General features: G+C 58.9%; 56 protein-coding genes and 1 tRNA gene (2 of these 57 only partly in view). 34 read left to right on the top strand and 23 right to left on the bottom strand.

Annotation, left to right across the window (positions count from 1 at the left end):
• A protein-coding gene (locus tag AMM41_RS03140) for a LysR family transcriptional regulator (protein ID WP_089952948.1) crosses the window boundary here: on the top strand, positions 1-252 show its 3' portion. The gene continues 681 nt to the left of window position 1, outside the view; only the last 252 of its 933 coding nucleotides appear in the window; the start codon falls outside the window, past its left edge; the stop codon is at positions 250-252.
• Positions 253-380: 128 nt separating this feature from the next.
• Positions 381-959, top strand: a complete 579-nt coding sequence (locus AMM41_RS03145; protein ID WP_089952950.1) for a rhodanese-like domain-containing protein — start codon at positions 381-383, stop codon at positions 957-959.
• Positions 960-978: 19 nt separating this feature from the next.
• Here AMM41_RS03145 and AMM41_RS03150 read toward each other — a convergent pair whose 3' ends face one another.
• A complete protein-coding gene (locus tag AMM41_RS03150) occupies positions 979-1683 on the bottom strand; it encodes a Crp/Fnr family transcriptional regulator (RefSeq protein ID WP_089952952.1) in 705 nt (234 codons plus the stop codon).
• A 51-nt stretch (positions 1684-1734) separates the two neighbouring features.
• Positions 1735-2244 carry a thioredoxin fold domain-containing protein gene (locus AMM41_RS03155; RefSeq protein ID WP_228769071.1) on the bottom strand — a complete coding sequence of 170 codons (510 nt, stop codon included), beginning with the start codon at positions 2242-2244 and terminating at the stop codon, positions 1735-1737.
• A gap of 103 nt (positions 2245-2347) precedes the next feature.
• On the opposite strand from AMM41_RS03155, the gene AMM41_RS03160 reads away from it, so the two are divergent.
• Complete coding sequence (locus AMM41_RS03160) at positions 2348-3412, top strand: YeeE/YedE family protein (RefSeq protein WP_228769072.1); 1065 nt, start codon at positions 2348-2350, stop codon at positions 3410-3412.
• A gap of 168 nt (positions 3413-3580) precedes the next feature.
• Here AMM41_RS03160 and AMM41_RS03165 read toward each other — a convergent pair whose 3' ends face one another.
• Positions 3581-4792 (bottom strand): urate hydroxylase PuuD, encoded by a 1212-nt coding sequence (locus AMM41_RS03165; protein ID WP_089952954.1) that lies wholly within the window; start codon positions 4790-4792, stop codon positions 3581-3583.
• Between the two features lie 176 nt (positions 4793-4968).
• Positions 4969-5766, bottom strand: coding sequence for a xanthine dehydrogenase accessory protein XdhC (xdhC, locus tag AMM41_RS03170; protein ID WP_089952956.1), 798 nt, complete (start codon positions 5764-5766; stop codon positions 4969-4971).
• 96 nt (positions 5767-5862) lie between these two features.
• On the opposite strand from xdhC, the gene AMM41_RS03175 reads away from it, so the two are divergent.
• Positions 5863-6426 carry a hypothetical protein gene (locus tag AMM41_RS03175; protein ID WP_368664957.1) on the top strand — a complete coding sequence of 188 codons (564 nt, stop codon included), beginning with the start codon at positions 5863-5865 and terminating at the stop codon, positions 6424-6426.
• 54 nt (positions 6427-6480) lie between these two features.
• Here AMM41_RS03175 and AMM41_RS03180 read toward each other — a convergent pair whose 3' ends face one another.
• The 6 genes from AMM41_RS03180 to AMM41_RS03205 form a co-directional block, all read right to left on the bottom strand.
• On the bottom strand, positions 6481-7707 hold the full coding sequence (locus tag AMM41_RS03180) for an MFS transporter (protein WP_228769073.1): 1227 nt from the start codon (positions 7705-7707) through the stop codon (positions 6481-6483).
• Positions 7708-7827: 120 nt separating this feature from the next.
• Positions 7828-9057, bottom strand: a complete 1230-nt coding sequence (locus AMM41_RS03185; protein WP_089953612.1) for an MFS transporter — start codon at positions 9055-9057, stop codon at positions 7828-7830.
• Between the two features lie 117 nt (positions 9058-9174).
• Positions 9175-9357, bottom strand: coding sequence for a hypothetical protein (locus tag AMM41_RS03190; RefSeq protein WP_089952958.1), 183 nt, complete (start codon positions 9355-9357; stop codon positions 9175-9177).
• 75 nt (positions 9358-9432) lie between these two features.
• Entirely contained in the window at positions 9433-11793 is a 2361-nt protein-coding gene (xdhB, locus tag AMM41_RS03195) for a xanthine dehydrogenase molybdopterin binding subunit (RefSeq protein WP_089952960.1), read from the bottom strand.
• Positions 11794-13266, bottom strand: coding sequence for a xanthine dehydrogenase small subunit (gene xdhA, locus AMM41_RS03200; protein ID WP_089952962.1), 1473 nt, complete (start codon positions 13264-13266; stop codon positions 11794-11796).
• Positions 13267-13457: 191 nt separating this feature from the next.
• On the bottom strand, positions 13458-14033 hold the full coding sequence (locus AMM41_RS03205) for a thermonuclease family protein (protein ID WP_089952964.1): 576 nt from the start codon (positions 14031-14033) through the stop codon (positions 13458-13460).
• Positions 14034-14177: 144 nt separating this feature from the next.
• Here AMM41_RS03205 and AMM41_RS03210 point away from each other — a divergent pair, with 144 nt between their 5' ends.
• On the top strand, positions 14178-14996 hold the full coding sequence (locus AMM41_RS03210) for a PPK2 family polyphosphate kinase (protein ID WP_089952967.1): 819 nt from the start codon (positions 14178-14180) through the stop codon (positions 14994-14996).
• Positions 14997-15263: 267 nt separating this feature from the next.
• Here AMM41_RS03210 and AMM41_RS03215 read toward each other — a convergent pair whose 3' ends face one another.
• From AMM41_RS03215 to uraH, 3 genes are all read right to left on the bottom strand, one after another.
• Complete coding sequence (locus AMM41_RS03215) at positions 15264-15515, bottom strand: DUF2442 domain-containing protein (RefSeq protein WP_089952969.1); 252 nt, start codon at positions 15513-15515, stop codon at positions 15264-15266.
• Entirely contained in the window at positions 15487-15726 is a 240-nt protein-coding gene (locus tag AMM41_RS03220; protein ID WP_089952971.1) for a DUF4160 domain-containing protein, read from the bottom strand. Before AMM41_RS03220 ends, AMM41_RS03215 begins: the two co-directional genes overlap by 29 nt.
• A 131-nt stretch (positions 15727-15857) precedes the next feature.
• Positions 15858-16211: a hydroxyisourate hydrolase gene (uraH, locus tag AMM41_RS03225; protein WP_089952974.1), complete on the bottom strand. Its 354-nt coding sequence runs from the start codon at positions 16209-16211 to the stop codon at positions 15858-15860.
• 170 nt (positions 16212-16381) lie between these two features.
• Between uraH and AMM41_RS03230 the strand changes: the two genes are divergently transcribed.
• The 8 genes from AMM41_RS03230 (at position 16382) to AMM41_RS03265 (ending at position 24096) form a co-directional block, all read left to right on the top strand.
• Positions 16382-17047: a GntR family transcriptional regulator gene (locus AMM41_RS03230; protein WP_089953615.1), complete on the top strand. Its 666-nt coding sequence runs from the start codon at positions 16382-16384 to the stop codon at positions 17045-17047.
• A 16-nt stretch (positions 17048-17063) separates the two neighbouring features.
• A complete protein-coding gene (puuE, locus tag AMM41_RS03235) occupies positions 17064-18014 on the top strand; it encodes an allantoinase PuuE (RefSeq protein ID WP_089952976.1) in 951 nt (316 codons plus the stop codon).
• Between the two features lie 111 nt (positions 18015-18125).
• The gene (uraD, locus tag AMM41_RS03240; RefSeq protein WP_089952978.1) at positions 18126-19901 is read left to right on the top strand and encodes a 2-oxo-4-hydroxy-4-carboxy-5-ureidoimidazoline decarboxylase; all 1776 of its coding nucleotides are present in this window, start codon (positions 18126-18128) and stop codon (positions 19899-19901) included.
• On the top strand, positions 19898-21151 hold the full coding sequence (locus AMM41_RS03245; protein ID WP_089952980.1) for a M20 family metallopeptidase: 1254 nt from the start codon (positions 19898-19900) through the stop codon (positions 21149-21151). The genes uraD and AMM41_RS03245 overlap by 4 nt, the downstream gene beginning before the upstream one ends.
• Positions 21152-21373: 222 nt before the next feature.
• Positions 21374-22348, top strand: a complete 975-nt coding sequence (locus AMM41_RS03250) for a M78 family metallopeptidase domain-containing protein (protein ID WP_108376936.1) — start codon at positions 21374-21376, stop codon at positions 22346-22348.
• 26 nt (positions 22349-22374) lie between these two features.
• Positions 22375-22968, top strand: a complete 594-nt coding sequence (locus tag AMM41_RS03255; RefSeq protein ID WP_089952984.1) for a hypothetical protein — start codon at positions 22375-22377, stop codon at positions 22966-22968.
• Positions 22928-23248 carry a TA system antitoxin ParD family protein gene (locus tag AMM41_RS03260; RefSeq protein WP_228769074.1) on the top strand — a complete coding sequence of 107 codons (321 nt, stop codon included), beginning with the start codon at positions 22928-22930 and terminating at the stop codon, positions 23246-23248. The genes AMM41_RS03255 and AMM41_RS03260 overlap by 41 nt, the downstream gene beginning before the upstream one ends.
• Before the next feature lie 5 nt (positions 23249-23253).
• Positions 23254-24096, top strand: a complete 843-nt coding sequence (locus AMM41_RS03265; protein WP_089952988.1) for a phytanoyl-CoA dioxygenase family protein — start codon at positions 23254-23256, stop codon at positions 24094-24096.
• A gap of 79 nt (positions 24097-24175) precedes the next feature.
• Here the strand turns inward: AMM41_RS03265 and AMM41_RS03270 are convergent, their stop codons facing one another.
• Positions 24176-25510, bottom strand: coding sequence for an NAD(P)/FAD-dependent oxidoreductase (locus tag AMM41_RS03270; RefSeq protein WP_089952990.1), 1335 nt, complete (start codon positions 25508-25510; stop codon positions 24176-24178).
• A 351-nt stretch (positions 25511-25861) separates the two neighbouring features.
• Between AMM41_RS03270 and AMM41_RS03275 the strand changes: the two genes are divergently transcribed.
• The 7 genes from AMM41_RS03275 to AMM41_RS03305 all read left to right on the top strand — a co-directional run bounded on the left by AMM41_RS03275 (position 25862) and on the right by AMM41_RS03305 (position 35135).
• Positions 25862-27343, top strand: coding sequence for a nucleobase:cation symporter-2 family protein (locus AMM41_RS03275; RefSeq protein ID WP_089952992.1), 1482 nt, complete (start codon positions 25862-25864; stop codon positions 27341-27343).
• Positions 27344-27535: 192 nt separating this feature from the next.
• Positions 27536-29836: an NADP-dependent malic enzyme gene (locus AMM41_RS03280; protein ID WP_089952994.1), complete on the top strand. Its 2301-nt coding sequence runs from the start codon at positions 27536-27538 to the stop codon at positions 29834-29836.
• 226 nt (positions 29837-30062) lie between these two features.
• On the top strand, positions 30063-31097 hold the full coding sequence (locus AMM41_RS03285) for an ABC transporter substrate-binding protein (protein ID WP_089952996.1): 1035 nt from the start codon (positions 30063-30065) through the stop codon (positions 31095-31097).
• A 125-nt stretch (positions 31098-31222) separates the two neighbouring features.
• On the top strand, positions 31223-32041 hold the full coding sequence (locus tag AMM41_RS03290) for an ABC transporter ATP-binding protein (RefSeq protein WP_089952998.1): 819 nt from the start codon (positions 31223-31225) through the stop codon (positions 32039-32041).
• Between the two features lie 15 nt (positions 32042-32056).
• Positions 32057-32824 (top strand): ABC transporter permease, encoded by a 768-nt coding sequence (locus AMM41_RS03295; RefSeq protein WP_089953000.1) that lies wholly within the window; start codon positions 32057-32059, stop codon positions 32822-32824.
• Positions 32825-32878: 54 nt separating this feature from the next.
• The gene (locus tag AMM41_RS03300) at positions 32879-33709 is read left to right on the top strand and encodes an urease accessory protein UreD (protein WP_089953002.1); all 831 of its coding nucleotides are present in this window, start codon (positions 32879-32881) and stop codon (positions 33707-33709) included.
• Positions 33710-33878: 169 nt separating this feature from the next.
• Positions 33879-35135 (top strand): Fic family protein, encoded by a 1257-nt coding sequence (locus AMM41_RS03305; protein ID WP_228769075.1) that lies wholly within the window; start codon positions 33879-33881, stop codon positions 35133-35135.
• A 14-nt stretch (positions 35136-35149) separates the two neighbouring features.
• Here the strand turns inward: AMM41_RS03305 and urtE are convergent, their stop codons facing one another.
• The 5 genes from urtE to urtA form a co-directional block, all read right to left on the bottom strand.
• Positions 35150-35854, bottom strand: coding sequence for an urea ABC transporter ATP-binding subunit UrtE (urtE, locus tag AMM41_RS03310; RefSeq protein ID WP_089953004.1), 705 nt, complete (start codon positions 35852-35854; stop codon positions 35150-35152).
• A 199-nt stretch (positions 35855-36053) separates the two neighbouring features.
• The gene (gene urtD / locus AMM41_RS03315; protein ID WP_089953007.1) at positions 36054-36929 is read right to left on the bottom strand and encodes an urea ABC transporter ATP-binding protein UrtD; all 876 of its coding nucleotides are present in this window, start codon (positions 36927-36929) and stop codon (positions 36054-36056) included.
• The gene (gene urtC / locus AMM41_RS03320; RefSeq protein WP_089953620.1) at positions 36926-38044 is read right to left on the bottom strand and encodes an urea ABC transporter permease subunit UrtC; all 1119 of its coding nucleotides are present in this window, start codon (positions 38042-38044) and stop codon (positions 36926-36928) included. Before urtC ends, urtD begins: the two co-directional genes overlap by 4 nt.
• A gap of 8 nt (positions 38045-38052) precedes the next feature.
• Positions 38053-39636 carry an urea ABC transporter permease subunit UrtB gene (gene urtB / locus AMM41_RS03325; RefSeq protein WP_089953623.1) on the bottom strand — a complete coding sequence of 528 codons (1584 nt, stop codon included), beginning with the start codon at positions 39634-39636 and terminating at the stop codon, positions 38053-38055.
• Positions 39637-39797: 161 nt separating this feature from the next.
• Complete coding sequence (urtA, locus tag AMM41_RS03330) at positions 39798-41075, bottom strand: urea ABC transporter substrate-binding protein (RefSeq protein WP_089953626.1); 1278 nt, start codon at positions 41073-41075, stop codon at positions 39798-39800.
• Between the two features lie 225 nt (positions 41076-41300).
• On the opposite strand from urtA, the gene AMM41_RS03335 reads away from it, so the two are divergent.
• The 8 genes from AMM41_RS03335 (at position 41301) to AMM41_RS03365 (ending at position 46071) form a co-directional block, all read left to right on the top strand.
• On the top strand, positions 41301-41603 hold the full coding sequence (locus AMM41_RS03335) for an urease subunit gamma (RefSeq protein WP_089953629.1): 303 nt from the start codon (positions 41301-41303) through the stop codon (positions 41601-41603).
• Between the two features lie 18 nt (positions 41604-41621).
• Complete coding sequence (locus AMM41_RS21735) at positions 41622-41792, top strand: hypothetical protein (protein WP_158273190.1); 171 nt, start codon at positions 41622-41624, stop codon at positions 41790-41792.
• Positions 41793-41799: 7 nt separating this feature from the next.
• The gene (locus tag AMM41_RS03340) at positions 41800-42105 is read left to right on the top strand and encodes an urease subunit beta (RefSeq protein ID WP_053170605.1); all 306 of its coding nucleotides are present in this window, start codon (positions 41800-41802) and stop codon (positions 42103-42105) included.
• A 1-nt stretch (position 42106) separates the two neighbouring features.
• On the top strand, positions 42107-43825 hold the full coding sequence (ureC, locus tag AMM41_RS03345) for an urease subunit alpha (protein WP_089953009.1): 1719 nt from the start codon (positions 42107-42109) through the stop codon (positions 43823-43825).
• A 69-nt stretch (positions 43826-43894) separates the two neighbouring features.
• Entirely contained in the window at positions 43895-44578 is a 684-nt protein-coding gene (ureE, locus tag AMM41_RS03350) for an urease accessory protein UreE (protein ID WP_089953631.1), read from the top strand.
• Positions 44568-45257: an urease accessory protein UreF gene (locus AMM41_RS03355; protein WP_089953011.1), complete on the top strand. Its 690-nt coding sequence runs from the start codon at positions 44568-44570 to the stop codon at positions 45255-45257. Before ureE ends, AMM41_RS03355 begins: the two co-directional genes overlap by 11 nt.
• Positions 45254-45913, top strand: a complete 660-nt coding sequence (gene ureG / locus AMM41_RS03360) for an urease accessory protein UreG (protein ID WP_089953013.1) — start codon at positions 45254-45256, stop codon at positions 45911-45913. Before AMM41_RS03355 ends, ureG begins: the two co-directional genes overlap by 4 nt.
• 70 nt (positions 45914-45983) lie before the next feature.
• Positions 45984-46071 (top strand) — tRNA-Ser (locus AMM41_RS03365).
• Positions 46072-46319: 248 nt separating this feature from the next.
• Here AMM41_RS03365 and AMM41_RS03370 read toward each other — a convergent pair.
• From AMM41_RS03370 to AMM41_RS03380, 3 genes are all read right to left on the bottom strand, one after another.
• Complete coding sequence (locus AMM41_RS03370) at positions 46320-46973, bottom strand: outer membrane beta-barrel protein (protein WP_089953015.1); 654 nt, start codon at positions 46971-46973, stop codon at positions 46320-46322.
• A 390-nt stretch (positions 46974-47363) separates the two neighbouring features.
• Positions 47364-48554: an MFS transporter gene (locus tag AMM41_RS03375; RefSeq protein WP_199233432.1), complete on the bottom strand. Its 1191-nt coding sequence runs from the start codon at positions 48552-48554 to the stop codon at positions 47364-47366.
• A gap of 9 nt (positions 48555-48563) precedes the next feature.
• A complete protein-coding gene (locus AMM41_RS03380) occupies positions 48564-49733 on the bottom strand; it encodes an iron-containing alcohol dehydrogenase (protein WP_089953017.1) in 1170 nt (389 codons plus the stop codon).
• 151 nt (positions 49734-49884) lie between these two features.
• On the opposite strand from AMM41_RS03380, the gene AMM41_RS03385 reads away from it, so the two are divergent.
• Genes AMM41_RS03385 through AMM41_RS03410 form a run of 6 tightly spaced genes read left to right on the top strand, consistent with a single transcriptional unit; the run spans position 49885 to position 56004 of the window.
• A complete protein-coding gene (locus tag AMM41_RS03385) occupies positions 49885-51036 on the top strand; it encodes an acyl-CoA dehydrogenase family protein (protein WP_089953019.1) in 1152 nt (383 codons plus the stop codon).
• On the top strand, positions 51033-52094 hold the full coding sequence (locus AMM41_RS03390) for an acyl-CoA dehydrogenase family protein (RefSeq protein ID WP_089953021.1): 1062 nt from the start codon (positions 51033-51035) through the stop codon (positions 52092-52094). The genes AMM41_RS03385 and AMM41_RS03390 overlap by 4 nt, the downstream gene beginning before the upstream one ends.
• 30 nt (positions 52095-52124) lie before the next feature.
• Positions 52125-53102: a Bug family tripartite tricarboxylate transporter substrate binding protein gene (locus AMM41_RS03395; RefSeq protein ID WP_228769076.1), complete on the top strand. Its 978-nt coding sequence runs from the start codon at positions 52125-52127 to the stop codon at positions 53100-53102.
• Positions 53099-53974 carry an SDR family oxidoreductase gene (locus tag AMM41_RS03400; RefSeq protein ID WP_228769077.1) on the top strand — a complete coding sequence of 292 codons (876 nt, stop codon included), beginning with the start codon at positions 53099-53101 and terminating at the stop codon, positions 53972-53974. Before AMM41_RS03395 ends, AMM41_RS03400 begins: the two co-directional genes overlap by 4 nt.
• Positions 53971-55191, top strand: a complete 1221-nt coding sequence (locus AMM41_RS03405) for a CaiB/BaiF CoA transferase family protein (protein ID WP_089953023.1) — start codon at positions 53971-53973, stop codon at positions 55189-55191. Before AMM41_RS03400 ends, AMM41_RS03405 begins: the two co-directional genes overlap by 4 nt.
• Before the next feature lie 33 nt (positions 55192-55224).
• A complete protein-coding gene (locus AMM41_RS03410) occupies positions 55225-56004 on the top strand; it encodes an enoyl-CoA hydratase/isomerase family protein (protein ID WP_089953026.1) in 780 nt (259 codons plus the stop codon).
• Positions 56005-56085: 81 nt separating this feature from the next.
• Here AMM41_RS03410 and AMM41_RS03415 read toward each other — a convergent pair whose 3' ends face one another.
• A protein-coding gene (locus AMM41_RS03415) for a glutamate carboxypeptidase (RefSeq protein WP_089953028.1) crosses the window boundary here: on the bottom strand, positions 56086-56568 show its final stretch. The gene runs 843 nt beyond the window's last position; only the last 483 of its 1326 coding nucleotides appear in the window; its start codon lies off the right edge, out of view; its stop codon occupies positions 56086-56088.

A 56568-nucleotide genomic window follows, 5' to 3' on the forward strand; every position in this document is an offset into this window, starting at 1 on the left:
ATCATCAAGCAGGCCGTGATGGCAGGGCTGGGCCTGGGTTTTTTGTCGCTGCACACCATTGGCCTGGAGCTGGAGCACAAGCTGATCTGCATGCTCGATGTGGAAGGCGCGCCCGTGGTGCGCTCATGGAACGTGGTGCACACCCAATCCAAAATGCTCTCGCCTGCGGCCGAGGCATTTCGCTACTTCATGCTCGAAGAAGCCGAAAGCCACCTGGCGCAGCGCTTTGGCATGCACTGGCCCAAAGCTTGAAACCTGAACCCTGCAGGTCATGCACGGACACGAATTGATTTGCATCAATCGTTTTGTGGCACACGTTTTTAGAATCCCGTTGTCGCCGGGCTACAGGCCCTTTTTTTGTCGATCGAACGGAACAACACATGAAAAACATCGCCGCCTGGATTTTGGGCATGAGCCTCTCTGGACTGGCCTTTGGCCAAGCCGCCAGCATCGCCGTGGGCACGCCTTTGAACATCATCGACACCCAAAAATCGGTCGTGGTCCAGACCGCCAAAGGGCCTGTCACCATCACCCGCACCATGACCGCTTGTGCCAAAAACGGCGGCAACTTGCAGCCTTTGGTGCCCGTGCCCGGCGTGCACCCCGTGGGCGAGATTGAAATCCTTGAAGCCTTGAGCGACCGCAACGCCATCGTGCTGGACATGCGCGACACCAACGACCGTGTCAAAGGCACCATTCCCGGCTCGGTCGGCATCCCCTACACCGAAGTGGCAGCCCGCATGAACGAATTGGGTTGCAAGAAAAATGGCAGCCAGTGGGATTGCGCATCGGCCAAAAAGGTCTACGCCTTTTGCAACGGCCCCGTCTGCCCCCAAAGCCCCATGGCCATCAAAGCCATGACACGCGTTGGCTTCCCGGCCAACAAGATTTATTACTACCGCGGCGGCATGCTGGACTGGGACGCCCTGGGCCTGACCAGCGTGAAAGACGAGTTTTAAGCAGCTGCCTTGCCTTCAATCACTGGCGCTGCAACAGCACCTGATTCGTGATTTCATAGCGCCGGCCCTGTTTGTCGCAGGGCTTTAAGGCACCATCGCGCACCAAGCTGCTGATTTCGCGGCTGACGGTTTCGAGTTTGATGTCGAGCATGGCACCCATGTCATCGCGAGCAAAAAACGAGGTGATGCCGGGTTGGTCGGGGTCGCGCATTTTCAGGGCCAGGGCGGCCACACGCTGGCGGGCCGATCCAAAGTTCAGGTCGGCCAGCCAGTCGTCGGCGTCTTTCAAGGCTTGTTGCCACTTTTGCATCAGGCGTTTGTGCAGGCGGGGCGAGTTGGCTGACAGGTGGTGCAGCACCGACAAGGGTATGCGGCAAACCTGGGCTTCGACCAAGGCGATGGCCTCGCTGTCGTAGCGGGCGGTGGCCAAGGCTTCAAGGCCAATCACGTCGCCGGGGCGCAGCACACGCACGATCCGTTCGCGGCCGTCGGCGGTGGCCCGCACCAACTTGACCATGCCTTTGCGCAGCGTGAACACGCCCACGGCGGTTTGACCTTCGGTGTACAGCGCCGAATCGGGCGCAAACACCATGTCATCGATAGGGGTGTGGATTTCGCCAAAGTCCTGTTCATTCAGGTCAGCAAACAGCACCATGTCCCGGATGCCGCAGTTGCGGCAGTCCGAGGTGCCTTTCCAGGCTGAGTCAATCTTGATGGGGATCATGTTTTGAATTTAGCACGTCTGCCGCGCCCTCAACAGAGGTAAGGGCTGACTTTACAGGCCCTTACGCCCTTGCGCGATCCGCTCTTCCAGATATGGACCGTAAAAATCGGGCAGATAAGCCCCCTCCATGCGCTCAGCCACTTCTTTGCCGCCAGGCCCAAAAAACAGCAACGTGGGTGTGATGGAAACTTTCCACTGACGTGTGAGTTGGTCGTGGGTGGTGAGCTTGCCCGCAAAGTCCAGCACGGGCTGGTTGTTGCGCATGTCTACCTGCACGATGGCAGTGCCTGCACGCTGCATGGGCGAGAGGTGGCTTTGCCGGGCTTGGCGACAAAACACGCAGCCGTCCAAGCTGACCATGACGATCAAAGGCTGCTTGTTTTTGAGGGCTTTGGCCAGTTCATCGGGCAATGATTGGGCAGCGGGCAAGGTGGCGGCACCCCCTTTGGCAGCCGACACTTGCGCCATCGCTGGCAGCGTTAACAAGGATGCACCAGTCCACACAAGCCAGTCGCGGCGGCGTTGGGCCAACAAGGGAAATGTGCTTACAGAAGAGGCCATGAATTGCGAACCGTGGACAATAGCGGGTTTTGCGTTGCGTTGAATCCAACTGTACACGCAATGCCCTTTTATATAAGAAATCAGTGAATTATTGGAGCCGATCGTGAATCTCGCAAGCTTGCTCGAAACCTGGGGCGATTCAAATGTTTTGGCCATGGCGGGTGCTTTGGTGGGCTTTATTTTTGGCTTCGCGGCCCAACGCACCCGGTTTTGCGCCCGTGCCGCTGTGGTCGAGTGCTGCGAAGGCCGAACCGGCGACCGCTTCAGTGTGTGGTGGTTGGCCTTTGGTGCTTGCTTGGTGGGTTCCCAGGCGCTGGTGCTGATGGGCTGGCTCAAGCCTGCAGATTCGCGCTACATCGGTCCAGCAGGCAGCATTTCTGGCGCGGTGCTGGGCGGCTTGTTGTTTGGCGCGGGCATGATCTTGACGCGGGGTTGTGCCAGCCGTTTGCTGATTTTGTCGGCCAACGGTAATTTGCGTGCCCTGTTGTCGGGCTTGGTGTTTGCCGTCACGGTGCAAGCCAGCATTGCCGGTTGGCTGGCACCGGCCCGTCAAACTTTGGCCAGTTGGTGGCCCATTGACGGTGGGCCTTCGCGAGATTTGTTGCATACCTCGGGCTTGGGGCCTCATGGAGGCATGGTGTTGGCCATACTGGCCATGGCGCTCGGTTTGTATTTTTTCTTCAAAACTCACCAAAACCGCTGGGGTTTGGCACTCGGGTCAATGGTGGCCGGTTTGAGCATTGCTTTGGGTTGGGGCCTGACGCAAGCCATAGCCTCCCAGTCGTTTGAGGCGGTACAAATTCAGGGATTAAGCTTCAGCGGTGCTTCGGCCGAGATGCTGATGCGGGCGCTCTCAAGCAGCACATCGCCCAACTGGGGCTTCGATGCAGGCTTGTTGCCCGCCACTTTTGTGGGCTCTTTGCTGGGTGCCTTGGTGGGCGGAGACTTCAAGTTCGAGGGCTTCAAGACCGAAAACAAGCTCGGCCACTACCTGACGGGTGCGGTGCTCATGGGTTTTGGCGCGGTGTTAGCGGGTGGCTGCACCGTGGGTGCGGGCATGTCTGGGGGTTCGATCTTCTCACTCACCGCCTGGTTGACCCTGATCGCCATCTGGTTGGGCGCAGGCTTGTCTTGGCGCATGCACCGCAGCATGGGTTGGCAAATCTGAAGGCTTGATTTGGGCTCTGAGCCTCCCCCAGCACAGCGTGCGGGGTGACTGGAGAAGGCGTTCATGCCTCGGCCAAACCGAACGTCCTGCCTGCTGCTGGCCTCAAGCATCCTTGAGGTGGCCAGCTGGAGCGTGCGTGGAACGCACAGCCCAGAGGCCTTGCCTGGATCAATCGACCTTGGCCCCTGCTTGAAACCAGCGACCGATCAAAGCGCGCTCTTCGTCGGTGATGCCCGTGCTGTTGTTCATGGGCATTTGCTTGGTCACCACCACTTGTTGGTAGACGTTTTGCGCATGTTGCTTGACCAAGGCGGGGTTGTCCAGGCGCACGTTTTTCATTTGCATTTGCTCGCCATGGCACATGGTGCAGCGCTGCTCCAACACGGCTTTGACCTGGGCAAAAGCCACAGGCGCAGCGGGTGCGGCTGAAGCCACGGGCGCAGCGGGCTTTAAGGCCACGATCACGCCCAAAATCATCAGCACCCCTACTGCAGCAAAAGGCCAAGGGTTGGCGGCACGCCCCAAATGGAAGGCGTGGCGCTGCACAAAGAACTGACGAATCAAGGCACCGGCCAGCATCATCACAAACAGCAACACCCAACGGTGTTCATGCGTGTACAAAAAGCTGTAGTGGTTGCTGAGCATGGCAAAGATGACCGGCAGCGTGAAATAGGTGTTGTGCACACTGCGTTGCTTGCCGCGCTTGCCGTGAATGGCCAGTGCATTGGCGTCATAGGTTTCACCAGACGTCATGGCCGCCACCACTTTGCGCTGTCCAGGAATGATCCAGAAAAACACGTTGGCGCTCATGGCGGTCGCGATCATGGCACCCACCAGCAAAAAGGCAGCGCGGCCAGCAAACAGCTCATTGGCCAGCCATGCGCAAAATGCCACCACCACGATCATCGAACCCGCAACGATCAACTCGCCATTTTTGCGAAAACCGAACACGCGGCAAATGGTGTCATAGACCAACCAGAACGCCACCAACAGCCCCACAGCGGCCGAGCCAGCCATCACGGGTGACCAGTCCATCAGCGATTTGTCGATCAAAAAAGTGCCTGCGTTGTACAGGTACAGCACCGTGAAAAGCGCAAAGCCGCTCAGCCAAGTGGAGTAACTTTCCCAATAAAACCAATGGAGCTTGGTGTGGATGATCTTGGGGGCCACCATGTATTTTTGCGGGTTGTAAAAACCGCCACCATGCACGGCCCACATGGCACCGCCCACGCCTTTTTCGAGCAAGTCGGGCGAGTTGGGCTTTTGCAGGTTGTTGTCCAAAAAGACAAAGTAAAACGAAGAACCAATCCAGGCGATCGCGGTGATGACATGCACCCATCGCAGCAACAAATTGGCCCATTCCAGAAAATACGATTCCATGAAGGATTCTCCAACCGGCTCACCACCGCGGGCCCTGTGAGCGGGTATTCGGTCGCGAACATGAACCCGAGGATTCCTGCGCCGCTGCGACCAGTGCACCGAAGTGTATACAGTTTAAGCTTGGGTTTCCAGTCTTCCTTCTGCACTTGTGCCTAGGGAAAACCAGCAGCACCCCGTCAAAGTGTTTGCAAGAGTTGTGCCGCCACGGCCACAGCAATGACTTCAGGCTCTTTGCCCGTGATGCCCGGCACCCCAATCGGACAGGTGATGTGGGCGATTTCTTCGGCGCTAAAGCCCCGGTCTTCTAACCGGTGGCGAAAGGTGGCCCATTTGGTGGCACTGCCAATCAGGCCCACAAAAGGCAAGTCGTTCCGGGCTCGCTGACGTTTGAGGCACGCCACCACAATGTCCAGGTCCTCGGCATGGCTGAAGCTCATGATCAAGACCCGGCTGCCCGGGGCCAGATCGGACACGGCGGCCTGCACCGGATTGGAGTGTTCACAGTCCACGCCATCGGGCACATCGGTCGGAAAAATTTCGTCGCGGCTGTCCACCCAACGCACAGCAAAGGGCAAAGGGGCCAATGCGTGCACCAAAGCCTTGCCCACATGCCCCCCGCCAAACAGCGCCAGCGGGGTGCGCGGGGGCATCAACAAGGTGCGCAAACGTGCCACATCGGCACCACCCACCCGTTCAAAAGCCAAGTTCACCACCCCGCCGCAACACTGCCCCAAACTGGGGCCCAGCACTTGGCGCAGGGTCGTTTGTTCAGTCAGCCCGACCATCAAGCGCCGTGCATGCGCCAAAGCCTGAAACTCCAAATGCCCCCCCCCGATCGTGCCTGCTTCACCTTGTTCAAACACCAACATGTGGGTACCAGGACCTCGGGGCACCGAGCCTTGGGTGGCTTGCACAAGCACCCACACAGCCGCTTCACGGGCCAATCGATCCAACGCTACCAAGGTCCAGTTCACAAGTATTCCCACATCAAAAAAGGCACTCGCCAAGCCTGGCTGTCAATGCCACAATCCCGGCCAAACCCCGAGTATGCCAAGGAGAAGGATTCAACGATGAAACACATGCAACGACACCAGAGTGCAGACCGAAGCCCCTTGACTCTGGCCTTGCTGTCTCTGGGTGCCGCCGCCCTGAGTTGCTTGAGTGGTTGCGGCTCAAGCCCCGCCATCAAACCCGCCCCCCAACCAGAAGCCCGCCCCAGTGTTCAAGCTCCGCCGGACAAACCCATCGTTGTCCAGCCCAGTGTGGTGGAGCCGCCGCCTGCGAAGCCCGTCCGATCAGCAGCTCGCAATGCCAAAGACTACCGAAGAGAAGCCGCTTCACACCTTTACGCTCAACACAGCCAACACATCTACAAAGGTCGCCTGCCCCCGATGCTGGAGGCCGTTGGCGTCCTCAACGTGGACATCGATCGGCACGGTTCAGTCAAGTCCATCCACTGGATGCGTGCACCCCGCCATGCACCCCAAGTGATGCAACAAATCGAGCGCATGGTCAAAGCCGCCGCACCCTACCCTGTTCCCTACCACATGAGCCAGGTCACCTATACCGATGTGTGGCTGTGGCACAAAAGCGGCAAATTCCAGCTGGACACCCTGACCGAAGGTCAGGATTGAGCGCGCACGCGCACCGAAAGACCTGAGAAAGCCGGTACAACTGCAACGGGGGCTTCAAGCCGCCTGTTCTCGCTCGTGGGCCGCGCCGGGCAGCAAAGTCAAAATGAGCGTGGTGGCCACCGAAAAACCCGCCAACAGCAAGAGCGAGTGGCCAAAGCCCATGGCCTTGACGACCGGCCCCAGGGCCCAGACCGACAAGGAGCTGACCGCAAACGACACACCCAGGCGCATGCCCGACACGCGCGAGCGCAAGCGGTCGTCCACATAGCGGGCGATCATGAAATCGGTGAACGGAATGGCCCCGAAGATGAACACCATCACCCCAATGAGCGCCGCAAACAACCACCAGCCCTGCGCCTGCGAGGCCAATACCAGCATGGGAATCTGCGCCAAGACCATGAACATGAAAAAACGCTTGAGCGGAAAACGGTTGATGAGGTGCCCCACCACCACCTGGGCGACTGAGGCCACGGCGTAGACCAGAGCCAGCAAGAGGCCCAAGCTGGCCGGGTCTTCCATGACCCCCTTGAAACGCTCGGTGATCAAAGGCCCATTGCCGTTGGTGGTGAAGTTGAACAACACACTGCTGGTGACGGCCGCTGCCGTCATGACCACCATGGCCCGCATCAGCAAGGGCGGGGGCAGACTCACCTTGGCCCCGCCCTTGCGCTTGGCGGGCGACGAGACCTCTTGCGGGCAGGCGCGTGCAAACAGCCAGCCGCACAGCAGCGCCACCAAGCCGGGCAAAACAAAGGCCGCACGCCAGCCTTGCCACTGGATCAAAAAGCCGGTGAGCAAGGCGGCCACGGCCACGCCCAGATTGCCGGAGAGACCGTTGAAGCCAATGGTCGCGCCCGGGTTAGCCGAACGCTCAAGCAGCATGGGAATGCCCACCGGGTGGTAAATGGAGGCAAACACACCGATCAGCGTCAGGCACCCGGCCAGCTGCCAAGGCGTTTGCGCGAAGGCTGTGAGGATGGAGGCCGCGCCAATGCCAAAAAAGAAGACCAGCATCATGCTGCGGCGGCCCCATAAATCGCCCAAGCGCCCGGCGGGCAAAGAACCCAGACCGAACATGAAAAACGCACCCGCACCATAAGGCATCAGGTCTTGCCATTGGGCCATGCCCATGTCGAGGGCGATGGTGCTGACCGCCGCCGCAAAAATCAGCAAAAACAAATGGTCCAGCGCGTGCGCGATGTTGAGCAGGCCGCGCACCATGCGGGGGTGGTCGGCGGGTGCTTCGAGCACGGGGGCGGCAGAAGAGGTCAAGGTCGTCATGGTCAATTTCAGCTTTCAGACACAGGCTTATTTACCCGGGCCAGGATGCACCAGCACTGTGCGCTCAAGGCCATTTGAACGCTGTCGCTTTGGTCACAGCGTGACAGCATCAGGCTGCACTCACAACGGCGCGTTGGCTGGGGCTTTGGCGTCCCAGATGTGCGCCCGCCAATACACCGCCATGGCACCCGTGAGCAGCAGGCCCAGGGCCGAATACGCGCCCGCCGTGGCGGCATAGCCCCAGCGGTCAATCAAGGGGCCCGACAGCAACAAACCCAAAGGCAGGCCCCAAATGGCCAGCATGCGCATGCCCATCACGCGGCCCCGGTAGGCGGGCTCGGTCACGCGCAGCATCACGGCCGCCAGCGGCGTCATGCTCAGGCTTTGCGCCAGGCCCGCCACCCACAACAAGGCCATGCCCACGCCCAAATGGGTGCTGAAGGCGAACAGCACATCCACCGCAAACCACACCGCCCCCGCCAGCACCATGGTTTGCGCGGCGCGAAACGCAAAACGGTGCGAACTGAGCACCACCGATCCCACCAGCCCCCCAAAGGCAAAGCTCGCCCCAAGCCAGCCCAGGCCAGTCTGGTCGGTCAGGTAAATGTTTTTGGCCACATAGGGCAGCAAACCCAAAGAAAAGGGAAAAGCCAGCAGGTTGACCAAGAACGCCAGCGCCATGGCCGCCATCAGCACCGGGCGCGTCCACACATAGCCAAACGCCAGTTGCAAGTCGCGCACGGGCGACACGCGCACGGTGTCACGGGCTGGAGCCGGCACATCCGACACCCCGCGCGAGAGCACAAAGCTGAGTGTGTAAAGCGCCGTGATCAGGGCATAGGCCCAGGTCATGCCCAGCCAAGCAACGACACCGGCACCGGCCAAGGCACCCGCAATGCGGGCTGAATCCGAGGTGATGCGCGAAATGCCCAAAGTGCCCAACAAATGCCGGGGCGGCAAGGTCTGCGCAATCAAGGCGTTGCGCATCATCATGTCAGAGGGGCGCACCAGGCCCGCCAAGGCCGCCATGCACAACACGATCATGGGCGTGAGCGCTTGCAGCCAGGCCAGCAGCATGAAGGTAGCGGCCAGCGCCGCGTAGAGCGCCCGTGACAAAACCAGCATACGGCGGTAACCCAGCCGATCGCCCACCACACCAAACAAGGGCGAGACCAATGAGCCCAGGTACTGCAAGGAACCAAACACCACCAGCATCATGACCGAGCCCGACTCGACCAGGATGAACCAGCCCAGCACGATGGACTCCATCTCGAAGGCCCAAGAGGTGGCCAGGTCAGCAGGCCACTGAAAGCGGAAACTGCGGACCCGGAACGGGTCTCGCCAGTGCATGGCGGGTGAAGGTTCAGCCGTCGGCGTGGCCTGGCTCACAGCCGTGGCCTTGTGCAGAACAAAGTATGGGTCAACAGCGCACGGCGGCCGGGGCATGGGTGCAGGCCGCTCATGCGCTCAATCCTGCCCGGCGCGAGGTGACTGTGGGGAGGTGTCGCTCTTGGCAAGGCGGTCTGGCTGCGCCGCAGGCTCAGGCATGAAACACATCTTCTCGCCATCCCAGCGCTGGCCGCACCAGCACAGGCCTTCGGCGTTGATGATGCAAGTGCCGGTGCCGCAGCACCGTGGATCGTCTGACATGGGCCTGCTCCTGTGGGCTGTAGGGATCAAAGTGACAGGATGCCTGAAACTGCTTCAGGCATCCGGCTCAACCCATCACAACCCTGCAGTGGCCTTGGCTTTTTCGCAAGCCATCAAGATGCGCTCGGGCGTGGCCGGGGCGTCCATGTAGACCACGGCTTTGTGGTCGGCACTGGCCGCCACGGCATCGCGTAAAGCGAAGAAAGCCGACAGACCCAACATCAAAGGCGGCTCGCCGGTAGCCTTGCTGTTGAAAGGCGTGGGCTTCAAGTTGGCGTTGTCAAACAACGACACGTTGAAGTGCTCAGGAATGTCGCCCGCCACCGGAATCTTGTAGGTGCTGGGGCCGTGTGTGAGCAACTTGCCCTTTTTGTCCCAAATGCACTCTTCCATGGTGAGCCAGCCCATGCCTTGCACGTAGGCGCCTTCGATCTGACCCTTGTCCAATGCGGGGTTGATGCTGCGGCCCACGTCGTGCACGATGTCCACGGCTTTGAGCCACCACTCGCCCGTGCGGGTGTCGATTTCCACTTCGCTCACGGCCGCGCCGTAGCAGTAGTAATAGAACGCGCGGCCATTCAGGGTCGCGAAGTCGTATTTGATTTCAGGCGTCATGTAGAAACCAGTCACCGACAAGCCCACACGTTCCATGTACGCTTGCTTGGTCACATCGGCCCATTTGACGGACTTGCCGCCACCATGCAGCTCGTTGTTCGAGAAGCTCACCTCTTCGGCGGCGCAGCCCAACATGCGGGCCGCCACAGGCTTCAAGCGCTCACGCATTTGCGCGGTGGCGTTCATGATGGCCGCGCCGTTGATGTCAGCACCGCTCGAAGCCGAGGTGGCTGAAGCGTTGGGCACTTTTTGTGAATCGGTCGCGGTGATGCGCACATGGTCCACGCTGATGCCCAAACCATCGGCACAGACCTGCGCCATCTTGGTGTTGAGGCCCTGGCCCATTTCGGTGCCGCCATGGTTGCAGCTGACCGAGCCGTCCATGTAGACCACCAGCAATGCACCGCCCTGGTTCAGGTGCGTGGCAGTGAAGCTGATGCCGAACTTGAGCGGCACCAAGGCTAAACCGCGCTTGCGGGTTTTGCTCTTGGCGTTGAAGGCATGCACAGCGGCACGGCGCTCGGCGTAGTTGGATTCCTGCTCCACCTGGTCGATCACCTTGTCCCCCACCCAGTCTTCAATCAACTGGTTGTACTGGGTGGTCATGGTGTCGGGCGTGCCGCTGATGGCCGGGTCTTTGTAGAGGTTGAGCTTGCGCACTTGCAGTGGGTCTTTGCCCAAAGTCATGGCGATCTCGTCCATCACCGTCTCGATACCGAACATGCCTTGTGGGCCGCCGAAGCCGCGGAAAGCGGTGGCGCTTTGGGTGTTGGTTTTGCAGCGGTGGCTGACCAGCTTGAGCGCGGGCAGGTGGTAGGTGTTGTCGATGTGCAAGCAAGCACGGTCGTTGACCGGGCCCGAATAGTCGGTGCTGTAGCCGCAGCGCGACATGAGCGTGATGTTGGCGCCCAAAACGCGGCCGTTGTCGTCAAAACCCACTTCGTAGTCGATGCGGAAATCGTGGCGCTTGCCGGTGATGGTCATGTCGTCGTCGCGGTTCACGCGCAGCTTGACCGGCTTTTGCAGCTTGTGCGCAGCCAGTGCGGCGCTTTGGCTGAAGATGCTGGCGTTGCCCTCTTTGCCACCAAAGCCACCACCCATGCGGCGGCAGATCACCTCCACATCGTTGGTGTGCAGGTTCAGGGCATGCGCGGCTTCGCGCTGGTTGCCATCGGGGTGCTGGGTCGATACATACAGCGTCAGCTGCCCGTCTTCCTTGGGCACGGCGTAGGTGATCTGGCCTTCCAGATAGAACTGTTCTTGCTGGCCGGTGTTGGTGCTGCCTTTGATCTTGTGGGGTGCGTTGGCAATGGCGGCAGCGGCGTCACCACGCGTGATGCCCTTGGGCGGCATGATGAAGCTGCTGGCGGCCATGGCCTCTTCGATGGTCAAGATGGGCGTGAGTTCTTTCACCAGCACCTTGGCTTTTTTGGCGGCTTCGCGGGCGTAGAGCATTTCACGCGCCACGACCACGGCCACGGCTTGGCCGACAAACTCGACCTTGCCAGCGGCGAGGAAGGGATCGTCGTGGATGATGGGGCCGCAGTTGTTTTCGCCGGGAATGTCTTTGGCGGTGTAGACCGCCACGACGCCGTGCTCCTTGAGGATGGCTGCACGGTCAATGCCGTCGCCGATCAACTCGCCATGCGCCACGGGCGACAAGATGAGCGCGGCATACAAAGTGCCCGCGTGCTCAGGGATGTCGTCGATGTAAGTGGCAGATCCGGTCACATGCAGGTGTGCGGACTCGTGCACCAGTTCTTTGCCTTGCTGAACGTCAGAAGCAGGCAACAGGTTTTTGATGGGGGTAGGAGCGTTCATTCAAGCCACCTCTTTCTGTTCTTCAATGAATTCGAGCACCAAGTTGCGGGCGACCAAGGCGCGGTAGGCCCAAGTGGCACGCAGACCGTCGCGGGCGGTGAAGCTGGCGGTAATCGCGGCGTCCAGGTCGGCCGATTTCACGTCGACAGGCGCACGGCCTTCCAACACGGCTTCGAGCTTGGGCGCACGGCATGGCGATGGGGCCAGGCCGTTGTAAGCCAGTTTCACGCCAGAGAGCTTGCCGCCTTGCAGCGTGTAGCTGATGGCCGCGCAAGTGGCCGAGATGTCTTGCTCAAAACGCTTGCTCACCTTGTGGGCGCGGAACACTTGGCCTGCCACGGGCTTGGGCAGTTCGATGGCTTCGATGAACTCACCGGGCTCCATCACGTTTTTCTTCATGCCCGTGTAGAAGTTGTCCAGCAGCACCTTGCGGGTCTTGTCGCCACGGCGCAGCACCAAGCTGGCAACCAAGGCCATCAGGCAAGGCATGGTGTCGCCAATCGGCGAGCCGTTGGCGATGTTGCCCGCCAGCGTGGCCGTCGAGCGGATGGGGGGTGAGCCAAAGCGGCGCAACACTTCGGTGAAGTCGGGGTAAGCCTGGGCCACCAGCGCTTCGACTTGCGTGAGTGACACGGCCGCGCCAATGCGCCAGGCGCTGGCGGTCTCGGTCACTTGGCGCAGTTCTTTGACGTTGCCCAAATACATGATGTGATCTGGGCGTGAGAACTGCTTGTTCACCTGCAGACCGATTTCGGTGCTGCCTGCCAAGAGCGTGGTGGTGGGATTCTTGACCAGGTAGTCGGCCACCTCGGCGAGGGTGGCGGGCGACACAAACTCGTTGCCTTTGCGGGTACGCACCACCGGCTGCACGATGATGTCACCGTCCAGGCTCAGGGTGGGCACGCTGGCACGTTTGATTTCTTTGAGCAGCGGCACATCGGCGCTGTCGTCCAGCTTCAAGGCCTCGGGCTTGGCGCAAGCCTTGGTGGCCGAATCGATGATCGGCTTATATCCAGTGCAGCGGCACAGGTTGCCACTCAGCGAATCGGTGATCTGCTGGCGGTTGGGCATGGGCAAGACCTGCACCAGATTCACCAAGCTCATCACGATGCCGGGCGTGCAAAAGCCGCACTGCGAACCGTGGCACTTGATCATTTCTTCCTGCACCGGGTGCAGCGTGCCATCGGCTTTTTTCAGGCTCTCAACGGTTTTGACCGATTTGCCGTCCAACGAAGGCAGCAACTGGATGCAGGCGTTGGTGGCCACATAGTCCACGCCCGTGCCAGCGGCGTTGAGTTCACCCACCATCACCACACAAGCGCCGCAATCGCCTTCGGCGCAGCCCTCTTTGGTGCCGGTGCGGTGCAATTGCTCACGCAAATAGTCCAGAACGGTGGTGGTGCGGCGCTCGCCTTGGGCTTCGACGATGCGGCCGTCGAGCACAAAGCGCACGGTGTTGGTGACTTGGGTCATGGTGCGGGGGGTGGGGTAAATAAACGGTAAGACCCCCGATTCTAAGGAAGCGCGGGCTGGGATGGCGGGTTTTTAGGGGATTTGTGGGGGTCGCAGGGCGAATCTCTCGTCCTCCATCTCCTCAAACGGGGGGGCTTTGCAACACCCTGGGTCTTGCCCAAACATCCTGGGTCAAGACAAAGCGCCCGCATTCAATCCGAAGCCGCCTCCCCATTGGGGCAAGAAGAGGGCACTTTGGCCTCCACCCCATTGCGGTGCACCCAAGGGGCCACGGCGGCGTTGGCCCACAAACCTTTTTTGGCGGTGCGGGCCGATGCATGCGCTGCTGCATAGGCTTGGCGTTGCCGGATGTCAATTTCGCATTGGTAGGCTTCGTAATACCAAGCCGCTCCCGCCGCGACTTGGCTCAGGTTGACCTGGCTGCAATCGGACTTGAAAACGGTGCCCACCACCCGGTCGTACCGGTCTGTTTGCGCGTAGGTGACGGTGACGCTCTGGCCCAAGACCATGGCAGCCAAGTTGGCCCTTGACGATGGGCCATAGGCCTGATCCAACTCGGGGGCGTCGATGCTGGCCAGTCGAATCGACTCGCCACCCACGGTGATCGTGTCGCCGTCGTGCACCGATGTGACCGTGCCAGTGATGCGCTGCTTGCCCACGCTGACGCCGCAATGGGTGTTGCCCGATGCAGGCGCAAAACTGGCGCCGTCTCCGCCACCGCATGCCGACAGAGCCACTGCAATCATGAACAACAAAGACCTCATCATGGCTGCAGCTTAGCCGAGCGTGGCTCGTACGCAAAGGCAAAAAGGGAGTCTTAGCCCCCAAAAGGGTGGCCCAGACCAGTGCTCAAAAATAGTCCAACGCGCCAACAGATGGGCTGACGCTGACTGAGCGCCTAAACTGTCCCCATGCCCAACACTGACTACACCCCTTGGTATGTCTCACCCAAGCGCAAATGCAAACTCTCAGACTTTGACACCGAGCCCCCCGCCAAAGGGCAAGCCTCTGGCAAAGAATTGGAAGAGCACTTGGCAGACATGGGCCAAAAGCTCGACAAACTGCAGAGCACCCTGCACGCAGCGAAAACCCGGGGCTTGTTGGTGGTGTTTCAGGGCATGGACACCGCGGGCAAGGATGGCGTGATCCGCAGCGTTTTCACCCACGTCAGCCCCTTGGGCGTGCGGGCCGAAGCCTTTGGCGTGCCCACTGAGCTGGAGAGCCGCCATGACTTTTTGTGGCGCATCCACGCCAAAGCGCCTGCGCGGGGCGAAATGGTGATTTTTAACCGCAGCCACTACGAAGATGTGCTGGTCACCCGAGTGCGGGGCTTGATTGACGAGGAAACCTGCCAAAAACGGTACAACCACATCTTGCACTTCGAGTCTTTGCTGCAAGACGCAGGCATCACGGTGTTGAAGTGCTATTTGCACATTTCCAAATCCGAGCAAAAGAAACGCCTGCAAGCCCGGCTGGACGACCCGCGCAAACACTGGAAGTTGCAGCCGTCTGACTTTGACGACCGCGAGCTGTGGCCCCAATTCACCCAAGCCTACGAAGAAGCCCTGAGCGCCACCAGCACGCCTGAATCCCCTTGGTACGTGGTGCCCGCCGACAGCAAGCCCTACCGCGACAGCTTCGTGGCCGGGCTGATCGTGCAAACCCTGGAAAACATGAAACTGAAGACACCGAAACCCAGTTTTGACCTGTCTAAAGTCGAACTGAAATAAGCCCGCCTCAAGTTAAACGGTCTTTAGGTTGCATTTATCGGGGTTGGACCGATCGAACCCCAATTTTGCTGCTGGCCCACGTTCACGCTGCAATGCATGTTGCCCGATGCAGGCGCAAAACTCGCGCCGTCCCCGCCGCCGCATGCCGACAAAGCCACCGCAAGAACGAACAACAAAGACCTCAACATGGCAGCAGCTAAGCCGAGTCAGGCGGTTGAACGAAGCCTCAAAATTCGGTTCGTCCAAACTTCAATGGCATTGCGCAGGCTAGTGCTGCGAAACCAAGGGAAAATCTTGCGGCCTGCGAATAGAGCTCACAGACAAGTCCACATCCAGCTGCGGCCAATACAAGTGGTCCGGCGTTGGCCACTCCACGGTTGTCAACTGCTCAACGGTGGCCTGCTTGAACCATGGGAATTGATCAAAAGGCAAAAGCAGTTCCTCATCGCCCAACAGCAGCCAAAAGCCGTGTTTGGACACATTGGTGACTTCAGCCGCCGAAGTGGTGATTCCATGCATCTTGAATTTCCTTCAGGTGTAACTCAACGACTGATTGGGCTTCCTTGAGCTGTTTTGTTGACAACCCGGTGGACGTTGAAAGGGCAACCACCGGGGTAAGCCAAAATTTTGCCTCTCCGTCTGGGTGTGCAACATGCACATGAATACGAGGCTCTTCTCTCGAAAAGAAGAACAAACGAAATGCGCCATCGCGAACAACAGTCGGTGCCATCAAAGGACTCTAACGGAACTTACCGAATAAAAGTTGAATTCCAGTCAAACATGACCACAGATCAAACATGTCGTAACTGGTGAAGAAGCAGGCGGAGGGCTAATTGGGGTCTGACCTGCCTCTCGCGAACCTCAAGACCCCCGATAAGTCGAATAACTCCACGGGCTGGCCAGCAGTGGCACATGGTAATGCTGGTCTTCGTGGGCCACGCCAAAGTCGAGGCTGACTTTGTTCAGAAAGTTGGGCTCGGGCAGTTCCACGCCCTTGGCTTTAAAGTAGTCACTCACATTAAAGACCAAGCGGTAAGTGCCTTTGCGCAGGCTGGCGTGGTCGTAGAGCATGCCGTCGGGGTTGCGGCCGTCGTGGTTGAGGGTGAAGCTTTTGACCAAAGTGGCCTGATCGCCTTGTGTGGTGTACAGGGCCACCTGCATGCCCGCGGCGGGGCAGCCGTGCATGGTGTCCAGAACGTGTGTGCTCAATCCCATGGTGTGCTCGCTTGTCTTGAATGGGGGTCAAAAAAGGGTGGTTTCGGCAAGGCTTTCAAAAGCCCTTCAAACCGGTCGACCGAAGTGTATACAATTTTGCTTTCGGCGGCTATGATTTGCGCCACCGACACAAAAACACCTGGGTTCACACCCCCAAGGGACCGCGAGACATGGAAACCTCCACCACGCACCACATCGTCGAATCGCTGACCCGCGCCATCGTGGAGCATCGGCTTTTGCCCGGCTCCAAACTGGCCGAGCAAAAGCTGGCCGACCACTTTGGCGTGTCACGCACGCTGGTGCGCCAGGCGCTGTTTCAGTTGTCGCAAAACCGCTTGATCCGTCTGGAGCCGGCACGCGGCGCATTTGTAGCCGCCCCCTCGGTTGAGGAAGCGCAACAGGTCTTTGCCGTGCGCCGCATGCTCGAAGCCGAGATGACCCGCGCCTTTGTGCAGCAGGTCACGCCCGAACAAATCGTGACCCTCAAAGAGCACATCAAACAAGAGCGCGAAGCCGTCACGCAGGGCGACATCACGGGGCGCACCGAATTGCTGGGCGACTTTCATGTGCGCATGGCCGAACTCATGAACAACGACGTGCTGGCCCAAGTGCTGGGCGAGTTGATCTCGCGCTGCGCCCTGATCACACTGATGTACCAATCGCGCAACGAGGCCGAACACTCCACCGACGAGCATGTGGCCTTGGTCGCCGCTCTGGAGGCGAAGGACTCTGATTTGGCCGTTCGCCTGATGCACGAGCACCTGTTGCACGTCGAAGCAAGCCTGACCTTTGACCGCAAAGTGCCCACCCACGACATTTCCCTGGCCTTGGCCTGACCCCCGGAGTACACGCATGAGCACCTACGACAGCACCCTCCCCTACCCCCGCGACTTGAAGGGCTACGGCCGCCATGTGCCGCACGCGCAGTGGCCCGGCGGCGCCCGCGTAGCGGTGCAATTTGTGTTGAATTACGAAGAAGGCGGCGAAAACTCGGTGCTGCACGGCGATGCGGGTTCCGAGCAGTTCTTGTCTGAAATGTTCAACCCCGCGTCTTTCCCCGAGCGGCACATCAGCATGGAAGGCATTTACGAATACGGCTCGCGGGCTGGCGTGTGGCGCATCCTGCGGGAGTTTGAAAAACGCGGCTTGCCACTCACGGTGTTTGGCGTGGCCACCGCGCTGCAAAAGCACGACGATGTGACCGCCGCCTTCAAAGAGCTGGGCTACGACATCGCCTGCCACGGCCTCAAGTGGATCCATTACCAAAATGTCGACGAAGCCACCGAGCGCGCCCACATGGCCGAGGCGATGGACATTTTGCAAAAGCTCACGGGCGAGCGGCCCCTGGGCTGGTACACCGGGCGCGACAGCCCCAACACGCGCCGATTGGTGGCCGACTTTGGTGGTTTTGAGTACGACAGCGACTACTACGGCGACGACCTGCCGTTCTGGATGAAGGTGCGCAAGTCAGACGGCACCGATGCACCGCAGCTGATCGTGCCCTACACGCTGGACTGCAACGACATGCGCTTTGCGCTGCCCCAAGGCTATTCGCACGCTGACCCGTTCTTTCAATACATGAAGGACACCTTTGACGCGCTCTACGCCGAAGGTGACCCGAGTGGCGACAACGCGCCCAAGATGATGAGCATCGGCATGCACTGCCGCTTGCTGGGCCGCCCGGGGCGCATCACCGCGCTGCAACGCTTTTTGGACCACATCCAGTCCCACGACAAGGTCTGGGTGGCGCGGCGCATCGACATTGCGCGGCACTGGAAGGCCACACACCCTTATGTTGGATAAGCCCATTCCCTGTAGGAGCGGCGCCCCCGCCGCGAAGAATCCTCGCAGGCCACGAGCCATCGCCCCGAGGGCGGGGCTCCTACAAAAGTCAAAAACAGCACCAGGACACACATGCCTTTGACCCTTGAACAACTCAACAGCGCATCGCACGCTGAAGCCGCGCAGATGCTCGACGGCCTGTATGAGCATTCGCCGTGGATCGCCGAGCAGGCGCTCAATGAACGCCCATTCACCTCGCTGGCGCACCTCAAACACGCCATGTGCGAAGTGCTGGCACACGCTGGGCGCGACGCGCAGCTGGGCCTGATACGCGCCCACCCCGAATTGGCAGGCAAGGCCATGGTGAGCAAGTCGCTCACGGCCGAGTCCACCAACGAGCAAACCAAAGCGGGCCTGACCGACTGCACGCCCGAGGAGTTTGCCAAAATCCAGAAGCTCAACGCCGACTACAACGCCAAGTTCGGCTGGCCCTTCATCCTGGCGGTGCGTGGTCCGCGTGGCGTGGGCTACAACAAACAGCAGATCATCGAGGCGTTTGAGCGCCGCCTGTTCGGTCACCCCGACTTTGAGTTGGCCGAGTGTCTGCGCAACATCCACCGCATCGTCGAGATCCGGCTGAACGACAAGTTCGGTGCGGAACCCACGCTGGGCCACCAGGTCTGGGACTGGCAAGAACAACTCGCGCAACATTCCGACCCCGGCTTTGCCGAACTGGGTCAACTCACCGTCACGTACCTCACCGACGCGCACCGCGCTTGCGCCCAACGCATCACCCAAAACATGCGCGACTGCGGTTTTGACGAGGTTTATACCGATGCCGTGGGCAACGTGGTGGGCCGCTACCACCCGGCCACCACAGGCGGCAAATACCTGATGACCGGCAGCCACTACGACACTGTGCGCAATGGCGGTAAGTACGACGGGCGCTTGGGCATTTTTGTGCCCATGGCCTGCGTGCAGCAGCTGCACCAACAAGGCCAGCGCCTTCCCTTTGGCATCGAGGTCGTGGCCTTTGCCGAAGAAGAAGGCCAGCGCTACAAAGCCACCTTCTTGGGGTCTGGCGCCTTGATCGGAGACTTCAAGCCAGAATGGCTGGACCAGCAAGACGCCGATGGCATCACCATGCGCGCCGCCATGCAGCACGCGGGCTTGAACATTGAAGACATCCCCAACATCCAGCGCGACCCGGCCCAATACCTGGGCTTTATCGAAGTCCACATCGAACAAGGCCCGGTGCTCAACGAAGTGAACATCCCGCTGGGCGTGGTCACGTCCATCAACGGCAGCGTGCGCTACCTGTGCGAAGTCATGGGCACGGCCAGCCACGCGGGCACCACCCCCATGGACCGCCGACGCGACGCCGCCTGCGCCGTGGCCGAATTGGCTCTTTACATGGAACAACGCGCCGCGAAAGACGGCGACAGTGTGGCCACCATTGGCCAGCTGCAAGTGCCCAACGGCTCGATCAACGTCGTGCCAGGCCGCTGCCTGTTCAGCCTGGACATGCGCGCCCCCACCGATGCACAGCGCGACGCGCTGGTGGCCGACGTGATGGCGCAACTCGACCAAATTGCCGAGCGCCGTGGCGTGCGCGTCAAAGCCGAGCTCACCATGAGCGCCGCCGCCGCGCCCAGCGCTCCCGAGTGGCAAGCCCGCTGGGAACGCGCCGTGAGCGCCTTGGGTGTGCCGCTCTTCAAACTGCCCAGCGGCGCAGGCCACGACGCGATGAAGCTGCACGAAGTCATGCCACAAGCCATGCTGTTTGTGCGCGGCGAAAACGGCGGCATCAGCCACAACCCACGCGAATCCACCACCAGCGACGACATGCAACTGTGTGTCGACGCTTTCACCCATGTTTTGAACCAACTCTCTCAGGAACTGTCATGAGCGCTACCGCCCAACAATACGCACAACTCGACACTTGGATCGACGCGCACTTTGACGAACAGGTCAAGTTTTTGCAGGCTCTGGTGCAGGTGCCCACCGACACCCCACCCGGCAACAACGCACCACACGCCGAGCGCACCGCCGAGCTGCTCGCGCCCATGGGCTTTGACGCAGAAAAGCACCCTGTGCCTGCCTCCGAAGTCAACGCCTATGGTCTGGAGTCGATCACCAACCTGATCGTGCGCCGCAAATATGGCGAAGGCAAAACCATTGCCCTGAACGCCCACGGCGACGTGGTGCCCCCCGGCGAAGGCTGGACACACCCACCCTACGGCGGCGAGATCCATGGGGGTGCCATGTACGGCCGCGCCACCGCCGTGAGTAAGTGCGACTTTTCCACCTTCACATTTGCCACACGCGCACTCGAATCACTCAAGACCCCGCTCAAAGGCGGCGTGGAACTGCACTTCACCTATGACGAAGAGTTTGGCGGCGAAATGGGCCCCGGCTGGTTGCTGGCCAAGGGCCTGACCAAGCCTGATTTGATGATCGCGGCAGGCTTCAGCTACCAGGTCGTCACCGCACACAACGGCTGCCTGCAAATGGAAGTCACCGTGCAAGGCGAGATGTCGCACGCGGCCATCCCCGACAGCGGCACCGACGCGCTGCAAGGCGCGGTGCACATCCTGAGCGCCCTGCTCGCGCTCAACACGCAATACCTGAAGGTCACGTCCAAGGTCGAGGGCATCACCCACCCCTATCTGAACGTGGGCCTGATCGAAGGCGGCACCAACACCAACGTGGTGCCCGGCAAAGTCAGCTTCAAGCTCGACCGCCGCATGATCCCCGAAGAGAACCCGGCCGAAGTGGAGGCGTCCATCCGTCAAACCATTGCCGACGCTGCGGCCAGCTTCAAGCCCCCACGCGGTGGCCATGCGCTGAAAGTGGATGTGCGCCGCATGCTGCTGGCCAACGCCATGAAACCGCTGGCGGGCAACCAACCGCTGGTCAGCGCCATCCAGAAACACGGTGAGCAAGTCTTCGGTGAAGCCATCCCGGCCTTGGGCACGCCGCTCTATACCGACGTGCGCCTGTACGTGGAGCGCGGCATCCCCGGCGTGATCTACGGCGCAGGGCCGCGCACCGTGCTCGAATCCAACGCCAAACGTGCCGATGAGCATGTGGAGCTGGAAGACCTGCGCCGCGCGACCAAGGTGGTGGCTCGGACGTTACTGGATTTGCTGGCTTGAAACTGAAGGTGCTTAGGCACCTTCAGAAAGGCAAACCTGCTTTTTCAAGCTTTGGGGCAATGAACTGGCGCGCCTTGGTTTCTGGCGTCATGTGTATTGCTCTCAGTGTGCGACGGTCTGAATGACGGCGAATTCGACTCTGAGTGTCATGAGTAATCCTTTAGAATCAGTCCTCTTGATTTCAAAATACAAGAAGTCATTTTCGAGCGCAAGGAGCACATCGTGGCTACCGTCAATCCCATCCAAAACTTGTTTGCTCGCCTGAGCCAAGTGGGTATTGCCGCGTCTTTCGCTCGCAAAACTTTGCCCAGCTGGTGGAGCGACGACATCGCCACCATCCCGTCTGGCTTGCAGCAAGCCCAGATGTATCTGTCGCGAGCCTTCAACATCAGCTTGGCCAGTCTGGCTGACCCCAAAGCGCCCGTGACTTTCTTGGAGACGGAGCGCAAATTCAAGCTCAACGAGCGTGTGGACCCTGCTGACGTTTTCGTCAGTGCGCACTACGCCACGGCTGTGGCCAAGATGGCGCTCAAAGGTTTCAAGCCCACTCAAGATCCTATCCCCAAAGATGCGGCTGCACTGCGCGACCACATCCTTCAATCGGCTGATTGCGTGAGCCTGCCCTCTTTGCTGGCTTGGTGCGCTCAAGCGGGCATCCCTGTTTTGTATGTGCACAAACTGCCCGCCAAAAAGATGACGGGCATGGTGGTGCGCGACGCTGATCGTTTTGCGGTCGTGCTATCACGCAAAGGCTCGCCCTCGCATTTGCTGTTCCACTTGGCGCATGAGCTGGGCCACATTGGCCACGGTCACCTGACGGGCAACGGCTTTGTGGTGGATGAAAAAATTGGCGATGCAGACCGAGGCGACGCCGACGAAAAAGAGGCAGATGCTTATGCCATCCGTCTAATCAATGGCAAATCGGTGTCGTATTCAGCCGCTGGTGCCCTTCGCAGCGGTGCTGCGCTTTACCGCGCTGCCTTCGCGCTAAGCCAAAAAGAGCGCATCGATGTGGGGCACATCATCCTGAATTACGGCAACACGCAAAAGGCCCATGCCTTGGCCACCCAAGCCCTCAAGCACATTGCCGGCGAGCCTGACGGTGGCGCACTGGTCAACACCTATTTCTGGCAGTCCTTCGACACCGAAGCTGTGTCGGAAGATCAATTGGAATTCCTTCAGACCGCTCTGGCCTGATCGTCTTTACTTGAGCCTTGTCAGCGATGATCATCCTGGCCGACAACGACATCGTCCACAAATTGGCATGTTGTGATCTTTTGAATTCTTTTTTGGAGTGGATCGGGTCACCGCCAGCCGAAGTTTGGGTCATCCCGAGCATTCCTTTTGTCCTCCGCAAGAAGCTCAAAAACAACCCCGCAGCTCTGGATTGCCTTGAAGCATTCTTGCTCAAGACTCAGCCCATTCCTAAAGCCTCGATTGAGCTATTGGAGCGCTACGAACAGCTGGATGAGGGTGAACGGCAGATGTTGGCTGTCTTGGTCGAAGACCATCGCATCACGCGGCTGGTGACAGGCGATAAACGCGCTTTGCGGCAGATTGCAAGGATGGTTTCAGGTGATTTGAACCTTTCCTTGCGCCTCAACCAGACGCGTACGGATTGCTTAGAGTCCGTCATGCTGGGCTTGATGGATCATTTTGGTTACCTGGTGATCAATGACAAGGCGAGTCTGGGTGTGGATTCAGATAAGGTGTTGAAAATGACTTTTGGGCCAGCGCGAAGTGAGGCTCACGCCCGTGAGGTGTTGAGTGTCTACCTTGAAGAACTCAAAAATCAAGCGAGTTTCATTCACGCTTAACTTTCCAAGTTCAGCGCCACGCCATTTTTTTCCTTCAAAGGTGATCGCCATGGGCAAACCAGTGGACATCCACGATGGGCTTTACAGCCAAGCCAAGGCCTATGCCGTGGCTGAGCGTCAAACCATCGCTGAACAGATCAATCTCTGGGCCATGGTAGGTAAAGCTGGGCTCGACAACCCAGATTTACCAACCGCTTTTGTTCGCGATCTCATCGTTGCACGCAGGCAAAATCCCGAGTTGGCTAAGCCGTTTGTGCCCGCCTCCACTGACCAACCTTGAACGATATGACCTCACCTGACCTCAACACCCTGCGCCAGCGTGTGCAGGCCTGCACCACCGACCAGGACGTGGCCGACTACCAGCGCGATGGCGCGGTGTGCATCCGCAACTTGTTCACGCCCGAAGAAGTGGCCCTGCTGCGTGACGGCATCGAGGCCAACTTGGCCCACCCCAGCCCGCGCGGCATGGTGGCCAGTCGGCCCGACGACCCGGGGCGCTTTTTTGAGGACTTTTGCAACTGGCAGGACATCCCGCAGTTCAAGCGCTTCATCTTCGACACGCCCCTGGCCGCACTGGCCCAGCGGTTGATGCAAAGCCAGACGGTGCGGCTGTACCACGACCACCTGCTGGTCAAGGAACCCGGCACGCGCCAGCGCACGCCCTGGCACCAGGACCAGCCTTATTACAACGTGGACGGTCTGCAAAACATCAGTTTCTGGATTCCGGTGGACCCGGTGTCACGCCCCTCCACGCTGGAGTTTGTCGCGGGCTCACACCGTGGCCCATGGCTCATGCCGCGCACCTTCATGACGAACCAGGCCAAATGGTTCCCCGAAGGCTCACTGACCGAGCTGCCCGACATCGACAAGCACCGAGAAGACTTCCCCATCCTCGGCTGGGACTTGCAACCAGGCGATCTGGTGTGTTTTCACATGCTCAGCCTGCACGCCTCAGCAGGCGTGGACGGCACGCAGCGCAGGCGCGTGTACTCGGTGCGCTTTTTGGGTGATGACATGACCCACGCGCCGCGCCCTTGGGTGACTTCACCGCCCTTCCCCGGGCTGGACCAAGAGCTGGCCGCAGGCGTGCCGATGGACCATGCGCTGTTTCCCTTGATTCAAACTTGACCCAAGGTCGGGCTGCCGATCGATCAATGGGGGTCATGGCTCCATGTTTCGCACCTCAGCGTCACGGAGCCACCAACAATCACCCTCCGGTGAAGTCCTTCACCATGCTGCCATACCACTGTAAATCTTCTTGCCACAGGCCAGGGCGGCGGAAGTTGTCGTCGGTCACGGTTTGCAGGATGTGGCCCTCTGGCCCCATCTTGTAATCAAACTTCACGCTGATGGCTTCGAGCGGTTCGGTGTTCACCAGCATGAAGCACAGGTTGTCGATGATGAGCGGCTTCATGGCCTGGTTTTTGGATTGCTGCGCGATGTAGGTGGACACGCTGCGGCCCATGCGGTTGGCCACATGGCCGCTCTTGGGGTAGTGGCCAAACTGGGGTGATACAGCGCCCACGCTGTCGCCAATCACAAACACGCTCGGGTCGTCCTTCAGGTTGTAGAACTCAGGGTGCACTGCCGCCCAGGTGCTGGACTTGCCCTCTGGCGTTTTGCCAATGGCACCCATTTTCCAGACCAGATCGGCCGCTTGGTGGTGGCCCATGAAGATGGCGTCGTCAAACTTGAAATCGCCCGCCATCGTCTTGACGACTTTGTTGTACGGGTCCAGTTCTTTCACGCCGGCGTTGGGGACGTAGGTGATGGTGTCGTGGTACAGCTCGTCAAAAGCCATGCGGTAGCCGCCGCCAATGGGCATGATGCGGGGCTTGGGGTCAAGGATCAAAATCTTGGCGGGGATCTTGTTGCGCTTGAAATGGTCGGCCATCAGGCAGGCCCGCTCATAGGGCGAGGGTGGGCAGCGGTGCGGTGGCGGGGGCAGCGTCATCACAAACGTGCCACCCTTGAAGCCTTTGATTTTTTGCTTGAGCGCCAGGTGCTCCGAGCTGGGCACATAGGCGCTGGAAAAATGCTTTTGGGTGTAGGCCGCCGCTGCACGGTCGTTGCCAAACCAGGGCTCATAGGTCACGCGGATACCGGCGGACACCACCAACCAGTCGTAGTCCACAAAGCCCTGCGCCGTGTGCACGCGCTTTTTGTTGCGGTCGATGTCGGTGATTTCGGTCTGCACAAAGGTGTAGCCCATGCGTTCGGCCGCGGCCGTGTACGAGTGCACAAGGAAAGACGTGACCACCACGTCCACCAGCCATTTGTTGCTCAGCGGGCAGGACCAGAAGATGGGGTTCTTTTCGAGCAGCACGACTTCGAGGTCGGGGGCGTCTTCGCGCAAATGGCGTGCAGTGGCCAGGCCACCCCAGCCGCCGCCCAAAATGAGCACGCGGCGTTTTTTGCCCTTGGGCATCAGCTCGGTGGTGGGTGAAAACAAAAATGGCTGAGCGATGACAGCAGGGGACGCCGCAGACAGCGCGCCCAGTGCTGCCGCGCCCTTGAGGAGGGTGCGACGTGCGGGGGTCATAAAGGACTTCCGTGAATGAAGGGAGAAACCTGTCGGCGCATACGAGGAGCGGGGCTCCAATGCCTCGAAGGCAGGTGGTGTCACGCCCATGGCGTGAACGCTCATGTTACGCGATCGATTCACCCTCTGGCGCTGAGTTGGCCCAGCGCACGCCAAGGCGCACCGGTTGGCATGCCCCCTCATGCACCAGCGACGGTCTGCCGCCCGATCCAAATCGTCTGACCTGGGTCTTTACAGGGTTTTCACGCATCCACATCGCATTCTATTTTGTATACAGTTTGGAACACAAAGAGGCACACATCTAGTTTCTTTGCAGTTTCCCCCTCTGTTTACTTTTCAGGAGACCCCTCCATGAGTTCAACCATCCACCCCGTGGACGAGCATTTGCCCAATGGCAAGCTCGCCGCTTTGGGCCTGCAACATGTGCTGGTGATGTACGCCGGCGCGGTGGCCGTGCCCCTGATCGTGGGCCGCGCCCTCAAGCTCAGCCCTGAACAAGTGGCGATGCTGATCTCGGCCGACCTGTTTTGCTGCGGTTTGGTCACGCTGATCCAATCGCTCGGTGCCACACAGTGGTTTGGCATCAAACTGCCCGTGATGATGGGCGTGACGTTTGCGTCTGTGGCCCCGATGGTGGCCATGGCCAACAACAACCCGGGCGTGCAAGGCGCGGGGCTGATCTTTGGTGCAATCATTGGCGCGGGGGTGATCTCGATCTTGATTGCGCCGATAGTCAGTCGAATGTTGCGGTTTTTCCCGCCTGTCGTCACCGGCACCATCATTGCCGTCATCGGCATCAGCCTGATGCGTGTGGGCATCAACTGGATTTTTGGCAACCCCTTCGGCCCCACAGCGCCCAGCATCCCTAACCCGGAACACCTGGCTTGGCTCGATGCTGCCAAACAAGCGGCCAGCACAGGCGCAGTGCCTCCAGTCCCAGCGGGCATGAACATCGTGGGCTCGGTGCCCAACCCCAAGTACGCACAGCTCTCGCACATCGGCATTGCTGCCATTGTGTTGGTGTCCATCTTGTTGATTGCCAAGTACGCCCGTGGCTTTGTGGCCAACATTTCGGTCCTGCTGGGCATCGTGATCGGTGGCATCGTGGCCACGGCCGCAGGCCTCATGAATTTCGACAAAGTCGGCAAAGCCGGCTGGTTTGACCTGGTGCTGCCTTTTGAAATTGCCGCCCCTGTTTTTGACCCGATCCTGATCCTGACCATGACCTTGGTGATGATCGTGGTGATGATCGAGTCGACCGGCATGTTCCTCGCCTTGGGCGATCTGACGGGCAAAAAAGTCGATCAAAAAATGCTCACAGCCGGTCTGCGCACCGACGGCTTGGGCACGCTGATTGGCGGTATTTTCAACACCTTCCCCTACACCAGCTTCTCGCAAAACGTGGGCTTGGTGGGCGTGACCGGCGTAAAAAGCCGTTTCGTCTGCGTGGCAGGCGGCGTGATCCTGATCGTGCTGGGTCTGCTGCCCAAAATGGCGGCCCTGGTCGAGTCGCTGCCTACCTTTGTGTTGGGCGGTGCGGGCTTGGTGATGTTCGGCATGGTGGCCGCTACCGGCATCCGCATCTTGTCCAACGTGGATTACAAGGGCAACCGCAACAACCTGTTCATCGTGGCGATTTCGATCGGCTTTGGCATGATCCCGCTGATCGCGCCGCGCTATTTGCAGTGGATGCCCCACAGCATCCACCCCTTGATTGAGTCGGGCATCTTGCTGGCCTCCATCAGCGCTGTGTTGTTGAACCTGTACTTCAACGGCTCCAAGGGCGACAGCAGCGACGCCATTGAAGCGGCCAAACAAGCCGACTCGCATTGAGATGGTGCGGCAGAAGTCATGGCCACCCGGTCACGCCGGGTGCGGTATGATTTCTCCCAACAAGCCCTCCAAAAGCCAAGCCCAGCGCTTGGCTTTTTTGCTTTTTATGCAGGTAATCCGCAGGGTATTCGGTCCTCCAAATGGGTTACGCTTTCTAATGGATTCCCTTACTGAGCCAACGAGACACTTTCCATGAGCCAAAAACCACTCTCCCCCGCCGAAGAAGCCCTGCGCGACGCCGCCCGTGATTACCACCGCTTTCCTACACGCGGCAAGGTCTCGGTCAACCCGACCAAGCCCCTGTCGAACCAGCGCGATTTGTCGCTGGCCTATTCGCCCGGCGTGGCTTATCCCTGCCTGGACATCGAGGCCGACCCGTCCAAGGCGGCTGAGTACACCTCGCGTGGCAACCTGGTGGCGGTGATCACCAACGGCACGGCCGTTTTGGGTCTGGGCGACATTGGCCCACTGGCGGCCAAGCCCGTGATGGAGGGCAAAGGTTGCCTGTTCAAGAAGTTCGCGGGCATTGACGTGTTCGATATCGAGCTGGCCGAGCGCGACCCGGACAAGCTGGTGGACATCATCGCCGCCATGGAGCCCACCCTGGGCGGCATCAACCTCGAAGACATCAAGGCCCCCGAGTGCTTCTACATCGAGAAGAAGCTGCGCGAGCGCATGAACATCCCGGTCTTTCATGACGACCAGCACGGCACGGCCATCATCGCCTCGGCCGCCATGCTCAACGGCTTGGAGCTGGTGGGCAAAGACATCGGCAGCATCAAACTGGCCGTGTCGGGCGCAGGGGCTGCATCCATCGCCTGCCTCGATGTGATGGTGGGCCTGGGCGTGAAGATCGAGAACATTTTTGTGTGCGACTCCAAGGGCGTGATCTACGAAGGCCGCCCCGGCGGTTACGACGAATCCAAAGCGCGCTATGCGCAAAAGACCGAGGCCCGCAGCCTGGCCGATGCGGTCAACGGCGCCGACGTGTTCCTGGGCTGCTCGGCCCCCGGCGTGATGACGGTGGACATGATCAAGACCATGGCCCGCGACCCGGTGATCCTGGCCCTGGCCAACCCCGAGCCCGAAATCCGCCCCGAGCTGGCCAAGGCCGCCCGCCCCGACTGCATCATCGCCACCGGCCGCTCGGACTACCCGAACCAGGTCAACAACGTGCTGTGCTTCCCCTACATCTTCCGGGGGGCCCTGGACTGCGGCGCGACCAAAATCACCGAGGCCATGAAGCTGGCTTGCGTGCGCCAGATTGCCGACCTGGCCAAGGCCGACATCAGCGAAGAAGTGGCCAGCGCTTATGCGGGCAAAGAACTGTCTTTTGGGCGCGATTACCTGATCCCCACGCCGTTTGATTCGCGCCTGATCTTGCGCATCGCCCCCGCCGTGGCCCAGGCCGCCGCCGACTCCGGTGTGGCCACGCGCCCCATCACCGACATGGACGCCTACCGCCAGCAGCTGCAAAGCTTTGTGACGCAAACGGGCATCCTGATGCGCCCCATCTTCAATGCCGCCAAGGCGGTGCCGCAAGACGCCAAACGTGTGGCCTATGCTGACGGCGAAGACGAGCGTGCCCTGCGTGCCGCCCAAATGGCCATCGATGAAAAAGTGGCGCACCCGATCCTGATCGGCCGCCCCGGCGTGATCGCCGCCCGCATCGAAAAAGCCGGTCTGCGCATGCGCTTGGGCGTGGACGTGGACAACGTCAACCCTGAAGACGATGCACGTTTTCGCCAGTATTGGGAGCACTACCACCAGCTGATGAAACGCAACGGTGCCACGCCTGCGGTGGCCAAGGCGGCGGTGCGCCGCTCCAACACCATCATTGGTGCCCTGATGGTGTCGCTGGGCGATGCCGATGGCCTGATCTGCGGCCTGACAGGCAGCTACATGACGCACCTGGAACGCATCGAGAGCATTTTGGGCAAACGTGCGGGCGTGACCAACTACGCCGCTGTGAACGCACTCATGAGCGACTTGGGGCCGCTGTTCATCACCGACACCTATGTGAATGAGGACCCCAGCGCCGAGCAACTGGCCGAGATTGCCTACATGGCGGCTCAAGAAGTTCAGCGCTTTGGCATCGTGCCCAAGGTGGCGTTTCTTTCGCATTCGAGCTACGGCTCGTCCAAACGGGCATCGGCCCGCAAGATGCGCCAAGCGCGTGACCTGTTTGTGGCGCAGCACCCTGACATCGAGTGCGACGGCGAGCTGCATGGCGACGCGGCGCTGCAGCCCGAGATCCGCAACGTGTACCTGGAAGACAGCACCCTGAGCGGCTCGGCCAATTTGCTGGTGTGTCCCAACCTGGATGCGGCCAACATTTTGTACAACGTCATGAAAACCACCACCAGCGGCGGTGTGACCGTAGGCCCGGTCCTGATGGGGGCGGCCGGCACCGCGCACATCCTGACGCCTGCAGCCACCGTGCGCCGGGTGCTCAACATGACGGCCCTGGCCGTGGCGCAAGCGCACCATTGAGGCACTCAAGCAGCCCAGCCCCTGTGCGCAGGGGCTGGGCTGCATGCGCTTTGAACAGCTCAAAAGCCCTTTTTTGGTGCGAATTTGTCACAAAATGGCACCCAAACAGGGCATCTCAGCCGCATCTCTAGGGGATGGACCTGACATTCAGCGTCAGGACCATGGTCGATAATGGCACCGAATTTGCTAGACAAGATTCACCGTTTATTTGACCCTGGAGCCCCTCATGAACAAGCGTTTCTTACTCAAGGCCACGGCCGCATTGGCTGCTGTTGCCTCTTTTGGTTTGGCACAAGCCCAATCTACGGCCATCAAATTTCAGATGGACTGGCGCTTTGAAGGCCCTTCGGCTTTCTTCTTGTTGCCTGCGGCCAAAGGCTATTTCAAGGACGCCAAACTGGACGTGACGGTGGACTCGGGCAACGGCTCGGGTGGCGCGGTGACTCGCGTGGCTTCGGGCACCTATGACTTGGGCTTTGCCGACTTGGCCGCCCTGATGGAATTCCACGCCAACAACCCCGACGCCCCCAACAAGCCTGTGGCCATCATGATGGTCTACAACAACACCCCCGCCTCGGTGATGGCGTTGAAGAAGTCCGGCATCAAGACCCCCGCCGACCTGGCCGGCAAGAAGCTGGGTGCGCCCGTGTTTGACGCTGGCCGCCGCGCCTTCCCCATCTTCCAGAAAGCCAACGGCATCGGCAACGTGGCTTGGACGGCCATGGACCCACCCCTGCGCGAAACCATGTTGGTGCGCGGTGACGTGGACGCGATCACCGGCTTCACCTTCACCTCGCTGCTCAACATCGAAGCGCGTGGCGTGAAAGCCGAAGACGTGGTTGTCATGCAGTACCCCGACTTTGGCGTCAAGCTCTATGGCAACGCGATCATCGCCTCGCCCAAGATCTTGAAAGAAAACCCAGCCGCTGTGAAAGCGTTCCTGAGCGCCTTCACCAAAGGTGCCAAGGACGTGATGGCCGACCCCGCCAAAGCCATTGAGTCGGTCAAGGCGCGCGACGGCATCATCAACGTGGCATTGGAAACCCGCCGCCTGCAACTGGCCATTGACACCGTGATCAACAGTCCCTCGGCCCGCGCCGAAGGCTTTGGCCAGATCAACGGCCCCCGCATGACGCTGATGGCTTCGCAAGTGTCGGATGCCTTCAACACCAAGACCCGCGTCAAGTCTGAAGACATCTGGAACGGCTCGTTCTTGCCCACCGCCAAAGAGCTGGACATCCTGCCCAAAGGCAAGAAGTAATCCTGCGCCAGCTTCGGGGCATGCCGCCCCGGCGCTCCGGGCCCACCGCCACCCTGCACGGGTCGGTGGGCTTTTACAGGGCGTAGCGTGTATACACTTTCGAACACCATTTTCGAGCTCTCACCATGACCCAAGAATCATTCGTTGATTTCCAGAATGTCTGGCTCGCCTACAACGACGAGTTGCTGGCGCAAAACCACTTTGCTGTCGAAGACATCAATCTGCAGGTCAAGCAAGGCGAGTTCATCGCCATCGTTGGGCCCTCAGGCTGCGGCAAGTCCACCTTTATGAAGCTGACCACCGGCCTGAAAATGCCCAGCAAAGGCCGCATCCTGGTCGACGGCCAACCGGTGACCGGCCCGCTCAAGATCAGCGGCATGGCGTTTCAGGCCTCGTCACTTTTGCCATGGCGCACCACGCTCGACAACGTGCTGCTGCCGCTCGAAATCGTGGAGCCCTACCGCACGAACTTCAAGCAAAAAAAGGCCGAATATGTGGAGCGCGCCCGCAAGCTGCTCAACACCGTGGGCTTGGGTGGCTACGAAGACAAATTCCCCTGGCAACTGTCGGGCGGCATGCAGCAACGCGCCAGCATCTGCCGCGCCCTGATCCATGAACCCAAAATGCTGCTGCTCGACGAGCCCTTTGGTGCGCTCGACGCGTTCACCCGTGAAGAACTCTGGTGCATCTTGCGCGACCTGTGGACCGAGCAAAAGTTCAACGTCATTCTGGTCACGCACGACCTGCGCGAATCGGTGTTTTTGGCCGACACGGTGTACGTGATGAGCAAGAGCCCTGGCCGCTTTGTGGTCAAGCGCGAGATCGACCTGCCGCGCCCGCGTGATCTGGAGATCACCTACACCCCCGAATTCACCAACATCGTGCACGAGCTGCGCGGCCACATCGGTGCCATGCGCAAGACCGGCGCGGCGATCAACCAATAAACGGGAGCTACGCACATGAAACAAAAAACGCTGGAACGCTGGTCCCCCTGGGTTTTGCTGGTCCTCAGCATTCTGATCTGGGAAGGCCTGTGCCGCGCCTTCAACGTGTCTGAATTCGTTTTTCCCAGCCCCTCGCGCATCGCACAGCAAACCATCGAATTCAAAGAAGTGATCGCTGGCCACGCCTGGCGCACCTTTTGGGTGACCATGGTGGGCTTTGGCATCGCCATCGTGGTGGGTGTGCTGCTGGGCTTTGTCATCGGCAGCTCACGTCTGGCCTATGCCGCCGTGTACCCGCTCATGACCGCCTTCAACGCCCTGCCCAAAGCGGCCTTTGTGCCGATTTTGGTGGTGTGGTTCGGCATCGGCATCGGCCCGGCCATCCTCACGGCTTTCCTCATCAGCTTTTTCCCGATCATGGTGAACATCGCCACGGGCTTGGCCACGCTGGAGCCTGAACTCGAAGACGTGCTGCGCGTGTTGGGCGCCAAACGTTGGGACGTGCTGGTCAAAGTCGGCCTGCCCCGCTCCATGCCTTACTTTTATGGTTCGCTCAAAGTGGCCATCACGCTGGCCTTTGTGGGCACCACCGTGTCCGAAATGACGGCGTCGAACGAAGGCATTGGCTACCTGCTGATCTCGGCGGGCTCGGCCATGCAGATGGGTCTGGCGTTCTCTGGCCTGGTGGTCGTGGGCGCGATGGCCATGGTCATGTACGAACTGTTCAGCTACATCGAAAAACACACCACCGGCTGGGCGCATCGCGGCTCGCAAGGCGAGTGAAGTGCTTTCTGTTTTGCGTGTGATGCCGTCGGCCAACCCCAGGAAGTGGATCCAATGACTTGGCTGGCCCGACTCGATTTGGACTACACGCTCGAAGCCGAGCGCAGCGTGGCCCGCTACCTGCACCAAGGCCCGCTGCGCATTTTGCAAAGCCTCTACCCCGAAGGCGATGCGGTCTGCCACAACGTGCTGGTGCACCCGCCCAGCGGTTTGGTGGGCGGCGACACGCTCGACATGCGCGTCACCGTGGGCTCTGGCGCACATGGTTTGGTCACGACGCCCGGGGCCACGCGCTTTTACCGCTCTGAGGCAGGACTGGCCACTCAGCAAGTGCATGCGCGGCTGGAGTCGGGTTCGCGGCTCGAATGGCTGCCCCTCGAAGCCATTGCCTACAACGGCTGTGATGGCCTCAACCGCGCTGTGTTTGACTTGGCACCCGGGGCTGAGTTGATCACTTGGGACATCACCGCTTTGGGCTTGCCCGCCGCAGACCTGCCTTTCACTCAAGGCACCTTCCTTCAGCACATAGAAATTCCCGGCGTGTGGCTGGAGCGCGGCACGATCAGCGCCACCGACACCCGATTGATGAACAGCCCGCTGGGCCTGGCCGGCCAGCGCTGCATGGCCACGCTGGTGTTTGCAGCGGGCAGCGCCATCACGCCCGAACGCTCAGATCGCGCCCTGGCTTGTGCGCGTGAATTGCTTGAAGCGTCTGAACTGCGCCTGACCGCCGGGGCCACATCGCCACACCAACAGGTCATCGTGCTACGGGTGCTGTCGCCTGTGACTGAACCGGCCATGCAATTGCTTCGGCAAGTTTGGGCGGCGTGGCGGCATGAGATGTGGGGCTTGCCGGGGGCTGTGCCACGGCTTTGGAATCTGTAATAGCTTTTGCTTTATTTGAGATTTCTTATCATCAAGCTCGAAATCTCATCAAAATCCTATGAAGTGATAGGATTATTTCGTTTCTTATCACCAAAACAAGAAGCTCACCCTTATCCACGCACCTGATCCATTCCACAAATAGATATCACGCCCCACCCTCAACCGTGATTTGAGAGAACTGCTGAGTGCAGGATTTCTGGAAAAAAGTGGGAATGGCCGCTCGACACGTTATGCGGTCACCGTTGCGGCGCAAGCAGCATTGCGTGACACGCTTTCAGCCTCACCTGCTCCTGCCAAAACTGGCCATTTTCAATGGTCGGCAGCTGCACTGCCTTGGGTCCAATCGCTGCAAGCGCCTTTGGGCACCCGCATTCCGGTGGGCTACGACAACCGTTTTGTGGACGACTACGTACCCAACCAGTCAAGCTTGTTGCCACCGGCATTGGCCGCTGATTTGTTTCATGCCGGACGCAGCCCGGACCAACAACCGGCTGGCACTTATGCCCGCGAAGTTTTGGAGCAACTGCTCATCGACCTGTCTTGGTCCTCATCTCACTTGGAAGGCAACAACAAAAGCTTGCTGGACACCCGAATCCTTTTCGAGTTGGGTGAGCAAGCAGGGCCTTTGGACAACGACACCGTGATGCTGCTCAACCACAAGGACGCGATCGAGTTCATGGTCAACGCCGTGCCCAGCGAGGGCATCACCGTGCCCGTGATCGTCGACCTGCAAGCCAAGCTGATGAAAGACTTGCTGATGAAAGACTTGCTGAAGGACTCGCGCGACATTGGCAGCATCCGTCGGCGTGTGGTGAACATTGATGGCTCGGTCTACGTGCCCAGCAACATCCCCATGTTGCTGGAAGAAAAACTGGCCACTGTGGTGGACAAAACCCGGCAGATTCGCAACCCCGTTGAGGCGGCTTTCTTTCTTTGGGTGAACCTGGCTTACCTTCAGCCTTTTGCCGATGGCAACAAGCGCACCAGCCGTTTGTGCGCCAACATGCCTTTGATGCTGTACAACTGCGCACCTCTGTCTTTTTTGGATGTGGAGCGCTCGGACTATACGACCGCGCTTTTGGGTGTGTACGAGCAACGCCAAGTCGATGCGGCGGCGGAACTGTTTGAATTCATCTACCGCCGCTCGATTCAAAAGTACAGCGTATTGCGAGCATCCATGGCAGCACCTGACCCCCTTCGAGCTCGATACAGACAGACACTGAACGAGATCATGCAGTGGTTGGTCATGCATCGGCAACCGCAGCAAACAGCTTTAGCCGCTGTTCAAGTCGATCCCCAAGATCTGCCAGGTTTGAACGAAATCGTCAACACCGAGTTGAACCACTTAGAGGTCTACAACTGCGCTCGCTACAACCTGGCGCGAGGTGTGACACAAACATGGAACACCGCTGGAAGGCCCAGGTAAACGAGCCGACACCCTCAAATCGCCACCAGCTGCTGAATGTTCTTTGCTTTCATCTCACTGCCTGGCCCTCGGGCGATCACCTCGCCCCGCTCCATGACCAAATACTGGTCGGCTAGTTCTTCGGCAAAGTCGTAGTACTGCTCACACAACAACACCGCCATGCGTTGGCCTTGCAGGCCCACGTCGGCCAGTTGGCGAATCACGCGGCCGATGTCTTTGATGATGCTGGGTTGGATGCCTTCAGTGGGCTCGTCCAGAATCAGCAAACGCGGCTTGGCTGCCAGCGCTCGGGCAATGGCCAGTTGCTGTTGCTGGCCGCCTGAGAGGTCACCGCCACGGCGGTGCAACATTTGTTTGAGCACCGGAAACAGTTCAAACAACTCGGGCGGGATCGGGGTGCCGCCGGGCTGCGTGGCCAGGCCCATCAGCAGGTTGTCTTCGACCGTCAAGCGGGCAAAAATTTCGCGGCCCTGGGGCACGTAGCCAATGCCTGCGGCGGCGCGCTCGTAAGGCTTGGCGAGTGTCAAATCTTGGCCATTCAGGGTCACTGTGCCGCTTTTGATCGGCACCAAACCCATGAGCGATTTGAGCAAGGTTGTTTTGCCCACGCCGTTGCGGCCCAGCAGCACGGTGACTTGGCCTTGTGCGGCGCTCAGGCTCACATCGCGCAGGATGTGGGAGCCACCGTAGTACTGATGGATGTTTTGAACTTCAAGCATGTTTCACTCTTTGAGTAGGTCTGACCTTCAGGTCCGACATAAGGTCAATGGGGGCACTTGTCGGAGCTGAAGCTCCGACCTACAAGAACTCGGACTCATCATGTTTCACTCTTCAAGTAGGTCGGACCTTCAGGTCCGACATTCGGTCATGGGGGCACTTGTCGGAGCTGAAGCTCCGACCTACAAGAACCCAGACTCATCAGCGTCCCAAATAAACTTCAATCACCCGCTCATCGGCTTGCACCTGATCGAGCGTGCCTTGGGCCAGCACCGAACCGTCGCACAGCACGGTGACAATGTCCGAGATGGTGCGGATGAAACTCATGTCGTGCTCCACCACCATCAACGAGTGCTTGCCCTTGAGCGTCAAAAACAGCTCAGCGGTGCGCTCGGTTTCAAAGTCGGTCATGCCCGCCACCGGCTCGTCCAGCAGCAAAAGCTTGGGGTCTTGCATGAGCAGCATGCCGATCTCCAGCCATTGCTTTTGGCCGTGGCTGAGCACACCGGCCAGGGTGCTGACGCTGCCTGCCAAATGGATGGTGTGCAGCACTTCGGCCAGGCGGTCTGACTGCGCTGAATCAAGCTTGAAGAACATCGAGGCTTTGACGCCTTTGTTGGTTTTCAAGGCCAGCTCCAGGTTTTCAAACACCGTGAGGTGCTCGAACACCGTGGGTTTTTGAAACTTGCGGCCAATGCCCAGCTGCGCGATTTCGGGTTCGTTGTGGCGCAGCAAGTCGATGGTGCTGCCAAAGAACACGCTGCCTTCGTCAGGACGGGTCTTGCCGGTGATGATGTCCATCATCGTGGTCTTGCCCGCGCCGTTGGGGCCGATGATGCAGCGCAGCTCACCGGGCGCAATGTCGAGCGACAGCTTGTTGATGGCCTTAAAGCCGTCAAAGCTCACACTCACGTCTTCCAGATAAAGAATGCGGCCATGGGTCACATCCACTTCGTTGGCGTCTTGCACCACGCGGCCATAGCCTGCGCTGCGGCCACCGGATTCTGTCGATTCCACACGTTGCTGGGCCGAACGGGCCACGCGCTCAGCGCCTTTTTTGAGCAAGTCGGGCGTCATGCGGCACCACCTTTCTTGTTTTTGATTTTGGCGATCAGGCCTACAACGCCTTGCGGCAAATACAAGGTCACCGCGATGAACAGCGCACCCAAAAAGTACAACCAGAACTCAGGCGCTGTGACCGTCAACCAGCTCTTGGCACCGTTCACCAGGAAGGCCCCCACAATCGGGCCGATCAAGGTGCCCCGGCCACCCACAGCGGCCCACACCGCGATCTCGATCGAGTTGGCAGCGCTCATCTCGCCCGGGTTGATGATGCCCACTTGCGGCACATACAGTGCGCCAGCGATGCCACACATCACGGCCGAAATCACCCAGATGCTCAGCTTGTAAGGCAGCGGCGAATAACCCGAAAACATGACCCGCGTTTCGGCATCACGAATGGCCATCAGCACACGGCCATATTTGCTGCCCACCAACCAGCGCGAGAACAGATAAAAGCCCAGCAGCGTCAAGCCCGTGATCACAAACAACACCATGCGCATGTTGGGGGTGGCAATCGGCAAATCCAGAATACGCTTGAAGTCGGTGAAGCCGTTGTTACCACCAAAGCCGGTTTCATTGCGGAAGAACAGCAGCATGGCCGCATAGGTCATGGCCTGGGTGATGATGGAGAAATACACCCCTTTGATGCGCGAACGGAATGCGAAGTAGCCGAACACAAAGGCGATGAAACCGGGCACCAGCACCACCAAGAGCACCGTGGCGACGAAGCTGTCCGACAGTGTCCAGTGCCAGGGCAATTCTTTCCAATCCAGGAAGACCATGAAGTCGGGCAAGTTGCTTTTGTAGTTGCCGTCTTGCCCAATTTGGCGCATGAGGTACATGCCCATCACGTACCCGCCCAAAGCGAAGAACAAACCGTGGCCCAGCGACAAGATGCCGGTGTAGCCCCAGATCAGGTCCATGGCCAAGGCGCAGATGGCGTAGCACATGATCTTGCCGATCAAGGCGATGGCGTAATCGCTCAGGTGGAAGGCGCTGCCCGCAGGCACCAGCAAGTTGAACACCGGAGCCAGCACACCGACTGTGATCAGCGCGAGCAAAAACAAAGACCAGGCTTTTCGACCCAGCAAGGGTGCAGGAGTGGGTAATAGGATGTTTGTCATGTTCATGCCCCTGTTCACGCTTCGGCGCTGCGACCCTTCATCGCGAAGATGCCTTGCGGGCGCTTCTGGATGAAGATGATGATGAACACCAACACCGCGATCTTGGCCAGCACCGCACCGGTCCAGCCTTCGAGCAGCTTGTTGGCCAGCCCCAGCCCCAAGGCAGCGTAGACCGTACCTGCCAGCTGGCCCACGCCGCCCAGCACCACCACCATGAACGAGTCCACGATGTAGCTCTGACCCAAGTCAGGGCCCACGTTACCGACCTGGCTGAGTGCACAACCGGCCAGGCCCGCGATGCCAGAACCCAAGGCAAATGCGTAGGTGTCAATGCGTGCGGTGTTGACGCCCATGCACGAAGCCATCGGGCGGTTTTGCGTGACGCCACGCACAAACAAACCCAGGCGCGTTTTGCCAATCAAAAGCGCCATGCCGATCAGCACAGCGGCCGCAAACACGATGATGAGCACCCGGTTCCAGGGCAGTTGCAAATTGGGCAGCAGCTGCAGCGAGCCGCTCATCCACGAGGGGTTTTCCACGCCCACGTTTTGCGCACCAAACAGGCTGCGCACGCCTTGCATGAGCACCAAGCTGATGCCCCAGGTGGCCAACAGGGTTTCAAGAGGGCGGCCATACAAATGCTTGAGCACGGTGCGCTCCATCACGGCCCCCACCAAAGCCGATGCCATGAAAGCCAAAGGGACTGCCGCCAGCAAATACCAGTCAAAGGCGCCCGGCAGGTAGTGGCGAAACGCCGCTTGCACCACATAGGTAGCGTAGGCGCCGATCATCATCAGCTCGCCGTGCGCCATGTTGATCACGCCCATCAGGCCATAGGTGATGGCCAAGCCCAGCGCCACCAGCAGCAAGATGGAGCCCAAACTGGCACCTGTGAACAAGGTGCCCAATCGCTCGCCCCAACGCAGGCTTTGCTGCACGGCAGCCAAGGAGGTCTGAATTTGTTTTTTGACCGATAGGTCTTGCTCTTGAGCCAAGCGCTGGTTGAGCAAGAGCAGTGTTTCGGGTTGCCGACTGGCCGCCAATTCCTGCGCAGCCAGCAAGCGGTCATTGGGGGTCTCGCTGCTGAGCAAGGCAGCCGCACGGGCCTGTCGCACCAAGCTCTTGACCGTCTCGTCAGGCTCGGTGGCCAGCGCTTTGTCAAGCAGGGGCGCACGGCTGGCGTCCGGCTCTTTGAGCAGCGACAAGGCGGCCAGGCGGCGCACCTTCACATCGGTGCTGAACAACTTGAGCGCCGCCAAGGCGGTGTCGAGTTCACCCCGCAAGCGGTTGTTCAGCATCACGTCTTCGGCATCATCGGGCACAGGCACCGATTGGCCGGTGACCGGGTCTGTGCCCTGACCGTCGCGCACGACCAGCACTTGGTCTTTGGCAATTTTGACCACATCGTCGGCCAGCGCTTGCAAATAGGCCGCCGTTTTTTCATCGCCTTGGGCCACCGCTTTGGCCAAGGCTTCAACACGCGCATCGCTCTCTCCAATCGCGATGCCTCGGGCCTCGTCCATCGTCAGAGCATGCGCAGCCGTCAGGCCCCACAGCGCACTGGCGATCAACGCGCCTTTCACAATCCATCTTTTCATTTTGATCATCTCTTGGCCTCACATGACTTTGGCCGTAGGTCGGAGCTTCAGCTCCGACAAGCACCCATGTCGGGGCTGAAGCCACCGACCTACAAAACGCTGTTGCCATTTGGAAAAAGGGAGGGACTGTGCCCTCCCTTTTTCAGAACACGCTCAAACGATCACTTCTTGGCTGGCTCGTCAGGCTTCTTGTCGTTGCCTTCAATGAAGGGGCTCCATGGCTTGGCCTTGACGGGGCCAGGCGTCTTCCACACCACATTGAACTGGCCATCAGCCTTGATCTCGCCGATGAACACCGACTTGTGCAGGTGGTGGTTTTTCTCGTCCATCTTGCTGGTGATGCCGCTAGGAGCCTTGAAGGTTTGTCCGGCCATGGCTGCAATCACTTTGTCGGTGTCGGTGGACTTGGCTTTTTCAACCGCTTGCTTCCACATGTTGATGCCGATGTAAGTCGCTTCCATCGGGTCGTTGGTCAAAGGCTTGTCTTTGTGACCTGCGATGTTTTTGGCCTTGGCGTAAGCCGCCCACTTTTTGGTGAACTCGTCGTTGGCTGGGTTCTTGATGGACATGAAGTAGTTCCATGCCGCCAAGTGACCCACCAAAGGCTTGGTGTCCACGCCACGCAGCTCTTCTTCACCCACCGAGAAGGCCACCACAGGCACGTCTTTGGCCTTCAAGCCTGCATTGCCCAGTTCCTTGTAAAAAGGCACGTTGGAGTCACCGTTGATGGTGGACACCACAGCGGTCTTGCCACCGGCAGAAAATTTCTTCACATCGGCCACGATGGTTTGGTAATCTGAGTGACCAAACGGGGTGTATTTTTCATCGATGTCTTTGTCAGCCACGCCTTTGCTTTTCAGGTAAGCACGCAAGATTTTGTTGGTGGTGCGGGGGTACACATAGTCGGTGCCCAGCAAGACCCAGCGCTTGGCGCCGCCGCCTTCTTTGCTCATCAGGTAGTCCACGGCAGGAATCGCTTGCTGGTTGGGCGCAGCGCCTGTGTAGAACACATTTTTTGACAGCTCTTCGCCTTCGTATTGCACGGGGTAGAACAGCAAGCCGTTCATTTCTTCGACCACCGGCAACACCGATTTGCGAGACACCGATGTCCAGCAACCGAAGATGACCGAGACCTTGTCTTGACCCAGAAGCTGCTTGGTTTTTTCAGCGAACAAAGGCCAGTTGGAAGCCGGGTCCACGATCACGGGCTCGAGCTTTTTGCCGAGCACGCCGCCCTTGGCATTGATCTCATCAATGGCCATGAGCACGGTGTCTTTCAACACGGTTTCAGAGATGGCCATGGTGCCCGACAAGCTGTGCAGCACGCCGACTTTGATGGTGTTGCCCGCTTGCGCTTGGGCTTGGTTTGCAAAACTCAGGCTGCCAGCCACAATGGCTGCAGCAGTTGCGAGGGCTTTAAGATTGCCACGGCGGTTCATCATGTGATCACTCCAATCAGGAAAGTAAATGGATTCAAAAAAGGGCGGAGCGCTTGCAACGCTGCAATTCCTCTTGCAATCACCGTGCCAACTTTTCAAAATGCAGGAATGCACCAGAACATGCCTGAGCGACTTCCTAGGGAAATCACACAGTCCCTATAAAGAGGCATGCTCTTTGCTACATTGATGTTCAGCTCGCCCAACACATTCAAAGCACGCACCAAAATGGAACTCACCCCTCGCGAAAAAGACAAACTGCTGATCTTCACGGCGGCACTTTTGGCCGAACGCCGCAAGGCACGTGGCCTCAAACTCAACTACCCCGAAGCCATCGCGCTGATCAGCGCTGCTGTCATGGAAGGCGCACGCGACGGTAAGACCGTGGCTCAACTCATGAGCGAAGGCCGCACCGTTTTGACGCGTGCCGACGTCATGGATGGCATCGCTGAAATGATCCCCGATATCCAGGTCGAAGCGACTTTTCCGGACGGCACCAAATTGGTGACCGTGCACCAACCCATTGTTTAAAAACACCCAGGAGCTGTCATGAAAAAATTTGCATTCACTTTGTCTTTGGCCTTCACACAGCTGGCCAACACCGCCTTGGCACACGATGGGCACGGCCTGAGTGGCACCCATTGGCACGCCACCGATGTGCTGGGTTTCATCGCCATCGCCGCGGTGCTGGCGGTGGCTGTTTATTTCGGCAAGAAGTGAGCCCCGCATGACCCCCGGAGAACTTTTGATTGACCCCGGTCAGCACGCGCTGAATGTGGGCCGCCGCACCTGCACCCTGGTGGTGCAAAACGCCAGCGACCGCCCGATTCAAGTGGGCTCGCACTACCACTTTGCCGAAACCAATGGTGGCCTGAGCTTTGACCGGGCCGCGGCACGAGGCATGCGTCTGAACATCGCGTCGGGGACCGCGGTGCGCTTTGAACCCGGTCAGCAACGCACCGTCGAATTGGTGGACTATGCGGGAGACCGTGTGGTGTACGGCTTTCGCGGCTTAACGCAAGGGAAACTCTGACATGGCCCACATCGACAAACGCGCTTATGCCGAAATGTTCGGCCCCACCGTGGGCGATCGCGTCCGACTGGCAGATACGGCCTTGGTGATCGAGGTTGAAAAAGACTTCACGCTGCAAGCCGGTGGCTACGGCGAAGAGGTCAAGTTCGGGGGGGGGAAAACCATCCGCGATGGCATGTCGCAATCGCAAAGAACGAACGCCGAAGGTGCGATGGACTGCGTGCTCACCAACGCGCTCATCATCGATCACTGGGGCATCGTCAAAGCCGACATCGGCCTGCGCGGCAACCGCATCGCCGCCATTGGCAAAGCGGGCAACCCTGACACGCAGCCGGGTGTCGACATCATCATCGGCCCCGGCACCGAGATCATCAGCTGCGAAGGCTTGATCGTCACCGCAGGCGGCATTGACTCACACATCCACTTCATCGCGCCCCAACAGATCGACGAAGCGCTGGCCAGCGGTGTGACCACCATGCTGGGCGGCGGCACCGGCCCGGCCACCGGCACCTTTGCCACCACCTGCACGCCTGGCCCTTTCAACATCGAACGCATGATGCAGGCGGCCGATGCCTTTGCGATGAACATTGGCTTTCTGGGCAAGGGCAATGCCAGCTTGCATGCCGCACTGCACGAGCAGATCAGCGCAGGTGCGATTGGCCTCAAGCTCCACGAAGACTGGGGCACCACGCCTGCGGCCATCGACAACTGCCTGAACGTGGCCGAAGAAACCGACACGCAAGTCGCCATCCACACCGACACGCTCAACGAATCGGGCTTTGTGGAAGACACCGTGGCGGCCTTCAAAGGCCGCACCATCCACACCTTCCACACCGAAGGCGCGGGCGGCGGGCATGCCCCCGACATCTTGAAAGTGGTGGGCGAAGCCAACGTGCTGCCGTCTTCGACCAACCCCACACGCCCCTACACCATCAACACGCTCGACGAGCATGTGGACATGCTCATGGTCTGCCACCACCTGGACCCAGCGATTGCCGAGGACCTGGCTTTTGCAGAAAGCCGCATCCGCAAAGAAACCATTGCGGCCGAAGACATCCTGCACGACCTGGGCGCCATCAGCATGATGAGCAGCGACAGCCAAGCCATGGGCCGCGTGGGCGAAGTCATCATCCGCACCTGGCAGACCGCGCACAAGATGAAGCAGCAGCGCGGCAGCCTGCCCGGCGACACCGATCGCCACGACAACGCCCGCGTCAAACGGTACATCGCCAAGTACACGATCAACCCCGCGATTGCGCACGGCATCAGCCACGAAGTGGGCAGCATCGAGGCTGGCAAGTGGGCTGACTTGGTGATCTGGAAGCCCGCGTTTTTTGGCGTGAAACCGGCGCTCATCATGAAGGGCGGCTTCATCGCGCTGGCCGCCATGGGCGACCCGAACGCGTCCATCCCCACACCGCAGCCGGTGCACTACCGCCCCATGTTTGGCAGCTATGGCGGGGCGCTGTCGCGCGGCTCGCTGACTTTTGTCTCGCAAGCGGGTTTGCAGGCGGGCGTGGGTGCACGTTATGGTCTGCAAAAAACCTTGTCGGCCGTGAAAAACATCCGCAAAGTAGGCAAGCGCGACATGGTCCACAATGACTACGCGCCCCGCATGGAAGTCGATGCCCAAACTTATGCGGTGCGTGCCGACGGTCAATTGCTGGTGTGCGAACCAGCCACCAGCCTGCCCATGACTCAAAGGTATTTTCTTTTTTGAACATGCCAGACCATTGACCCCCTTGCATTGCAACCCCTTGATCGCCACGAAGCCGTGGCTCCTACACTGATGCTCCTCTGCTCCAAACTCATGCCCCAAGGCCGTGGCCTGGCCCGCGTGCTGATCCAACGTGCCTGCACCATCACCCTGGACTGGGACACCCGCCAGAAAAGCCGCTTTGATGCGACCGACAGCGCAGGCCGTGCCCTGGGCATCTTTTTGCCCCGAGGCACCGTGGTGCGCGGCGGCGATGTGCTGGTGGCCGAAGACGGCTCGCTCGTGCGTGTGCAAGCCGCACCACAAGCCGTGCTGCGCATCACCGCCTGCACCGAGCACGGATCGCCCTTTGACCTGACCCGCGCCGCGTACCACTTGGGCAACCGGCATGTACCCATCGAGCTGCAACCCGACCACCTGAAGATCGAGCCCGACCATGTGCTGGCCGACATGCTGCGGGCCATGCACATGACGGTGATCGAGGTTTCTGAATCTTTTGAGCCCGAAAACGGTGCATATGGTGACCACGGTGGGCATGCCGGTCACGGACACTCACCAGCTCATGGCCACGATCACCCACACACCGACAACGCCGCAACTGCCGAGCCGCATGTGCATGGCCCAGATTGCCAACACGGGCATGCAGCACCTGCTTCAAGCCCGGCAGTGGCCAAGCGCATTCCTATCGGCATCCCAATCCGCACCGTGCAAGCCGCGCCCCATGTGCACGGCCCCGACTGCCAGCATGAGCACTGACACCGCGCCTTCGGGTTTGCTGCAACTGATCTGGCTCGCATCGCCAGCGTTGCCCATCGGCGGCTTTTCGTATTCCGAAGGCCTGGAAGCCGCCATCGAGCAAGGCCTGGTGCACAACGAAGCCAGCGCCACCGATTGGGTGGTGGACCAGCTGCATCTGACGCAGTCTCGCGGCGACATGGCGGTGCTGGCACAAGCCATTCCAGCTTGGCAGCGCCACGACACCGCCCGCCTGCAAGCGCTGAACGACTGGGTCATGACCACCCGCGAAACCGCCGAGATGCGGCTGCAAACCGAGCAAATGGGCCGCTCTCTGCTCGACTGGCTGCGCAACCTGCAGCAGGCCAGCCACGCGCAACTGCAGTTTTGCGCCAGCCTACCTGTGACCTACCCGCTGGCCATGTCCTTTGCTTTGTCCCTGGCCAATACGCCACTGGACCAAGCCCTGCAGGCTTATGCCTTTGGCTGGGCCGAGAACATGACCCAGGCGGCACTCAAGTCCGTGCCCTTGGGCCAAAGCGCAGGCCAACGCATGCTGGCGCGGCTGGCACGAGAAATCCCTACGGCCGTGCAAACGGCCATCGACCTCAGCGACGACGACCGCCAGGCCTTCAGCCCCATGCTGGCCATCTTGTCGGCACGCCACGAAACCCAATACTCCCGAATTTTCAGATCATGACTTCTGCACTGCACCACATCCCCAACCGCACCCGCAAACTGCCGCCCCTGCGCGTGGGCATCGGCGGGCCGGTCGGCTCCGGCAAAACCACCCTGCTCGAGATGCTGTGCAAAAACATGCGCGAACGCTGGGACCTGATCGCCATCACCAACGACATCTACACCAAAGAAGACCAGCGCCTGCTGACGGTGAGCGGCGCCCTGCCCGCTGAGCGCATCATGGGCGTGGAAACCGGCGGCTGCCCCCACACCGCCATCCGCGAAGACGCGTCCATCAACCTTGAAGCGATTGACCGCATGCTCGAAAAGTTTCCCAACGCCGACGTGGTCTTCATCGAGAGCGGTGGCGACAACCTGGCAGCCACCTTCAGCCCCGAACTCAGTGACCTCACGATCTACGTGATCGACGTGGCGGCGGGCGAAAAAATTCCGCGCAAAGGCGGCCCCGGCATCACCAAAAGCGACCTGTTCGTCATCAACAAAACCGACCTGGCCCCGCATGTGGGCGCTGACCTGCAAGTCATGCGCGACGACACCAACCGCATGCGCCCCAACCCCGAAACCCGCCCTTGGGTGATGACCAACTTGAAAACCCTGGACGGCTTGGCCGAAGTGGTGGCTTTCATCGAAAAGCGCGGCATGCTGGCCACCGCTTGATGCGGACCGCTTCTTTTTGAACACGCCTGCCTCAAAAGCCCGCATCTAAGCCGTTACAATCTACCTCCAAGGAAGCGTGGCAGAGTGGTCGATTGCACCGGTCTTGAAAACCGGCGACTCGAAAGGGTCCGTGAGTTCGAATCTCACCGCTTCCGCCAGATCACATTACAAATCAAGCGCTTAGGCGCTTTTTTTGTTGCCGAAAGCAAATTGAACTTCTATCAATTCAGATTTTGCAAAGACCCTTTATTTCACCAAATAAACATTCAAAGTAGTTTAGAATTTTTTACATCTGATTAAAAATATTAGACGAGACTGCAATTCAGAATAAATAAATAATCGATGCAAGACAATAAAAAAAGGGGCCTGAGCCCCTTTTTTTATTCGTGATTTATTTAAAATAAAATCAGAACTTGTAACCAATGCTCACACCGGCTTTGACAAGGCTTGGTTTGTAGGTTTCAGTCACATCTGTGTAATAGGATTTGGTGTTGAAATTAATTTTTTCAATTTCAACTGTGCCGTACAACTCATTTGTGATTTTAAACTTGACACCAACACCGAAACCTGTGCCATTGTGTTTCATACTGGCAGAGCCTGCATCACCCGCTACTGGCGTTGAATCCAAAGTGTAATCAAAAGTGTTTTTGCCAGTTGCGCGAACGATGCTGAATTTTGCATAGGCTTGAACCGAATCATTCAGGTTATAACCTGGCTCAATGGAGATGCCCCAAACGTTGGAGAGTTTGAATTCATCAGACCAGATACCGCCAGTATCTACGGAAAAACTGCGCAAGGAACCAGATTTTTGTGAACCCAGCATGGTGAAAACACCACCAGCCATATTAAAAGCACCGTAAGACTTTGAATAATTCAAAGACAGATTACCAACGGCTTTGGTGTCAGAAACTTTGCCATCAGGGCTGTAGTCTTTTAAAGTTGTTTGTGCAGCGTTAAAACCAATACCCGCTTGGATGGAAGGACCGTCGAATGTACCAGCAGCGGACACCGTAGAAATGGCCGCAAAAGATGCGGCAATGAAAAATCGTGATTTGATCATGGAAACCTCTAGAGGAAAAATTATTATTGAAAATATCACTTGATAAATTTAAATAAATATTCGAGTGACATTCAATCATACACACGCCATCGCAAAAAACTCTTGACACATGAAAAAGTGACTGACAGCAACTTTTACAAATTTTCAAGGAAATATAATTAATTAATATTTTTAATTAAAATAATTTATATATTTATATCAATTTACTTATATTCACAAACCAACCCTTTTCAAGCTCAAGCACTTGGGACATACGCCAGCTTGAACACCCTTGCCCTTCGAACTACTCATCTGGGCAAAAACCTCTCAAAAAAACCACTTCCGTCAATTGCCCACACAGGGTGCGCTGATTGTTTGAGCCATGCGGCTTGTAGAGCGCCCCAGCCGAGCTCAGGATTTTGAGAGCCGCAAAGCCCAAGGTCCCAGAAAAATACCCATGGCCAGGACGGCAAATGCGGCTGTCCAGGCTTGAGGTTCTTGAATACCGCCATGGGCATCCAAGGCCAGGCCTAGCAGCCATCCCGACAAGGCAGACAAGCCAAAACCCACGGTGGAGTGCAAGGCCAAGGTCAGACCCTTGAAGGATGGTTGAGCGTGCGACATCATCCCGGCCGTCAAGGAGCCCGAGTCGGCAGGTACGGTCACGGCATACACCACCAACAAGCCCAGCAGCAACCAAGGCGAACCGTCCGCCCCCCAAGCCACCAGCAAAGCGGTCAGGCCAGAGGCCAGCTGAATCCAGGTCAATGCACGTTGTCGGCCAAAGCGCAAACACAGTTCATTGCCCAAAATGCTCGCAGGCATGGCCAGCAAAGAGGCCACAAAGCTGACCCACATGGGGTCAGGCAGTTGTAGCCCTGAATGGCGTGCGACCACAAACGCCCAAAACGCCACAATCCAGGTTCTGAATCCATACAGTTCAAAGCAATGTGCGCCATAAGCCAGGATGTAAGCCATGGCCGGTCGATTGCGCAAAACGGGACGAATGTCCAGCAAGTGACCGGGCACCACAACCGGTTGCCGTGGGGCCATTTTCCAAGCGACCACAATCATGTACAAGGGCCCCAAAGCGGTGATGGCAAACGCCCAACGCCAGCCCCAGGATTGGGCCAACAGTTGCGACACCAAAAATGAGAACCCGACGCCCATGGAATAACTGGCGGTGTACAAGGTGATGCTGCGCGAGGCATCGGCCTGCCCCAAGCGGTCTGTCAGTGCCCGCAATCCGGGCATATAGGCCCCAGCAAAGCTGGCACCGGCCATGGCCCAAAACACCATCCCGCTCCACCAACTGTTTGCAAAGCAGGCAAAGGCCAAGGTACTCAAGGCACTGCACAAAGACCCCCAAAACAAGATGCGTCTGGCGTCCAAGCGGTCCGTCAATGCCGTCAAACCGGGCACAGCCACCATGTAGCCACAAGCATAGGCCGCAGCCAACAAGCCGGCTTGTGTGCTGCTCATGCCCCAAACCGGCATGAGGTGCTGAACCATCACAGCGGGTACCACCACATGGGGCAATAGATTGCCCACTTGGCCCACACACATGGCCCACACCAGGCGGGTGCCTTGCAGAGTTTTCACGCCGCTCACCTACCAGGCGGCATCCAGGATGCTGCGCACATCTTGGGGGCCATGGATTTTTCTGGGGTTGGTGTGGATAAGGCGGTCGTGCATGGCGTTGTGCGCAATGAGGTCCAGCATGTCGGCGGGCACCCCCACCTCGCGCAAGGTGCTGGGCAAACCCAGTTCGGCCACCAATTCGGCCAGCAGATCACAAGCGGGCTTGTTCGGCTCGCCCAAGGCTTCGCTCACCCGTTTTTGTTGCTCGGCGTTCACGCTGTGGTTGTAGCGCATCACATGGGGCAGCATGACACAAGAGGTGTACCCATGAGGCACCCCAGCAGTGCCACCCAACACATGGCCAATGCCATGGCTGGCCCCTTTGTGCACGCCTGCACTCGAGCCGATGATGGACATCCATGCCCCCAACTGGCAATCGAGTCGGGCGTTCAGATCAGAGGGGTCTTTTTTGACGGCCCGCAAACCTCGGCCCAAAAGGCGCAAGGCCTGAAAGGAGGTGGCCTCTGACATGGGGTGGGTGTTGACAGAGCACAGGTCTTCCACGGCATGGTCTACAGCGCGTAGGCCTGTAGACAACCACAACCATTCAGGGGTGTGGACCGTCAAGGCCGGATCCAGGATCACGGTACGAGGTGACGCTTTGGGGTGCAGAAAATTTTCTTTGTACCCCTTGGCCGTATCGGTGCAACCGGCCAAGGCGCTGAATTCACCCGCCGACAAGGTGGTCGAGATCACCGTGCTGGGCACGCTGGGGCCATTGAATTCGGGCCGCTCCACACGCCCATCGGCATGGACCCGGGTGGCCAAGCGGTCCAGGTCCTCGGGTGAGTCGATGGCATTGCTCATGCACAGGGTCAGCATTTTTCCGGCATCGGTGATCGAGCCGCCCCCCAGCGTCAAAATCAGATCGGCCCGTGCATTCAAGGCCTCATGTGCCGCCTTGACCACAGCTGTGCGCGGTGTGTGTGCAGGCATGTCAGAAAACACCCCCACGCAGCGTGTACCCAAGACTCCTCTGAGTTGATCCACCACATCGGTGTGGCGCGTCAAGCTGCCACTGGCCAACACAAACACCCGCTGGGCGTCCACCGTTTGAACCTCTTGGGCAAGGGCCTGCACAAAGGGAACGCCATAAACAATGCGCTGCGTGTTGGGATAACTGTAGAGGCCAGAACGCATGAGAGTGGTCTTTCATGTCCATGAAACTGGAAGGCTTCATCATCTCGCATCCACGCGGGTTTGGAGTCGCCTAGTTGTCTCGATCTGCCTTGACTTACCCATTGAAAGCTTCAAGATGAGCTGAGTTTCATTGACCGGCGAAAGTAGAGACATGCATGATTTTGTATTTCCTGCAGTGACGCTGCCCGAGAGTGCGCAGTTGTTGCGACAGCAGGTTCGGGCATTTCTTCAACGAGAAATGGATGCGGGGAGTTTCACGCCACGCAAAAATTCCTGGTCTGAAGGCGATGCCGAATTCAGCCGCAAATGTGGGCAGGCTGGCTACATCGGCATGGTGTGGCCCCGCCAATACGGAGGCCAGGAACGCACTGCCCTGGAGCGGTATGTGATGACCGAAGAGATGCTGGCTGGCGGTGCCCCCGTGGGGGCGCACTGGGTGGCCGATCGGCAAAGCGGCAACCAGATTTTGCGTCATGGCAGCGAACGGGCTCGCCGCCTGATCTTGCCCCAAATTGCAGCGGGTGAATGCTTTTTTGCCATCGGCATGAGCGAGCCCGATTCGGGCTCGGATTTGGCCGCTGTCAGAAGCAAAGCCGTCAAGGTGGAGGGGGGCTGGAAACTCTCGGGCACCAAGGTCTGGACCAGCAGCGCCCACCGTGCGCATTACCTGATTGCCTTGGTGCGTACGGCCCCCAAAGAAGAAGACCGCCATGCGGGCATGACTCAATTCATCGTCGACTTGAAATCACCCGGCCTGAGCCTGAGCCCCATCCTGAACATCTATGGCGCACACGACTGGAACGAAGTGGTTTTTGATGAATGCTTTGTGCCCGATGACATGGTGATGGGTGAAGTCGGTGGTGGCTGGGACATGGTGACCAGTGAATTGGCTTTCGAGCGATCGGGGCCAGACCGCTTTTTGAGCACCTACCAGTTGCTGCTGGCGTCGATGGAAAAACTGGGCGACCAACCCGATGCGAGATCGGTCAATGAAATAGGTCGTTTTGTGGCGCACTTGACCACCTTGCGGCGCATGTCCACGTCAGTGGCCGGCATGCTCACACAGGGACAAAAACCGATTCTTGAAGCGGCTTTGGTGAAAGACATTGGCACCGCATTTGAGCGTGAAATTCCCGAAATATTTCGGCAACTGATTCCCACCGAGCCGGTGATGGACAACGACAGCAGCGACTTTGACGCATTGCTGGGCATGAACATGTTGAAGGCTCCCGGCTTCACCATCCGGGGGGGAACCCGGGAAATATTGCGTGGAATGATTGCCAAAGGATTGGGACTGCGATGAGCGATATTCGTGACGATCTTGAAAAAACGGTTGACCGCATTTGTGAGGCCCATTGCCTCAAAGAAGTGTTCATGTCGAGCGAGGAAGGCACTTGGCCCCAAGCCCTTTGGCAGGCACTGCAAGAGGTGGGCTTGCCCCAGGCTTGCCTGAGTGAAGAACAAGGCGGCAGTGGTTTGAGTTATGCCGATGCGCTCTTTGTTTTGCGGCGCAGCGCCTTCCACGGCGCACCGGTGCCACTGGCCGAGACTTTTTTGGCTGGACGCTTGTTGTCTGCCGCAGGTCTGAGCGTGCCCGAGGGCGTTTTATCGGTCAGCGTGGCCCACACCAAAGACCATTTGCAGCTCCAAGGTGACGGCGAACAAACCCGCTTGTCGGGCCTGGCTCACCGCGTGCCTTGGGGGCTGTCTTGTGACCATTTGGTGCTGGTGGCGCAGCGAGATGGCGTGCCTTGTGTGGTGCGGGTCGAGCGTCAGGCGCTGGCCACAGTGGCCCACACAGCGGTCAAAAATCTGGCTGGTGAACCCCGCATTGATTTCAACTTTCAAAACACCCCTTGCGCCGCGGTCGCCCCCCTGGCGCAAGCGAACGAGCGACTGTTGTGCGAAGGGGCTTTGATGCGGTCGGTGCAAATGGCCGGTGCTTTGCAACGCGCCTTGGCGTACAGCCTGCAGTACGCCAATGACCGTGTTCAGTTTGGCCGCCCCATTGGCAAATTTCAGGCCGTGCAGCACATGCTGGCGGTTTTGGCAGGCCATGTGGCCGCCAGCGCCGCCGCTGTGGATGCCGCCATTGAGGCCTCAGAGAATGAACCTTCGGACTTTGCCGTGGCCGTGGCCAAGTCCAGGGCCGGTGAAGCGGCAGGCAAAGGGGCCGAAATTGCACACCAAGTGCATGGTGCCATGGGCTTTACCCGCGAGCACAACCTTCACCACCTGACACGCAGACTCTGGTCCTGGCGTGACGAGTTTGGCAACGAAACCCATTGGCAGACTCGCATCGGCGAGATGGCTTTGAAGCAAGGGGCCAACATGCTGTGGCCTTTCCTCACGCGTTTGTGATTTTTTCAACTGACTCAGGAGACAAAAAACATGCTCAAGCGAAACTTTCTCACCGGCTGCGCTTTGTCGTTGGCCATGGCCCTGTGCACAGGGGCAGTGGCCCAAGACAAAGACTTTCCGTCCAAACCTTTTCGCATTTTTGTCCCCTTCACGGCCGGCAGCGGCTCTGACACCTCGGCCCGCTTTTTTGGCGATCGACTGGCCAAGCAGTTGGGTCAGTCGGCCACGGTTGAAAACAAACCCGGTGCCAGTGGCATCATTTCGGTTCAGGCCTTGTTGGCTTTGCCCGCCGATGGTCACGCGATTTTGTTGGCCAGCAATTCACCCATCTCGGTCAATCCCATCAGCATCAAAAATCTCCCCTACAACCCCATGACCGACTTGACGCCTTTGGCCGGTCTGTCGCGCAACATGAATGTCTGGGTGGTGTCTGGCAATTCCAAGTTCAACCATTTGAAAGATGTGGTGGAACATTCCAAAAAGAATCCCACCAAACCATTGAGCCTGGCCAATTACTCGGCGGGCTATCGTTTGGCAGGTGAATGGTTTTCCAACATGGCCGACGTCAAGTTCAACCACATCACCTACAAAGGGGGCGCTCAAATTTTTACCGACCTGATGGGGGATCAACTGGATGTGGGCATTGCCGATCTGGGCGGGGCTGCGGCCTTGATCAAATCAGGCAAGCTCAAGGCACTGGCCGTCTCAGGTGAGAAAAGACACCCCGATTTCCCCAACGTCCCGACCTTCATTGACAGTGGTTTTCCTGAATATGTGAACTACTCCTGGACGTCGTTTTACGTCAAGGCCGGCACGCCAGAAGCCATCAAGAAAAAGCTCATTGAAGCCTTGGTCAAAGTCAGGGATTCTCGTGAAGGCATGGACTTCAACAAAGCTTCCGGTTCAGACAACATGCCTTACTTTGGTGACTCGATGCTGAAATTCCAGCAAGACGAGCTCGAGCGGTTCACACGTATTTCCAAAATGGCTGGAATGCAACCCGAATGAAAGCCCACGGCATGTCGATGTACAGACCCGATTTGCTGGCGGGCAAGCGCATCCTGATCACGGGTGGTGGCACAGGCTTGGGCAAAAGCATTGGCCAGCGCTATGTGGCTTTGGGTGCAGACTTGGTGATTTGTGGTCGACGCCCAGACGTGTTGAGCCAAACAGCCCAAGAGTTCAAGAGCACCTTGGGTGTTGACATTGAAACGCATGTCTGTGACGTACGGGATGCGCAGGCCGTGCAAGACATGATGGACGCCATCTGGGCCAAAGCACCACTGGATGTGCTGCTCAACAATGCGGCGGGCAATTTTTTGGCCCGAACTGAACGCCTGTCCACGCGTGCTTTTGATGCGGTGGTCGACATCGTGCTCAAGGGTTCGGCCTACTGCACCCTGGACGTGGGCCGCCGTTGGATCGAGGCTGGACGCCCAGGCACGGTGATGTCCATCCTGACCCAGTCGGCCCTGACCGGCATGCCCTTCACAGTGCCATCGGCCATGGCCAAGGCCGGTGCACTGGCCATGATCAAAAGCCTGGCCGTCGAATGGGGCCCTTATGGCATTCGCACCGTGGGGGTGGTGCCAGGGCCGTTTCCGACCGAAGGTGCTTGGTCTCGCCTGATGCCGCAAGAACGCATCGGTGACGCCCCCATTGAACAAGGTGTGGCGCTGCGGCGTGTCGGGCAGCACCATGAATTGGCCGACTTGTGTGTGTACCTGATTTCAGACAGTGCCGCCTTCATCACGGGAGAGGCCGTGATCATCGATGGCGGCCGAATGCTGCAAGGTGCGGCAGGCGCATCGGCTTACAACATGCAGCACTGGCCTGACAGCACCTGGGACAGCCTCAAACCCAAGAAAAACACAGCATGAGTGACGCCAACATGGACTTGTCTGATGGGCCTTTGACAGGCATTCGCATACTGGACCTGACCTCGGTGGTGCTGGGTCCTCTGGCCACACAAATGCTGGGCGATTACGGTGCTGAGGTCATCAAGATCGAAAGCCTTGAAGGTGATCTGATGCGCTCCAACGGCGTGAACCTCTCGCCCAGCATGAGTTCGATTTACCTGGCCATCAACCGCAACAAACAATCCATGGCCTTGGACTTGAAGTCTGATCAAGGCAAAGCCATTTTGCGGCAATTGGTTCCGCGGGTGGATGTGCTGGTGCACAACATGCGGGTCTCGGCCATTGAAAAACTCGGTTTTGGTTACGAAGCCGTGGCCCAAGCCAACCCCCAAATCGTCTATTGCGCGGCCACAGGTTTTGACCAAGATGGCCCCGACAAGGACCGCCCCGCTTTTGACGACATCATTCAGGCAGCTTGTGGATTGGCCAGTGTCAACAGCCTTGGCCGCGATCGGCCAGATTACGTCTCCACACTGGTGGCCGACAAAACCACGGGCATGGTTTTGGTCAACGCCGTTTTGGCCGCCTTGCTGGCCAAGTCGCGCAGCGGCCAAGGGCAATATGTGGAAGTGCCCATGCTAGAGACCATGGTGGCCTTCACCTTGGTGGAGCACATGGGGGGACTGACCCGCAACCCAGCCACCCAAAGTGCTGGCTACAGCCGTGTGTTGGGCGGTGGACGTCAACCCAGCCCCACACGCGATGGCTTCATTGCCATGCTGCCGTACACCAACCACCATTGGGAAAGTTTTTTCAAAGATGCGGGTCAAGAGGCCCTGGGTCAGTCTTTGGGGGTGAGCAACCGCGTCACACGCAATGCCAACATCAAAGGGCTGTACGCCGCTTTGCACCAAATCACCGCCACCAAAACCACCGCCGAATGGATTGAAATTTGCGACCGACTGGACATTCCCGCAACGCCCATCTACGCCATGGAGGACTTGCCAGCTCACCCTCAATTACAAGCCGTTGGGCTGTTTGAGGACACGGTGCACCCTGACGTTGGGGCCATTCGTTATGTGCGTCCTACTGTCAAATTTGCCAAAACACCGGCCAAGGTGCGCCACCAGGCCCACCGTCTCGGCCAGGACACGCACGCCATCTTGTCCGAGTTGGGTTACAGCCCCGATCAAATCCAGGCACTGGCCGATCAAGGTGTCATTTTGAAAAGCGACTGACGGCACTTTTACCTCACACGACAGGACCCCATCATGAGCAGCACCCCCGATCTGAAAATCACCCACGACCAACATGTCACCTTGGTGGAAATTTGCAGACCACCTCACAATTTTTTTGACTTTGAATTGATCCAGCAAATTGCCAATACCTTTGAAGCCCTGGATCAGAACCCGCAGTGTCGGGCTATTGTGCTGGCCTCCCAGGGCACGGCATTTTGTGCCGGGGCCAATTTCAACAGCCCAGATGACAAAATCAGCCGCCCTGAAAACCCAGGCACCAATCCTTTGTATTTCGAGGCCATCCGGATTTTTTCTTGCCGTAAACCGATTGTGGCGGCCATTCAAGGCGCTGCTGTGGGTGGCGGACTCGGCTTGGCCTTGGTGGCCGATTTCCGCGTCACCTGCCCAGAAGCCCGTTTCACGGCCAACTTCAACCGTTTGGGCTTTCATCCCGGCTTTGGTCTGTCGGTCACTTTGCCCCGCTTGGTAGGGATTCAAAAAGCCAATTTGCTGTTTTTCACGGGCAGGCGGATTGGGGGACAAGAAGCCTTGGACATGGGGTTGGCCGATGTGCTGGTGGCCCAATCCGATGTGCGTGCCGAAGCCCTCAAACTCGCTCACGAAATCGCTGTCTCAGCCCCGCTGTCGGTTCAGTCCACACGGGCCACCCTGCGCCAAGGCTTGGTGCCGCAACTGCAGCAAGCGGTAGCGCATGAAAGTGCCGAGCAAAACTGGCAGTTCAAAACCGAAGATTTCAAAGAAGGCGTCAAAGCCATGACCGAACGCCGACCACCGCAGTTCCAAGCCCGCTGAATGGGTGGTTGCGCGGGTGGCTGCACAGGCCAACTCGCGCCGGCCTGTGCAACAAGGATGGTGAACATCCCTGTGGCTTGATCACCATTTGACTTTGCCGCTGCCCACATCCATCACCATGCGTGTGGACAGATACAGCCGTGGCGCGATCGAGTCGATGAAGATGTACTCGTCGTCGTTCGAGTGGGCTCCAAAGCCGCGCAGTCCAAAACTCTCCAGCACACCACCTTTGGGACGCAGCCCGGCAAACGCGGCATCCGTCCCCCCACCGGTGGCACGCTCTTGGACCATCAGGTTTTGGCCGATTTCCTGAAAAATGCCCAAGGCGTGTTGCGCCATGACCCGAGATGCTTGAGTGGCTTCAAAGGCTGGACGGCTTCTGTAAAAACTCAGGTCAATTTGGGTGTCTGGGATCAACTTGTCCTTGATGGCTTCTTTCAGGCTGGCCTCCATCTGATCCAGATCCTTGTTGGACAGCGAACGCACATCGGCAATGGCGCTGGCTGAAGCGGGAATCACATTGCGGACATCGCCACCCCGGGCCACGGTCCAGTTGATCTTGAG

This window comes from Limnohabitans sp. 2KL-3, from assembly GCF_001269405.1.
GTDB lineage: Bacteria > Pseudomonadota > Gammaproteobacteria > Burkholderiales > Burkholderiaceae_C > Limnohabitans_A.

Bases quoted from the DNA above. Each gene is read 5' to 3' on its own strand.
- AMM41_RS03145 (WP_089952950.1), top strand. From the start codon at position 381: ATGAAAAACATCGCCGCCTGGATTTTGGGCATGAGCCTCTCTGGACTG.
- AMM41_RS03150 (WP_089952952.1), bottom strand. From the start codon at position 1,683: ATGATCCCCATCAAGATTGACTCAGCCTGGAAAGGCACCTCGGACTGC.
- AMM41_RS03155 (WP_228769071.1), bottom strand. From the start codon at position 2,244: ATGGCCTCTTCTGTAAGCACATTTCCCTTGTTGGCCCAACGCCGCCGC.
- AMM41_RS03165 (WP_089952954.1), bottom strand. From the start codon at position 4,792: ATGGAATCGTATTTTCTGGAATGGGCCAATTTGTTGCTGCGATGGGTG.
- AMM41_RS03175 (WP_368664957.1), top strand. From the start codon at position 5,863: ATGAAACACATGCAACGACACCAGAGTGCAGACCGAAGCCCCTTGACT.
- AMM41_RS03180 (WP_228769073.1), bottom strand. From the start codon at position 7,707: ATGACGACCTTGACCTCTTCTGCCGCCCCCGTGCTCGAAGCACCCGCC.
- AMM41_RS03185 (WP_089953612.1), bottom strand. From the start codon at position 9,057: ATGCACTGGCGAGACCCGTTCCGGGTCCGCAGTTTCCGCTTTCAGTGG.
- AMM41_RS03190 (WP_089952958.1), bottom strand. From the start codon at position 9,357: ATGTCAGACGATCCACGGTGCTGCGGCACCGGCACTTGCATCATCAAC.
- xdhB (WP_089952960.1), bottom strand. From the start codon at position 11,793: ATGAACGCTCCTACCCCCATCAAAAACCTGTTGCCTGCTTCTGACGTT.
- xdhA (WP_089952962.1), bottom strand. From the start codon at position 13,266: ATGACCCAAGTCACCAACACCGTGCGCTTTGTGCTCGACGGCCGCATC.
- AMM41_RS03205 (WP_089952964.1), bottom strand. From the start codon at position 14,033: ATGATGAGGTCTTTGTTGTTCATGATTGCAGTGGCTCTGTCGGCATGC.
- AMM41_RS03210 (WP_089952967.1), top strand. From the start codon at position 14,178: ATGCCCAACACTGACTACACCCCTTGGTATGTCTCACCCAAGCGCAAA.
- AMM41_RS03215 (WP_089952969.1), bottom strand. From the start codon at position 15,515: ATGCATGGAATCACCACTTCGGCGGCTGAAGTCACCAATGTGTCCAAA.
- AMM41_RS03220 (WP_089952971.1), bottom strand. From the start codon at position 15,726: ATGGCACCGACTGTTGTTCGCGATGGCGCATTTCGTTTGTTCTTCTTT.
- uraH (WP_089952974.1), bottom strand. From the start codon at position 16,211: ATGGGATTGAGCACACACGTTCTGGACACCATGCACGGCTGCCCCGCC.
- AMM41_RS03230 (WP_089953615.1), top strand. From the start codon at position 16,382: ATGGAAACCTCCACCACGCACCACATCGTCGAATCGCTGACCCGCGCC.
- puuE (WP_089952976.1), top strand. From the start codon at position 17,064: ATGAGCACCTACGACAGCACCCTCCCCTACCCCCGCGACTTGAAGGGC.
- uraD (WP_089952978.1), top strand. From the start codon at position 18,126: ATGCCTTTGACCCTTGAACAACTCAACAGCGCATCGCACGCTGAAGCC.
- AMM41_RS03245 (WP_089952980.1), top strand. From the start codon at position 19,898: ATGAGCGCTACCGCCCAACAATACGCACAACTCGACACTTGGATCGAC.
- AMM41_RS03255 (WP_089952984.1), top strand. From the start codon at position 22,375: ATGATCATCCTGGCCGACAACGACATCGTCCACAAATTGGCATGTTGT.
- AMM41_RS03265 (WP_089952988.1), top strand. From the start codon at position 23,254: ATGACCTCACCTGACCTCAACACCCTGCGCCAGCGTGTGCAGGCCTGC.
- AMM41_RS03270 (WP_089952990.1), bottom strand. From the start codon at position 25,510: ATGACCCCCGCACGTCGCACCCTCCTCAAGGGCGCGGCAGCACTGGGC.
- AMM41_RS03275 (WP_089952992.1), top strand. From the start codon at position 25,862: ATGAGTTCAACCATCCACCCCGTGGACGAGCATTTGCCCAATGGCAAG.
- AMM41_RS03280 (WP_089952994.1), top strand. From the start codon at position 27,536: ATGAGCCAAAAACCACTCTCCCCCGCCGAAGAAGCCCTGCGCGACGCC.
- AMM41_RS03285 (WP_089952996.1), top strand. From the start codon at position 30,063: ATGAACAAGCGTTTCTTACTCAAGGCCACGGCCGCATTGGCTGCTGTT.
- AMM41_RS03290 (WP_089952998.1), top strand. From the start codon at position 31,223: ATGACCCAAGAATCATTCGTTGATTTCCAGAATGTCTGGCTCGCCTAC.
- AMM41_RS03295 (WP_089953000.1), top strand. From the start codon at position 32,057: ATGAAACAAAAAACGCTGGAACGCTGGTCCCCCTGGGTTTTGCTGGTC.
- AMM41_RS03300 (WP_089953002.1), top strand. From the start codon at position 32,879: ATGACTTGGCTGGCCCGACTCGATTTGGACTACACGCTCGAAGCCGAG.
- urtE (WP_089953004.1), bottom strand. From the start codon at position 35,854: ATGCTTGAAGTTCAAAACATCCATCAGTACTACGGTGGCTCCCACATC.
- urtD (WP_089953007.1), bottom strand. From the start codon at position 36,929: ATGACGCCCGACTTGCTCAAAAAAGGCGCTGAGCGCGTGGCCCGTTCG.
- urtC (WP_089953620.1), bottom strand. From the start codon at position 38,044: ATGAACATGACAAACATCCTATTACCCACTCCTGCACCCTTGCTGGGT.
- urtB (WP_089953623.1), bottom strand. From the start codon at position 39,636: ATGAAAAGATGGATTGTGAAAGGCGCGTTGATCGCCAGTGCGCTGTGG.
- urtA (WP_089953626.1), bottom strand. From the start codon at position 41,075: ATGAACCGCCGTGGCAATCTTAAAGCCCTCGCAACTGCTGCAGCCATT.
- AMM41_RS03335 (WP_089953629.1), top strand. From the start codon at position 41,301: ATGGAACTCACCCCTCGCGAAAAAGACAAACTGCTGATCTTCACGGCG.
- AMM41_RS21735 (WP_158273190.1), top strand. From the start codon at position 41,622: ATGAAAAAATTTGCATTCACTTTGTCTTTGGCCTTCACACAGCTGGCC.
- AMM41_RS03340 (WP_053170605.1), top strand. From the start codon at position 41,800: ATGACCCCCGGAGAACTTTTGATTGACCCCGGTCAGCACGCGCTGAAT.
- ureC (WP_089953009.1), top strand. From the start codon at position 42,107: ATGGCCCACATCGACAAACGCGCTTATGCCGAAATGTTCGGCCCCACC.
- ureE (WP_089953631.1), top strand. From the start codon at position 43,895: ATGCTCCTCTGCTCCAAACTCATGCCCCAAGGCCGTGGCCTGGCCCGC.
- AMM41_RS03355 (WP_089953011.1), top strand. From the start codon at position 44,568: ATGAGCACTGACACCGCGCCTTCGGGTTTGCTGCAACTGATCTGGCTC.
- ureG (WP_089953013.1), top strand. From the start codon at position 45,254: ATGACTTCTGCACTGCACCACATCCCCAACCGCACCCGCAAACTGCCG.
- AMM41_RS03370 (WP_089953015.1), bottom strand. From the start codon at position 46,973: ATGATCAAATCACGATTTTTCATTGCCGCATCTTTTGCGGCCATTTCT.
- AMM41_RS03380 (WP_089953017.1), bottom strand. From the start codon at position 49,733: ATGCGTTCTGGCCTCTACAGTTATCCCAACACGCAGCGCATTGTTTAT.
- AMM41_RS03385 (WP_089953019.1), top strand. From the start codon at position 49,885: ATGCATGATTTTGTATTTCCTGCAGTGACGCTGCCCGAGAGTGCGCAG.
- AMM41_RS03390 (WP_089953021.1), top strand. From the start codon at position 51,033: ATGAGCGATATTCGTGACGATCTTGAAAAAACGGTTGACCGCATTTGT.
- AMM41_RS03395 (WP_228769076.1), top strand. From the start codon at position 52,125: ATGCTCAAGCGAAACTTTCTCACCGGCTGCGCTTTGTCGTTGGCCATG.
- AMM41_RS03400 (WP_228769077.1), top strand. From the start codon at position 53,099: ATGAAAGCCCACGGCATGTCGATGTACAGACCCGATTTGCTGGCGGGC.
- AMM41_RS03405 (WP_089953023.1), top strand. From the start codon at position 53,971: ATGAGTGACGCCAACATGGACTTGTCTGATGGGCCTTTGACAGGCATT.
- AMM41_RS03410 (WP_089953026.1), top strand. From the start codon at position 55,225: ATGAGCAGCACCCCCGATCTGAAAATCACCCACGACCAACATGTCACC.